Origin of the sequence: Streptomyces fagopyri, assembly GCF_009498275.1 — a bacterium.
Classification (GTDB): domain Bacteria; phylum Actinomycetota; class Actinomycetes; order Streptomycetales; family Streptomycetaceae; genus Streptomyces; species Streptomyces fagopyri.
Genome location: NZ_CP045643.1, coordinates 6,666,953 through 6,723,331, shown reverse-complemented (window position 1 = coordinate 6,723,331; position 56,379 = coordinate 6,666,953). Strand labels below are relative to the sequence as shown.

General features: G+C 71.7%; 51 protein-coding genes, 1 pseudogene and 2 riboswitches. Of the genes and pseudogenes, 20 read left to right on the top strand and 32 right to left on the bottom strand.

Annotated features, from left to right (window positions below; all coding sequences use genetic code 11):
• Positions 1–94: 94 nt before the first annotated feature.
• The 5 genes from GFH48_RS29020 (at position 95) to GFH48_RS29000 (ending at position 6,192) form a co-directional block, all read left to right on the top strand.
• Positions 95–910: an ATP-binding cassette domain-containing protein gene (locus tag GFH48_RS29020; RefSeq protein WP_153291059.1), complete on the top strand. Its 816-nt coding sequence runs from the start codon at positions 95–97 to the stop codon at positions 908–910.
• Complete coding sequence (locus GFH48_RS29015) at positions 882–2,966, top strand: YhgE/Pip family protein (RefSeq protein WP_153291058.1); 2,085 nt, start codon at positions 882–884, stop codon at positions 2,964–2,966. Before GFH48_RS29020 ends, GFH48_RS29015 begins: the two co-directional genes overlap by 29 nt.
• Before the next feature lie 11 nt (positions 2,967–2,977).
• Positions 2,978–3,604 (top strand): TetR/AcrR family transcriptional regulator, encoded by a 627-nt coding sequence (locus GFH48_RS29010; protein ID WP_153291057.1) that lies wholly within the window; start codon positions 2,978–2,980, stop codon positions 3,602–3,604.
• Positions 3,605–3,997: 393 nt separating this feature from the next.
• A complete protein-coding gene (locus GFH48_RS29005; RefSeq protein WP_153291056.1) occupies positions 3,998–4,612 on the top strand; it encodes a DUF4126 domain-containing protein in 615 nt (204 codons plus the stop codon).
• A 56-nt stretch (positions 4,613–4,668) separates the two neighbouring features.
• The gene (locus GFH48_RS29000) at positions 4,669–6,192 is read left to right on the top strand and encodes a phytoene desaturase family protein (protein ID WP_153291055.1); all 1,524 of its coding nucleotides are present in this window, start codon (positions 4,669–4,671) and stop codon (positions 6,190–6,192) included.
• Between the two features lie 100 nt (positions 6,193–6,292).
• Here the strand turns inward: GFH48_RS29000 and GFH48_RS28995 are convergent, their stop codons facing one another.
• From GFH48_RS28995 to GFH48_RS28965, 7 genes and pseudogenes are all read right to left on the bottom strand, one after another.
• Positions 6,293–7,297, bottom strand: a complete 1,005-nt coding sequence (locus tag GFH48_RS28995; RefSeq protein WP_153291054.1) for an SCO2102 family sporulation regulator — start codon at positions 7,295–7,297, stop codon at positions 6,293–6,295.
• A gap of 56 nt (positions 7,298–7,353) precedes the next feature.
• On the bottom strand, positions 7,354–8,277 hold the full coding sequence (gene metF / locus GFH48_RS28990) for a methylenetetrahydrofolate reductase [NAD(P)H] (RefSeq protein WP_153291053.1): 924 nt from the start codon (positions 8,275–8,277) through the stop codon (positions 7,354–7,356).
• 182 nt (positions 8,278–8,459) lie between these two features.
• The gene (gene thiE, locus GFH48_RS28985; RefSeq protein ID WP_153291052.1) at positions 8,460–9,104 is read right to left on the bottom strand and encodes a thiamine phosphate synthase; all 645 of its coding nucleotides are present in this window, start codon (positions 9,102–9,104) and stop codon (positions 8,460–8,462) included.
• 94 nt (positions 9,105–9,198) lie between these two features.
• Complete coding sequence (locus GFH48_RS28980; protein ID WP_153291051.1) at positions 9,199–9,564, bottom strand: Rv2175c family DNA-binding protein; 366 nt, start codon at positions 9,562–9,564, stop codon at positions 9,199–9,201.
• Between the two features lie 565 nt (positions 9,565–10,129).
• The gene (locus GFH48_RS28975) at positions 10,130–11,362 is read right to left on the bottom strand and encodes an NAD(P)/FAD-dependent oxidoreductase (RefSeq protein ID WP_153291050.1); all 1,233 of its coding nucleotides are present in this window, start codon (positions 11,360–11,362) and stop codon (positions 10,130–10,132) included.
• 764 nt (positions 11,363–12,126) lie between these two features.
• Positions 12,127–12,567 (bottom strand): hypothetical protein, encoded by a 441-nt coding sequence (locus GFH48_RS28970; RefSeq protein WP_153291049.1) that lies wholly within the window; start codon positions 12,565–12,567, stop codon positions 12,127–12,129.
• Between the two features lie 187 nt (positions 12,568–12,754).
• Positions 12,755–13,087, bottom strand: a pseudogene (locus tag GFH48_RS28965) (hypothetical protein); the annotation flags it as partial.
• Between the two features lie 52 nt (positions 13,088–13,139).
• Positions 13,140–13,251, top strand: a riboswitch (TPP riboswitch).
• Here GFH48_RS28965 and thiO point away from each other — a divergent pair.
• The 6 genes from thiO to GFH48_RS28935 all read left to right on the top strand — a co-directional run bounded on the left by thiO (position 13,249) and on the right by GFH48_RS28935 (position 18,857).
• Positions 13,249–14,427 carry a glycine oxidase ThiO gene (thiO, locus tag GFH48_RS28960; RefSeq protein ID WP_153291048.1) on the top strand — a complete coding sequence of 393 codons (1,179 nt, stop codon included), beginning with the start codon at positions 13,249–13,251 and terminating at the stop codon, positions 14,425–14,427. Its footprint overlaps the riboswitch before it by 3 nt.
• Positions 14,424–14,624: a sulfur carrier protein ThiS gene (thiS, locus tag GFH48_RS28955; RefSeq protein WP_153291047.1), complete on the top strand. Its 201-nt coding sequence runs from the start codon at positions 14,424–14,426 to the stop codon at positions 14,622–14,624. The genes thiO and thiS overlap by 4 nt, the downstream gene beginning before the upstream one ends.
• A gap of 4 nt (positions 14,625–14,628) precedes the next feature.
• Positions 14,629–15,423: a thiazole synthase gene (locus GFH48_RS28950; protein WP_153291046.1), complete on the top strand. Its 795-nt coding sequence runs from the start codon at positions 14,629–14,631 to the stop codon at positions 15,421–15,423.
• A 258-nt stretch (positions 15,424–15,681) separates the two neighbouring features.
• A complete protein-coding gene (gene pknB, locus GFH48_RS28945; protein WP_194280710.1) occupies positions 15,682–17,637 on the top strand; it encodes a Stk1 family PASTA domain-containing Ser/Thr kinase in 1,956 nt (651 codons plus the stop codon).
• A 108-nt stretch (positions 17,638–17,745) separates the two neighbouring features.
• Positions 17,746–18,624 (top strand): deoxyribonuclease IV, encoded by an 879-nt coding sequence (locus GFH48_RS28940; RefSeq protein ID WP_153291045.1) that lies wholly within the window; start codon positions 17,746–17,748, stop codon positions 18,622–18,624.
• Positions 18,625–18,716: 92 nt separating this feature from the next.
• Entirely contained in the window at positions 18,717–18,857 is a 141-nt protein-coding gene (locus tag GFH48_RS28935; protein ID WP_153291044.1) for a hypothetical protein, read from the top strand.
• 51 nt (positions 18,858–18,908) lie between these two features.
• On the opposite strand, the gene GFH48_RS28930 is transcribed toward GFH48_RS28935, so the two are convergent.
• Positions 18,909–19,541, bottom strand: a complete 633-nt coding sequence (locus GFH48_RS28930) for a sulfite oxidase-like oxidoreductase (RefSeq protein ID WP_153291043.1) — start codon at positions 19,539–19,541, stop codon at positions 18,909–18,911.
• Positions 19,542–19,698: 157 nt separating this feature from the next.
• Between GFH48_RS28930 and bfr the strand changes: the two genes are divergently transcribed.
• The gene (gene bfr / locus GFH48_RS28925) at positions 19,699–20,178 is read left to right on the top strand and encodes a bacterioferritin (protein ID WP_153291042.1); all 480 of its coding nucleotides are present in this window, start codon (positions 19,699–19,701) and stop codon (positions 20,176–20,178) included.
• Between the two features lie 25 nt (positions 20,179–20,203).
• On the opposite strand, the gene GFH48_RS28920 is transcribed toward bfr, so the two are convergent.
• Together GFH48_RS28920 and GFH48_RS28915 are read right to left on the bottom strand one after the other, a co-directional pair.
• A complete protein-coding gene (locus tag GFH48_RS28920) occupies positions 20,204–20,473 on the bottom strand; it encodes a (2Fe-2S)-binding protein (RefSeq protein WP_153291041.1) in 270 nt (89 codons plus the stop codon).
• Between the two features lie 162 nt (positions 20,474–20,635).
• Positions 20,636–21,988 (bottom strand): class II 3-deoxy-7-phosphoheptulonate synthase, encoded by a 1,353-nt coding sequence (locus GFH48_RS28915; protein WP_153291040.1) that lies wholly within the window; start codon positions 21,986–21,988, stop codon positions 20,636–20,638.
• 217 nt (positions 21,989–22,205) lie between these two features.
• Between GFH48_RS28915 and GFH48_RS40185 the strand changes: the two genes are divergently transcribed.
• Both GFH48_RS40185 and GFH48_RS28905 read left to right on the top strand, forming a co-directional pair.
• Positions 22,206–22,364 (top strand): trp operon leader peptide, encoded by a 159-nt coding sequence (locus GFH48_RS40185; protein WP_153291039.1) that lies wholly within the window; start codon positions 22,206–22,208, stop codon positions 22,362–22,364.
• Positions 22,365–22,459: 95 nt separating this feature from the next.
• The gene (locus tag GFH48_RS28905) at positions 22,460–24,364 is read left to right on the top strand and encodes an anthranilate synthase family protein (RefSeq protein ID WP_153291038.1); all 1,905 of its coding nucleotides are present in this window, start codon (positions 22,460–22,462) and stop codon (positions 24,362–24,364) included.
• Between the two features lie 408 nt (positions 24,365–24,772).
• On the opposite strand, the gene GFH48_RS28900 is transcribed toward GFH48_RS28905, so the two are convergent.
• From GFH48_RS28900 to GFH48_RS28885, 4 genes are all read right to left on the bottom strand, one after another.
• A complete protein-coding gene (locus GFH48_RS28900) occupies positions 24,773–25,801 on the bottom strand; it encodes a 6-phosphofructokinase (protein ID WP_153291037.1) in 1,029 nt (342 codons plus the stop codon).
• Between the two features lie 145 nt (positions 25,802–25,946).
• A complete protein-coding gene (locus GFH48_RS28895; RefSeq protein WP_153293163.1) occupies positions 25,947–26,594 on the bottom strand; it encodes a response regulator in 648 nt (215 codons plus the stop codon).
• 164 nt (positions 26,595–26,758) lie between these two features.
• Positions 26,759–27,952: a MacS family sensor histidine kinase gene (gene macS, locus GFH48_RS28890; RefSeq protein WP_153291036.1), complete on the bottom strand. Its 1,194-nt coding sequence runs from the start codon at positions 27,950–27,952 to the stop codon at positions 26,759–26,761.
• Between the two features lie 37 nt (positions 27,953–27,989).
• Complete coding sequence (locus tag GFH48_RS28885) at positions 27,990–28,757, bottom strand: lysophospholipid acyltransferase family protein (protein ID WP_153291035.1); 768 nt, start codon at positions 28,755–28,757, stop codon at positions 27,990–27,992.
• Positions 28,758–28,983: 226 nt separating this feature from the next.
• Between GFH48_RS28885 and GFH48_RS28880 the strand changes: the two genes are divergently transcribed.
• Together GFH48_RS28880 and GFH48_RS28875 are read left to right on the top strand one after the other, a co-directional pair.
• Positions 28,984–29,793 carry an alpha/beta hydrolase gene (locus tag GFH48_RS28880; protein WP_153291034.1) on the top strand — a complete coding sequence of 270 codons (810 nt, stop codon included), beginning with the start codon at positions 28,984–28,986 and terminating at the stop codon, positions 29,791–29,793.
• Positions 29,786–30,463 carry a hypothetical protein gene (locus tag GFH48_RS28875; protein ID WP_153291033.1) on the top strand — a complete coding sequence of 226 codons (678 nt, stop codon included), beginning with the start codon at positions 29,786–29,788 and terminating at the stop codon, positions 30,461–30,463. The genes GFH48_RS28880 and GFH48_RS28875 overlap by 8 nt, the downstream gene beginning before the upstream one ends.
• Positions 30,464–30,694: 231 nt before the next feature.
• Here GFH48_RS28875 and GFH48_RS28870 read toward each other — a convergent pair whose 3' ends face one another.
• The 6 genes from GFH48_RS28870 to GFH48_RS28845 all read right to left on the bottom strand — a co-directional run bounded on the left by GFH48_RS28870 (position 30,695) and on the right by GFH48_RS28845 (position 36,118).
• Positions 30,695–31,447, bottom strand: a complete 753-nt coding sequence (locus GFH48_RS28870; RefSeq protein WP_153291032.1) for an endonuclease/exonuclease/phosphatase family protein — start codon at positions 31,445–31,447, stop codon at positions 30,695–30,697.
• 274 nt (positions 31,448–31,721) lie between these two features.
• A complete protein-coding gene (locus GFH48_RS28865; protein ID WP_153291031.1) occupies positions 31,722–32,675 on the bottom strand; it encodes an ROK family glucokinase in 954 nt (317 codons plus the stop codon).
• A 54-nt stretch (positions 32,676–32,729) separates the two neighbouring features.
• Positions 32,730–33,200 carry a DUF5304 domain-containing protein gene (locus GFH48_RS28860; protein ID WP_153291030.1) on the bottom strand — a complete coding sequence of 157 codons (471 nt, stop codon included), beginning with the start codon at positions 33,198–33,200 and terminating at the stop codon, positions 32,730–32,732.
• 57 nt (positions 33,201–33,257) lie between these two features.
• On the bottom strand, positions 33,258–34,427 hold the full coding sequence (locus tag GFH48_RS28855) for an ArsA family ATPase (protein WP_153291029.1): 1,170 nt from the start codon (positions 34,425–34,427) through the stop codon (positions 33,258–33,260).
• A gap of 338 nt (positions 34,428–34,765) precedes the next feature.
• Positions 34,766–35,212: an SRPBCC family protein gene (locus GFH48_RS28850; RefSeq protein WP_153291028.1), complete on the bottom strand. Its 447-nt coding sequence runs from the start codon at positions 35,210–35,212 to the stop codon at positions 34,766–34,768.
• A 108-nt stretch (positions 35,213–35,320) separates the two neighbouring features.
• Complete coding sequence (locus GFH48_RS28845; RefSeq protein WP_153291027.1) at positions 35,321–36,118, bottom strand: metallophosphoesterase family protein; 798 nt, start codon at positions 36,116–36,118, stop codon at positions 35,321–35,323.
• Between the two features lie 296 nt (positions 36,119–36,414).
• Between GFH48_RS28845 and GFH48_RS28840 the strand changes: the two genes are divergently transcribed.
• Positions 36,415–38,211 carry an AMP-dependent synthetase/ligase gene (locus tag GFH48_RS28840; RefSeq protein ID WP_153291026.1) on the top strand — a complete coding sequence of 599 codons (1,797 nt, stop codon included), beginning with the start codon at positions 36,415–36,417 and terminating at the stop codon, positions 38,209–38,211.
• A 95-nt stretch (positions 38,212–38,306) separates the two neighbouring features.
• On the opposite strand, the gene GFH48_RS28835 is transcribed toward GFH48_RS28840, so the two are convergent.
• Together GFH48_RS28835 and GFH48_RS28830 are read right to left on the bottom strand one after the other, a co-directional pair.
• Positions 38,307–39,956 (bottom strand): GMC oxidoreductase, encoded by a 1,650-nt coding sequence (locus GFH48_RS28835; protein ID WP_455431617.1) that lies wholly within the window; start codon positions 39,954–39,956, stop codon positions 38,307–38,309.
• A 186-nt stretch (positions 39,957–40,142) separates the two neighbouring features.
• The gene (locus GFH48_RS28830) at positions 40,143–41,285 is read right to left on the bottom strand and encodes a glycosyltransferase family 4 protein (RefSeq protein WP_153291024.1); all 1,143 of its coding nucleotides are present in this window, start codon (positions 41,283–41,285) and stop codon (positions 40,143–40,145) included.
• Positions 41,286–41,437: 152 nt separating this feature from the next.
• On the opposite strand from GFH48_RS28830, the gene GFH48_RS28825 reads away from it, so the two are divergent.
• Positions 41,438–42,667 carry a glycosyltransferase family 87 protein gene (locus GFH48_RS28825; RefSeq protein ID WP_153291023.1) on the top strand — a complete coding sequence of 410 codons (1,230 nt, stop codon included), beginning with the start codon at positions 41,438–41,440 and terminating at the stop codon, positions 42,665–42,667.
• Between the two features lie 41 nt (positions 42,668–42,708).
• On the opposite strand, the gene GFH48_RS28820 is transcribed toward GFH48_RS28825, so the two are convergent.
• From GFH48_RS28820 to GFH48_RS28800, 5 genes are all read right to left on the bottom strand, one after another.
• Complete coding sequence (locus GFH48_RS28820; RefSeq protein ID WP_194280708.1) at positions 42,709–43,905, bottom strand: hypothetical protein; 1,197 nt, start codon at positions 43,903–43,905, stop codon at positions 42,709–42,711.
• A 32-nt stretch (positions 43,906–43,937) separates the two neighbouring features.
• Positions 43,938–44,969, bottom strand: a complete 1,032-nt coding sequence (locus tag GFH48_RS28815; protein ID WP_153291022.1) for a C40 family peptidase — start codon at positions 44,967–44,969, stop codon at positions 43,938–43,940.
• A gap of 284 nt (positions 44,970–45,253) precedes the next feature.
• Entirely contained in the window at positions 45,254–46,294 is a 1,041-nt protein-coding gene (locus tag GFH48_RS28810; RefSeq protein ID WP_153291021.1) for a C40 family peptidase, read from the bottom strand.
• 445 nt (positions 46,295–46,739) lie between these two features.
• The gene (locus GFH48_RS28805) at positions 46,740–48,089 is read right to left on the bottom strand and encodes an NYN domain-containing protein (RefSeq protein ID WP_153291020.1); all 1,350 of its coding nucleotides are present in this window, start codon (positions 48,087–48,089) and stop codon (positions 46,740–46,742) included.
• Between the two features lie 33 nt (positions 48,090–48,122).
• On the bottom strand, positions 48,123–48,362 hold the full coding sequence (locus tag GFH48_RS28800; RefSeq protein ID WP_153291019.1) for a hypothetical protein: 240 nt from the start codon (positions 48,360–48,362) through the stop codon (positions 48,123–48,125).
• Positions 48,363–48,492: 130 nt separating this feature from the next.
• On the opposite strand from GFH48_RS28800, the gene GFH48_RS28795 reads away from it, so the two are divergent.
• A complete protein-coding gene (locus tag GFH48_RS28795; RefSeq protein WP_153291018.1) occupies positions 48,493–49,224 on the top strand; it encodes a rhomboid family intramembrane serine protease in 732 nt (243 codons plus the stop codon).
• Positions 49,221–49,502, top strand: coding sequence for an Lrp/AsnC family transcriptional regulator (locus GFH48_RS28790; protein ID WP_148013620.1), 282 nt, complete (start codon positions 49,221–49,223; stop codon positions 49,500–49,502). The genes GFH48_RS28795 and GFH48_RS28790 overlap by 4 nt, the downstream gene beginning before the upstream one ends.
• Positions 49,503–49,702: 200 nt before the next feature.
• Here the strand turns inward: GFH48_RS28790 and GFH48_RS28785 are convergent, their stop codons facing one another.
• The 5 genes from GFH48_RS28785 to qcrC all read right to left on the bottom strand — a co-directional run bounded on the left by GFH48_RS28785 (position 49,703) and on the right by qcrC (position 56,324).
• On the bottom strand, positions 49,703–51,064 hold the full coding sequence (locus GFH48_RS28785) for an aminotransferase class V-fold PLP-dependent enzyme (RefSeq protein ID WP_153291017.1): 1,362 nt from the start codon (positions 51,062–51,064) through the stop codon (positions 49,703–49,705).
• Between the two features lie 190 nt (positions 51,065–51,254).
• Positions 51,255–51,371, bottom strand: a riboswitch (SAM riboswitch).
• 242 nt (positions 51,372–51,613) lie between these two features.
• A complete protein-coding gene (trpD, locus tag GFH48_RS28780) occupies positions 51,614–52,678 on the bottom strand; it encodes an anthranilate phosphoribosyltransferase (RefSeq protein WP_153291016.1) in 1,065 nt (354 codons plus the stop codon).
• 141 nt (positions 52,679–52,819) lie between these two features.
• Positions 52,820–54,457 (bottom strand): cytochrome bc1 complex cytochrome b subunit, encoded by a 1,638-nt coding sequence (qcrB, locus tag GFH48_RS28775; RefSeq protein WP_153291015.1) that lies wholly within the window; start codon positions 54,455–54,457, stop codon positions 52,820–52,822.
• Complete coding sequence (gene qcrA / locus GFH48_RS28770) at positions 54,454–55,518, bottom strand: cytochrome bc1 complex Rieske iron-sulfur subunit (RefSeq protein WP_153291014.1); 1,065 nt, start codon at positions 55,516–55,518, stop codon at positions 54,454–54,456. Before qcrA ends, qcrB begins: the two co-directional genes overlap by 4 nt.
• Positions 55,515–56,324 carry a cytochrome bc1 complex diheme cytochrome c subunit gene (gene qcrC / locus GFH48_RS28765; protein ID WP_148013625.1) on the bottom strand — a complete coding sequence of 270 codons (810 nt, stop codon included), beginning with the start codon at positions 56,322–56,324 and terminating at the stop codon, positions 55,515–55,517. The genes qcrA and qcrC overlap by 4 nt, the downstream gene beginning before the upstream one ends.
• Positions 56,325–56,379: the final 55 nt, after the last annotated feature.

Here is a 56,379-nt window from a genome sequence, read left to right as displayed (position 1 = left end):
TCCGTTCTGACCTGCGGCTTTGCTTCGATCGAAGGTTCGCGTTAGTTTTTGCACTGACCAGTCAGTTCAAAATTGCTCAAGGGATGGGGACGCTGTGGACGGTCCGCACGGACTCGGTGTCACGGCCACGGACTTCGGACTCGAGGGACCCCGCGGCTGGGCGTTCCGCGGGGTGGGGGTGACCGCGGAGCCCGGCTCACTGATCGCGGTCGAGGGCCCGTCCGGATCCGGGCGGACGTGTCTGCTGCTCGCCCTCACGGGCCGTATGCGGCCCACCGAGGGAAGCGCCGTCGTGGGCGGATCGGCCCTGCCGAAGCAGATGGGCGCGGTCCGGCGCGTGAGCGCGCTGGCCCACGTACCGGGCGTCACCGACCTCGACCCGGCCCTGACCGTCGGGGAGCACCTGCTCGAACGGGCCCTGCTGCAGCGGCGGTTCGGGGGGCCGCTGCGGGGCCTGTGGCGCCCGAGGGCCGAGCGGGCCGCCGAGACGAAGCGGCGGACCGACGAAGCGCTGACCGCCGCGGGGCTGGACCGGGAAGCCCTGCCCAAGGGGTCCCGGACCGCCGTACGTGATCTGGAACGGCTCGAAAGCCTGCGGCTGTCCGTCGCGCTGGCCCTCGTCGGCCGCCCCGGGCTGCTCGGCGTCGACGACACCGACCTCAAGCTCTCGGACACCGAACGGACCGAGGTGTGGACCCTGTTGGCGGCGGTCGCCGCAGCCGGCACCACCGTCGTCGCGGTGTGCGGCGAGGCCCCCGAAGGGGCGGTCACCGTGTCCATGTCCACCGCCAGGGCCGCCCGGACCGGCCGGCCCGCCGCAACGGACGTGGACCCCGACGGGACCACCGCCCCCCACCCGACGAACGAGAAGGAGACGGCCGATGCGCTCACCGAAACTGGCCGCTCTTGAGCTCAGGCGGTTCGGCCGGGGCAGGCTCCCGCGCGCCGCACTCGCCGCGCTCCTCCTGCTGCCGCTGCTCTACGGCGCCCTCTACCTGTGGTCGTTCTGGGACCCGTACGGCAGCCTGGACCGCATCCCGGTGGCCCTGGTGAACGACGACCGGGGGGCGAAGGCCGGGGGTACCGAGGTCAGGGCGGGCGACGACATCACCAAGAGGTTGCGCGACAGCGACACCTTCGAGTGGCACGAGGTGAGCGCCGCCGAGGCCCGCGCGGGCGTCGAGAACGGCACGTACTACCTGTCGCTGACCATGCCGCCCGACTTCAGCAGCAGGATCGCTTCCAGCTCCGGGGACACCCCCGAGACCGGCGCGCTCCAGGTACGTACGAACGACGCGAACAACTACATCGTCGGGCAGATCTCGCGCACGGTCTTCAGCGAGGTGCGCACCGCGGCCTCCACGAAGGCGTCGAGATCGTTCCTCGACAAGATCTTCATCTCGTTCTCCGACATCCACGGGGAGACCGAGAAGGCCGCCAAGGGCGCCGACCGGCTCAAGGGCGGGATCGGCAAGGCCAAGAAGGGCTCCGAGGACCTCGCGGACGGCCTGAAGGAGGCCGGGAAGGGCAGCGGAAGACTCTCCACGGGCCTGAAGAAGCTCGACAAGGGGGCGGGCGACCTGGAGGACGGTTCACGGCAGGTCGCGGACGGCACCAGGGCGCTCGCCGGCCGGGTCGACGGCGTCGCGGACAAGGTGAGCCCCTTCCTGAGGGCCCACGAGAAGTCCATCGGCGACACGGCCCGTCTGGTCGCCGACTCCGCCGCGGCGGTCCGTCACAACCTCGGCACCCTGGTCGAGGCGGCCCCGGCCGCCGCCAAGGGCGCCCGCACGGCGTCCACCGTGCTGAACACCGTCTACAAGGCCCGCTGCGAGTCCCTGCCGGTCCCCGACCCGGCGTGCCCCGATCTCAAGAAGGCCAGGCAGGCCGCCGCGGACGTGGCCGCGGTCGCCGACGACCTCGACACACTCATCGCCGACCAGGGCGGCGACCTCGACACCCTCGACCGCGACCTGGGCACCCTCCAGAAGCAGGCCCGTGCGCTCGCGAACCGCGCGCCGCACCTCTCCGAGGACCTCGACGACGCCGTCTCCAAGATCAACGCACTGGACGCGGGCGCGGCGAAGGTCGCCGCGGGCGCCGAGAAGCTGCACACCGGGCTCGGCACGGCCAGGACCGGTGCCGCGGACCTCGACACGGGCGTCGGCCGGCTGACGACGGGCGCGGGCGACCTCGACGGAGGCATCCACCGGCTCGTCGGCGGCTCGGGGAAGCTGGCCGGGGGACTGCACGACGGCGCCGGCCGGATCCCCGACTACGACCGGCAGGACCGCGACCGGCGCACCCACGTCATGGCCGACCCGGTCCAGCTCGCCTCCAGGGACCTGCACAAGGCACCCAACTACGGCACCGGATTCGCCCCGTACTTCATCCCGCTGTCCCTGTGGGTGGGCGCGATGGTCGCCTACATGCTGATCCCGCCCCTCAACCGGCGCGCACTCGCGGTCGGCGCCCCGGCCTGGCGCATCGCGCTGGCGGGCTGGCTGCCGGTGGCCGCCCTCGGGGTGCTGCAGACGGCGGCCCTGATGTCCGTGCTGCACTGGGCGATCGGCCTGGAGATGGCGCGTGCGGCCGGGACGGTCGGCTTCCTGTTCCTGGTGACGGCGTGCTTCGCGGCCGTCGTCCAGTGGCTGAACGCGCGCTTCGGAGCGGCCGGCCGGATCCTGGTGCTCGCCCTCCTGATGCTCCAGCTGACGTCGGCGGGCGGCACGTACCCCGTCCAGACCAGTCCGCGCTTCTTCAACGCGATCCACCCCTTCCTGCCGATGAGTTACGTCGTCGAGGCACTGCGCCGGCTCATCACCGGCGGCGGTCTGGGACCGGTCTGGCAGGCCTGCGCCGTCCTCACGGCGTTCACCGCGGGCGCCCTCGCGCTCACCGCCCTGTCGGCACGCGGCAAACAGGTGTGGACCCTGGACCGCCTTCACCCGGAGCTGAGCCTGTGACAATCAGGGCCATGGAAAGCAGCAGCACCACGGCAGGCGGCGGTCGCCGCGAGGCCACCCGGCAGAAGCTCTACGAAGCGGCCGTCACCCTCATCGCGGAACAGGGCTTCTCCGCCACCACCGTGGACGAGATCGCCGAGCGCGCCGGAGTCGCCAAGGGCACCGTCTACTACAACTTCGCCAGCAAGGCCGTCCTCTTCGAAGAGCTGCTGCGGCACGGGGTGGGACTGCTCACCGCCTCCCTGCGCGAAGCCGCGGAACGGACCGAGCGCGAGGGCGGCACGCGAGTCGACTCCCTGGACGCGATGATCCTGGCCGGGCTCGTCTTCATGGACCGCTACCCGGCCTTCACCCAGCTGTACGTGGCCGAGGTGTGGCGTACCAACCGGGCCTGGCAGTCCACGCTCATGGTGGTCAGGCGGGAGGCCGTCGCGGTCGTCGAGGACGTCCTGCGCGCGGGAGTGGCGGGCGGTGAGCTCAGCGACGAGATCGACATCCCGCTGACCGCGGCCGCCCTGGTCGGCATGGTCCTGGTGGCCGCCCTGGACTGGCAGGCCTTCCAGCCGGAGCGATCCCTGGACGACGTCCACGCGGCGCTCTCACGGCTGCTCCAGGGACGGGTGAGCGGCAACCGCTAGGTCCGGGACGTCCCGCGCCCCGGGCCGTTGTGGCCGGGGCGCGGCGAAAGCGCCGGTCCGAGGCGGCCGCGTCCCCCGCGAGCCGCTCCGCACCGGCGCTTCGCCGTGCTCCCCCGTGTTCCCCGTCGGGCCCCGTCCGGTCGTCCCCCGGGTCCCCCGTGCCTCACTCCCGCCGACCGGGCCGGCGGAAGGAGCGGCCAAGGGCGCGAGAACCGTTCCGCCGCCCCGTGCCGGCGGTACCGGAGCCGCGCCCCCTTCCGTGCCTCCACTTTCCCGTGCACGCGGGCCGGCCCCCATCCGTCCGGGTACTCATCTCCGTCACTGGGTACGGATACCCGTGCCTGGGCGCTCATGCCCAGGACGGACCGTCGTCAACTGGTTACGATCGCTGGCGTGTCCGTACTCCCCCTGGTCTTCACGAGCGGCTGGGCCAGCGGCATCAACGCGTACGCGGTGGTGCTGCTGCTCGGCGTCTTCGGCGCGACCGGCCTGAGCGACGACGTCCCCGAGTCCCTCCAGCGCCCCGACGTCCTCATCGCGGCGGGCGTCCTCTTCCTGTGCGAGGCGGTCGCCGACAAGATCCCGTACGTGGACACGGTCTGGGACTCGGTGCACACCGTGGTCCGGCCGGTGGCGGGGGCCGTGGTCGGTGCGCTGCTCGCCGGCCACAGCGGTTCGCTCCCCGATCTGGCCGCGGGTGCGATCGGCGGCTCGACCGCGCTGGCGAGCCACGCGGTCAAGGCCGGGACCCGGATGGCGATCAACACCTCGCCCGAGCCGTTCACCAACGTCGGCATGAGCCTCGCCGAGGACCTCGGGGTCGCGGGCATCCTGACGTTCGCGATGTTCCACCCCGTCGCCGCGGCGGTGATCGCCGCCGTGCTGCTGCTCGCGGGGCTGCTGACGCTGTTCTTCCTGGTCTCCCGGATCCGGCGGTTCCTGCGCCGCAGGGCCCAGCGCCGGGAGGAGAGACGGCTCGCCGCGCGGGTCGGGCCGCCACCCGGCTGACCCCCGCGAGAGGCCCCTGGCCCGTCCTGTCAGTGGTGGCCGATAAAGTCGCGGGCATGGGACGGATCGCGGTGATCGGCGCCGGGACGGGCGCGATGGCGGCCGCCGCCCGGCTGGCCGTCGCGGGCCATCGGGTGGTGGTGTACGAGCGCGCGTCGACGTACGGCGGGGCGCTGGGCCGCTTCGAGCGCGACGGCTTCACGTTCGACACCGGCCCCGGCCTGCTGCGGGTGCCCGCCGTCCTGCGCGATCTGTTCGTCAAGACGGGCAAGGAGCCGCTGGAGGCGTGCGTCGACCTGGTCCAGGTGGACCCGTCCGCGCGCCATGTCTTCGCCGACGGCACGGAGGTCGCGCTGCCGAACGCCTCCCGAGCGGGTGTCGTCACCGCCCTCGACCAGGCGCTCGGAGCGGGCGCCGGCGAGCGGTGGGGCGACTTCCTGGTGCGGGCCCGCGAGGCCTGGGACCGGACGCGGCGGCCCCTCCTGGAGGAGCCGCTCTGGCCGAACTGGCAGGTGCTCGCCGACCAGGAGCCCTACCCCGCGGTGCCGCACAGAAGGATGCTGCGCACCCGCCGGGCCGGCACCCTCGCCGAGGTCGGCTCGTGGGAGCTGCGCGAGCCGCGCCTGGCCGCCCTCCTGGAGAGCCACGCCCTCGCGTACGGGCTCGACCCCCGCGCCGCACCGGCGAGCGCGGCGGTGCTCCCGTACATGGAGCACGCCTTCGGCACGTGGTACGTGCGCGGAGGCATGCGGGAGCTGGCGCGCGCGATGTACGAACGGTGCCTGGCCCGCGGGGTCGGGTTCCGCTTCGGGACGCCGGTCGGACGGATCGTGGAGAAGGACGGGCGCGCGGTGGGCGTCGAGCTCGCCGAGGACCCTTCCGCGGGTCACGGCTCCGCGACGGCCACGGTCGAGGACGCGGACTTCGTGGTCGCCGGTGTCGCGCCCGAGGTACTGGACCGTCTCGTCGGCGGGACGACCCTGCACGGCGACGACGAGGTCGCGCCGCGTCGGGGCGCCCCGAGCAGGCTGACCGTGCTGCTGGCGCTGCGCGGCGGCCGCCCGGCGGGGGTGGCGCACCGGACGGTGGTGCACACGGCCGACCGCGAGGAGGAGCTGGAGCGGCTCTTCGGCGAGCGTCCGGGATTCCCCGCCGCTCCCACGGTGACACTCTCACGTCCGGACGACCCCGGTCCCGCGCCCGACGCGGAGCACGAGGCGGTCACCGTGACGGTCACGGTGCCCTCGGGCCTCGAGGTGTCCGAGGACGACGTGGAGCGGGTGCTCGACGCCGCCCGGCGCGCCGTGCCCGACCTACGTGAGCGTCTGCTGTGGCACGAGGTCCGCACCCCGGCCGACATCGCGGAGGCGACGGGAGCCGAGGGCGGCGCGGTGCCCGCACCGGCCCTCGCGGCGGCGTCCGGCCGGCTGCTGCATCCGTCGAACCGCACCCGCGTGCCGGGGCTGTTCACGGTCGGTGGCTGGGCGCATCCCGGCGGTGGGCTTCCGCACGCGGGGATGTCGGGTGCCCTGGTGTCCGGGCTGATCGTGGAGGGACCGGACTTCCGGGGCTCACAGTGAGTCCGCGGGCGCCCCGACCACGTCCTTGGGCCGCCCCGTGGCGGCCCCTTCGGGCCTCCTGCCCGGTGACCCCCTGAGACGCTCCCGCCTCTCGGGACGGTCAGTACCGGTACTGCTCGTCGAACCCGGCGCCGTTGCCCTGGCCGTTCCCGTTGCCCTGGCCGTTGTCCTGGTAGGGATACTGCTGCTCGGGCGGGAGTTCGCCGCCGTACTGGCCGTCGGTGCTGCGCTGCTGCGGGACCCAGACGCCGCCGGCCGGGGTCTCGCCGCCGTAGCCGCCGGTGGCGTACTGGTCCTGACCGTAGCCCTGCTGCTGCGTGTACTGCTGATCGCCGCCGTACGTCATGTCGTACGCGGCGCCGTTGTAGGTCTGCGTGCCGATGTACGGGTCGGAGTAGGCGGCGTACTGCTGCTGCTGGCCGTTGTCGTAGCCGTACTGCTGCTGGTCGTACCCGGAGTAGCCGTCGTAGGCGTAGGCCTGCTGGTCCTGGGAGGGGGCGGCGGCGTAGGACTGGTCCGACTGACCCGCGGCGGCCGCGTAGGCGGCGTCGCTGTAGACGCCGTAGGAGCCGGTGTCGTCGGGCAGGGGCTGCGGCTCGTACACGGCCGTGCTCCCGGTCGCCGTGAGGTCACCGGAGCCGGCCGGCATGAACCGGTCGGAGTGCGCGGGCGTGAAGACGTCGTCCTCGCGGGTGTAGTCGTCGTCGCCCTGCGGATACCGCGCGCCCTCGGCCGGCTCCTGCTCCGCCTCGAGGTCGGAGACCTCCAGGCCCGGATCCTGGCTGTCCGGCTCGCCGCGGCGGCGCTTGCTCCTGCCCGAACTCTTCTCCGGAGCCTTGTCGGCTCCCTGACGGTTGCCCACCGCCCAGCCGGCCGCGAAACCGCGTCGGAACGACAGCGTGACGTACGTCTGGCCGACCGCGAAGGCGGCCGCACCCAGACCGACGACGATCACGGACGGGATCAGCACACCGAGGACCACTCCGGCGAAGCCGGCGAAGGCGAGCAGCCGGTAGCGCAGCCGCGCCTTGTACTGCAGCAGAACCTCGCCGAGGAGCCACAGTGCGACGATGCCGAAAGCGATATAGAGGACCGTCAAGCCCATGTACGCCCCTCTCCCAGTGGCCGCTACGCAGTGTGTCGTACGCGGGTGCGGCCGGTCTAGGCCTGCTGTGGGTGGTGCAGGCCCAGATTCTCGTAGATTTCCAGCGTCGCCGTGGAGTTGTTCAGCGTAATGAAGTGCAGTCCGGGGACGCCCTCGTCCAGCAGCTTCGCGCAGAACTCCGTCGCGAACTCGATGCCAATGGAGCGTACAGCCGCCGGATCGTCTTTGGATGTGAGGATCCGCTCTTTCAGGACGTCCGGGAACGAAGCGTTACTGAGCTGTGGAAGCCGCTCCAGCATTTTCACACTCGTCACCGGCATGACCTCGGGGATCACCGGTGTCCCGCAGCCCGCCGCCACGACCCGGTCGCGCAGCCGCAGGTACGACTCGGGCTGGAAGAACATCTGCGTGATCGCGTAGTCGGCGCCGGCCCGGCACTTGTCGACGAAGTGCGCGACGTCCGCGTCCCAGTCGGCGGAGCGCGGATGCATCTCGGGGAAGGCGGCGACGCCCACGCAGAAGTCGCCGGACTCCTTGATGAGACGGACCAGTTCGGCCGCGTAGGTCAGACCCCGGGGATGCGGGACCCAGTCGCCCATGGGGTCCCCGGGCGGGTCACCGCGGACCGCGAGCATGTTCCGGATGCCGGCGTCCGCGTACTGGCCGATGATGTTGCGCAGCTCGGCCACGGAGTGGTTGACGGCGGTGAGGTGCGCCACCGGGGTGAGCGTGGTGTCGGCGACGATCTGCTCGGTCTCCCTGACCGTGCCGGCCCGGGTGGAGCCGCCGGCTCCGTAGGTCACCGAGACGAAGTCGGGAGCGACGGCCTCGACCCTGCGCAGCGCGTTCCACAGGTTCCGCTCGCCCTTGGGGGTCTTCGGCGCGGAGAACTCGAACGAGTACGTCTTCTTGCCGGACGCGAGCATGTCGCTCACGACGCGTGCGCGGTCAGTCCTGGTGGAGGCAGATCCGAGGGCCATACCGGCAGGTTAGCCAGGGGGCGCCGGTCCCCCAACCGAACCGCAGGGAATTGTCTCATTCGTCGGCTTCTTGTCCACCCCTCGGACAGACGGCGGGACCGCCCGCCGGACGGACGGCGGGACTGCCCCGCCGGACGGCGGGATGCCCCCGCTTGCGGCGGGCCGGACCGGTCCCGGACGGTTCAGGCGTGCCGCAGCCGCTTCGCGAACTCCGCCGCGGCCGACGCGGGGTCGTCCGCCTCGGTGATCGCGCGGACGACGACGACACGGCGGGCGCCCGCCTCCAGCACCTCGTCCAGGTTGCCCAGGTCGATGCCGCCGATGGCGAACCAGGGGCGGGCGGTGCGCAGCGCGGCGGTGTGGCGGACCAGGTCGAGGCCCGGTGCGTGGCGGCCGGGCTTGGTGGGGGTGGGCCAGCAGGGGCCGGTGCAGAAGTAGTCCACGCCCTCCTGGACGGCGGCGGCCGAGGCCTCCTCCGCCGCGTGCGTGGACCGGCCGATCAGGACCTCGTCGCCGAGGATGGCGCGGGCCGCGGGGACCGGGAGGTCGCCCTGGCCCAGATGGAGTACGTCCGCGGCGGCCGCGTGGGCGACGTCCGCCCGGTCGTTGACCGCGAGGAGCTTGCCGTGGCGGGCGCAGGCGTCCGCGAGGACCTGGAGGTGCTCCAGCTCCTCGGCCGCCTCCATGCCCTTGTCACGCAGCTGCACGATGTCCACGCCGTTCGCCAGGACGGCGTCCAGGAACTCGGCGAGGTCGCCCTGACGCGTCCGCGCGTCCGTGCAGAGGTAGACGCGGGCGTCGGCGAGGCGGGCGGCGTTCTCGGGCATGCGTGTGTCCCCCGTGGTGCGGCGGTGCGTACGGACCACGGCGGCCGGGTGGTCCTGGGCCGGCCGTGGTCCGTACGCCGGGCGTTTCGTCGGATCAGACGGCGAGCGCCTGGGCGCGGCGCTTCACCTCCGTGCCACGATTCTCGCTCAGAGCCTGCGCGGGGGTGCCGGGCAGGGTCGAGTCGGGGGTGAAGAGCCACTCGAGCATCTCTTCGTCGGTGAAGCCGTCGTCCCGCAGGAGCGTCAGGGTGCCGGTGAGGCCCTTGACGACCTTGTCCTCGTCGATGAAAGCGGCGGGGACGTGCAGCGCGCGGTTCTCACCACGGCGTACGGCGATCAGCTGGCCTTCCTTGACCAGCTGCCGGACGCGCGTCACCTCGACGCCGAACTGTTCGGCGATGTCGGGGAGGGTGAGCCAGGCGGGGACGAGAGCATCGATCTTTGCGTCAATCTCGGTCACGGGACAAGCCTGCCATCCCGGACTGACACTCGGTACCCGAGCGCCGCCCGTCCCGCGTCAGAAGCACGTCAGAAGCGCGCGAATCCGGCAGAATTCCGCTGAATCGCGGCGCGGCCGCACGGGTGGTGGGTCCGCCCCGGCCGCGTCCGGCGAGGGGGACCGCCCGGACCGGACGCACCCTTCCCCCGCCCGCCGCGGGCCTTCCGAGCGCCCTTCACCCGTCCGCCGGAGATCCGAGGCCGCGCCGAGGCCGCGCCGGGGCCGCGCCCGCCGGGGTCTCCGGAGCCCCGGCCGGTCGCGTGCCGGCGGGTGGCGGAGCCCGCCCGGCCCGTGGCCGCGAGGTCCCGCCCGCCTCGCGACACCCCGCACGCACACTCGCCGCCTCGCGACCGCCCCGCACGCACCCCCGCCGCACCGCGACGCCCCGCACGCACGCCCGCCGCACCGGGCAGCCCCGGGTACTTCAGGTACGAGGCCCACCGCGTCCGGCGCGCCGACGGCACACGACGGACGCGCCGCGAGGCCCGCCCCCTGACGGAGCCCCGAGGGACTGCGCGGACGCGTCCTAGGCCATGGCCTCCTTCAGGGGACGTGACGGGTCCGACAGGATCTCCGGGTCCAGCGGCATGCCCGCCTCGATCAGACGGCGGCCCTGGGCCAGGTCGCGGGGACGGCCCACCGCCAGAAGGGCGACGAGGCGGGAGTCGCGCAGCCAGCAGACCGTCCAGGCGGCGCTCGCCGGGTCGCCGCGCCAGACGGTCGTGTCGGCGGGCGCGTGGTGGCCGACGTACTGGACGAAACGGCCGAACTGCTCGGACCAGAAGTACGGAACCGGGTCGTACGCCGCCGGGGCCTCGCCGATGATGTTCGCCGCCACCGTGCGCGGTCCCTGCAGGGCGTTGTCCCAGTGGTGGACGAGGAGGCGCTCCTCGTACCGGCCCGAGGGGAAGGAGGCGCAGTCGCCGACCGCGTAGACGTCCGGCAGGGAGGTGCGCAGGTGGTTGTCGGCCACGACCTCGCGGTGGGCTCCGAGCTCGATGCCGGAGCCGGCCAGCCAGGCGGTGGCGGGCCGGGCGCCGATGCCGACGACCACGGCGCCCGCGGGCACCCGGGATCCGTCGTCGAGCACCACGGCGCCGGGCTCGACGCGCTCCACGCGCGCGTGCGTGCGCAGCGAGGCCCCGCTGTCCGCGTACCAGGCCGCCATCGGCGCGGCCACCTCGGCGGGCAGCGCCCCGGCCAGCGGCCGGTCGGCGGCCTCGACGACCGTCACCGCGCACCCCGCCTCACGTGCCGCCGTGGCGAACTCCGCGCCGATCCAGCCCGCCCCGACCACCACGATGTCGTGCTGCCGGGCGAGCACGGGGCGCAGCCGTTCGGCGTCGTCCAGGGTGCGCAGGAGATGGACGCCGGGCATGCCCTCGGCGCCGGGGAGCTGGATCGGTTCCGCGCCGGTCGCCAGGACCAGCAGGTCGTAGCGGACCGGTCCCGCGGCGGTGTCCAGTTCATGGTCCCCGGGGCGCAGGCCCAGCGCCTCGCAGCCGAGTCTCAGTTCGATGCCCAGTGCCTCGAAGTCGATGTCGAAGGCGGAGTGCTCGGCCTTGCCGAGCAGCACCGCCTTGGACAACGGCGGCCGGTCGTACGGCTGGTGCGGCTCGGCGCCGATCAATGTCACGGCGCCGGTGAAGCCCTGTTCGCGCAGGGCCACCGCGGTCTGTACGCCGGCCATGCCCGCGCCCGCGATGACGACCCGGCGTGCCGTGGACCCCTGCGTCTGCCCCTGCGTCTGCTCGCTCACCTGATCACCATAGACACGTGACAGGTATCGCTTACCTGCAAATGGTGTGCGCGGCGCCCCGATAACCAGGGATTAAGCGTTCGTCGTCTGTCGTTGCCTGTCGTGGTCGGCCACCCTCGGACGGCCCACAGACGGCCCAGCCTCGGCCCCCGAGGAGTCGCTAACGCTAGCGGCAGAGATCGCTAACGTTAGCAACCCCACTAGCGACCAAAACCGCTGATGACCAGCACGTTAGCGGTCAGCGAGCCATCTGGGCAGACCTCGGAATCGGACCGCACGACGCCTCCGAGAGGGGCACGACCGGATCGCCGGCCGTCTGCGCGACCTTCAAGGCTCGCTACGCTCGCACGCCGACGTCGTCAGGAGCTCCCATCTGAGGGCTGCCCCCTCGATGCGCACTATGGGCACGGTGGTCACTGAGGTCCACAGGGCACGTCGGTCGGTCACTCAGAGTCGGTGGCGGTCAGGCCGGGTCGCGATGGTTGCTGTACTTCGCTGCTGTATTGCCACCGGCCTTGCTGACCACCACCGCTTGAGGAGCGAGGTGGGGCGATCACGCGCCGAGTTGAGGTTCCTCGACTCGCGCAGTGCCGTCATGCTGCCCGCGCTGTGCCCCGGTTCTCCCTGAGTTGCCGCCCGTTTGGCACGAGAGTGGCACGGCTCAACAGCCGTCAAACGGGGTGGGTCCATCCATGGCGTGCAGGGCAGTGTTGCGGCGAACCCTGGAATCCGTCGGATGGCGGGCGGGCTTCGACGACCGAAGCCTAGACGTAGGCCGAGCGCTCCGCACCGCAGGAGCCGTCCTGTATGTGCAGCCTTGGGTAACTGCCCCTACAAGCCCTGAACGAGATGAAGTCTCCCTCAGGGAAGTTCTTGTTCTTAAAGCGCCAACCTGCGTCGGAACCCGCATTGTTCCAAATGTTCCCGGCACGAACGACCCGGCCGCTGGCGTCCACCACTTCCCAAGCGACGACGGCCGAGAGATCGTCTTTAAAGTCGTCCTTGACGCCGAACCAGTCACCATTGGCGTAGAAGCAGGCCTGGGACCACGAGCCGGTCGAGGTACAGATTGTGTCATTGCCCGGGTCCGTCGTGCTGGTAGCGAGGTCATCCTCGATGGCGACAGCGGAGGCGCTGGTGACGGTCAGCATGGTGGCGGCAGCAACGGCGCCTACGACTGTAGCTATGCGCATTCTCAATGTCATGATCAGATCATATGCTCAAGATTCACTCGTGTGTCATGCTCCAGACGTAGACAACCTGCCCCAACGGTTGGCCCCCGCTCCCATCCCGCGCACGCCACACTCGGCCGGCACACGCGAACGGCGCCCCCAGCCGGTCCGCCCGTCGTGCGGGGGCCCCCGCCGGGTGTCCGGCCCGTTCCACCGGTTCCACCTGTTCCACCACGCTGGTCCCCCGGCCCGGCCTCGACTCCCACTCCCAGGTCTCCTCCAGCCGCAGCCGGCCGTCGGCGAGCTCCACCACGACGGACACGCAGTGCCCTCCGGACGTCGTGCCGTCGTGTCCCAGCTGGACGTACCGGAAGTCGAGGCGGTCGCCCCGCCGGGTTCCCACGAGACGGCCGCGGGCGATGTCCCCGCCCGCGTACTCGGCCCAGATCCCGCCGTCCTTCTCGTGGTACGTGAACCGGGTGCCGGTCCCCACCTGGCCCGGCGCCTGATCGGTGACCGGGGCGAGGACGAGGCCGTCGAGCGAACGGGCCATGCGCGGAGGCTCCCTTACTGAGGCGTGCGGCAGCGAGCTAGGGTGGTCAACGTAGAGCACTCGCGGGAGCCCGGACGTACCGGGCTGAGAGGGAGGCTGGCGGCCTCCGACCGTACGAACCTGATCCGGGTCATGCCGGCGAAGGGAGGGGCTGGACGCCCATGTCGCGTACACCGGCGGAGAGGTCCGTCACGTCCGACGTCCTGGTGGTGGGGGGCGGGATCATCGGCCTGGTCACGGCGTGGCGGGCCGCGCAGCGCGGGTTCGCCACGACGGTCGTGGACCCGGAACCCGGCGGCGGGGCCGCGCAGGTGGCCGCCGGAATGCTCGCCGCCGTCACCGAACTCCACTACGGCGAACAGACCCTGCTGGGCCTGAACCTCGCCTCCGCGCGCCGCTATCCGGACTTCGTCGCCGAGCTCACCGAGGCGGCGGGCCAGGATCTCGGCTACCGCCGGTGCGGCACGCTGGCCGTCGCCCTGGACTCCGACGACCGCGCCCATCTGCGTGAACTGCACGCCCTGCAGATCCGTTCGGGGCTCGACTCGGAGTGGCTCAGCGGTCGGGAGTGCCGCCGTCTCGAACCCATGCTCGCGCCCGGTGTCCGTGGTGGTCTGCGCGTCGACGGCGACCACCAGATCGACCCGCGCCGCCTCGCGAAGGCCCTGGTCACGGCGTGCGAGCGGGCCGGGGTGGTGTTCCACCGCGGCTGGGCGGAGCGACTGACGGTGGTCCGGGATCGGGCCACCGGGGTCGTCACCGCGGCCGGCGACGGACTGGAGGCGGCGCGGGTGGTGCTGGCCGGGGGCAGCCTCAGCGGGAGGCTCGACGGCGTGCCGGACGACGTACGGCCGCCCGTGCGCCCGGTGAAGGGGCAGGTGCTGCGGCTGACGGTGCCGAAGCGGTACGCGCCGTTCCTGAGCCGTACCGTGCGGGCGGTGGTCCGCGGCAGTCAGGTCTATCTGGTGCCACGCGAGAGCGGCGAGCTCGTCGTCGGCGCGACCAGCGAGGAGCTGGGCTGGGACACCACGGTGACCGCGGGCGGGGTGTACGAACTGCTGCGCGACGCCCACGAGCTGGTGCCCGGGATCACCGAACTGCCGCTCACCGAGACGCGGGCCGGACTGCGCCCCGGCTCGCCCGACAACGCTCCGCTGCTCGGCCCGACCGGGCTCGACGGACTGCTGCTGGCCACCGGCCACCACCGCAACGGCGTCCTGCTCACTCCCGTCACCGGGGACGTCATGGCGCACGTCCTCGCCTCGGGGGAAGTCCCCGAGGAAGCGCGCCCCTTCACCCCCCACCGGTTCAGCCCGACCCGCACGGAGCAGCCCGTATGAACATCCTCGTCAACGGCGAGCGCCGGCTCGTCGCCGCGGACACCGCCCTCGGCACACTCGTCGCCACCCTCACCGCGGCGCCCTCCGGCGTCGCGGCCGCGCTCAACGAGACCGTCGTCCCGCGCACCCAGTGGTCGTCCACGCCCCTGCGCGAGGGAGACCGCGTCGAGGTCCTCACCGCAGTCCAGGGAGGCTGAACCCATGGCCGACGATCCGTTCGTCCTCGGAGGTACGTCCTTCTCGTCCCGGCTGATCATGGGTACGGGGGGTGCGCCCAGTCTCGACGTGCTGGAACGGTCGCTCGTGGCGTCCGGTACGGAGCTGACGACGGTCGCGATGCGCCGGGTGGATCCCGCGGCGCACGGCTCCGTGCTGTCCGTGCTCGACCGGCTCGGCATCCGGGTGCTGCCGAACACGGCGGGGTGCTTCACCGCGGGCGAGGCCGTGCTCACCGCGCGGCTCGCACGGGAGGCGCTCGGCACGGACCTGGTCAAGCTGGAGGTCATCGCCGACGAGCGCACCCTGCTGCCCGACCCGATCGAGCTGCTCGACGCCGCGGAGACGCTGGTCGACGACGGGTTCACGGTGCTGCCCTACACGAACGACGACCCCGTGCTCGCGCGCAAGCTGGAGGACGTCGGGTGCGCGGCGGTCATGCCGCTGGGCTCGCCCATCGGGTCCGGCCTGGGGATCCGCAACCCGCACAACTTCGAGCTGATCGTGGAGCACGCGCGCGTGCCGGTGATCCTGGACGCGGGGGCCGGTACGGCGTCGGACGCGGCGCTGGCGATGGAGCTGGGGTGCGCCGGTGTGATGCTCGCCTCGGCCGTCACCCGTGCGCAGGAACCGGTGCTGATGGCCGAGGGCATGCGGCACGCCGTGGAGGCGGGGCGTCTGGCGCGGCGCGCGGGGCGGATTCCCCGGCGGCACTTCGCCTCGGCGTCCTCGCCCGCGGAGGGCCTGGCGCGGCTGGATCCGGAGAGGCCGGCCTTCTGAGCGCAGTCCCGTGCCCCGCCGGGGGCGGACCGCCCGCCGGGGCACCCTCGCGTGTCGTCGCGGGCTCCTCCGCCGGCCGGTGCGGCGGCTGTTTCCGGCCGGTCGGAACGTGCGGGGCTCCGGGCGGCGGGGCCGGCCGCCGGCGGAGCGGGCCGCGTCACCCCTTCGGCGCGATGTGCGTCACAGGTCGGCTGCAGTCCCGCCCCGGTACGGGCCGGACCGGGAGGGCCGACGGCGACGGCTCGTAGACTCCCTTGCGTGGATACGACCCTTCAGGACCCGCTTGTCGGGCAGATGCTCGACGGCCGCTATCGCGTCGACGCCCGGATCGCGGTCGGCGGGATGGCCACGGTCTACAGGGCCCTGGACACCCGCCTGGACCGCGTGCTCGCGCTCAAGGTGATGCACCCGACGCTGGCCGCCGACGTCTCGTTCGTCGAACGGTTCATACGGGAGGCCAAGTCGGTTGCCCGGCTCGCGCACCCCAACGTGGTGCAGGTCTTCGACCAGGGGACGGACGGGTCGTACGTCTACCTGGCCATGGAGTACGTCGCGGGCTGCACCCTGCGCGACGTGTTGCGCGAGCGCGGGGCGCTCCAGCCGCGGGCCGCGCTGGACGTCCTGGAGCCGGTGCTCGCCGCGCTCGGCGCCGCGCACCGCGCCGGGTTCGTGCACCGTGACATGAAGCCGGAGAACGTCCTCATAGGGGACGACGGCCGGGTCAAGGTGGCGGATTTCGGCCTCGTGCGGGCGGTGGACACGGTCACGCAGACGACGGGGGCCGTACTCGGCACGGTGTCGTACCTCGCTCCCGAGCAGATCGAGCACGGCACCGCCGACACCCGCGTCGACGTGTACGCCTGCGGAGTCGTCCTCTACGAGATGCTCACCGGCGGCAAGCCGCACTCCGGCGACTCCCCGGCCCAGGTGCTCTACCAGCATCTGCACGCGGACGTGCCGCCGCCTTCGGCCGCCGTGCCGGGCATGCCCTTCGCCCTCGACCAGCTGGTCGCCGCGGCGACCGCCCGCGACCCCGGGATGCGCCCGCACGACGCGGTGACGCTCCTCGGCCAGGTGCTGGAGGCACGCGCGGGGCTCAGTGCCGAGCAGCTCGACGCCGTACCGCCACAGGCACTCACCGCGGGCCACGACAACGCGGAGGACCGCACCAGCGTGATCCCGCGCTCCCTGTCCGTGCCGCGTCTGCTGCCGGTGAACGAAGGCTTCGCGGACGGCGGGGAAGGCGGGGCCGACCGGACCAGCCGGTTCGACCGGACCAGTGTGCTGGCCTCCGAGCCGCCCGCCCCCGCCCGGCGGCGCGGCTCACGCTCCCGGCGCGGCACGATCCTGATCGTCACCGCGATCCTGCTGGCGCTCGGCCTCGGCGCGGGCGTCTGGTACATCAACTCCGGCCAGTTCACCAAGGTCCCGCTGCTGCTGGCGAAGACCGAGACACAGGCCAGGTCACGGATCGAGGCGGCCGGTCTCGACGTCGGGCAGGTCAAGCACGCGTACAGCGACACCGTGAAGCGCGGCACCGTGATCAGCAGCGATCCGCAGCCCGGCGCGCGGATCCGTGACCACGACTCCGTGTCGCTGACCGTCTCCGACGGACCGAAGACGGTGCGCGTGCCCGACCTCCAAGGCGTCACGCTGTCCAGGGCCAGGGAGCTGCTGAAGGGTGACGGACTCGCCGCTGGCATGACCACCCGGGAGTTCAGCGGGGACGTGGCCAGGGGCTCGGTGATCCGTACGGACCCGGAGGCGGGCACGCGGCGGCACGCCGGCTCGGCCATCGCCCTCGTCGTCAGCAAGGGCGGTCCGGTGGAGGTCGAGGATGTCACGGGGACGTCCGTCGAGGACGCCACGGCGGAGCTCGAACAGGCGGGCCTGAAGGTGCGGATCGCGGCCCAGCGGGTCACCTCGGAGTTCGACAAGGGGCAGGTGGCGCGGCAGTCGCCGGAATCGGGCAGCGAGGCCGCCACGGGCGACACCGTCACGCTGACGGTCTCCAAGGGTCCTGAGATGGTGTCGGTCCCGGACGTGGTGGGCGACAGCGTGGACGACGCGAAGAAGGCACTGGAGGACGCCGGGTTCGAGGTCGACGAGGACCGTGGACTGCTCGGACTCTTCGGGGACCACGTCAAGAACCAGTCGGTGGCCGGCGGCAGGACAGCGCCCAAGGGATCGACGATCACCATCGAGATCCGCTGAGCCCGGACGTCCGCCGGCCGGTGCCGGAATCCACGGAGTCCGGCCCCGGCGGTCCGCCGACCGGAACGTGAAGGTCCGCCGAAGGGTTCCACCGGAGCGCGTGACACCCTGAAGGGTGTGACCAGCAAGCAGCTCCGCAACCCCGTCGGCGGCCATGTCCCCGTGGCCGGCGGTCTCGACTCCGTCGGTCTGGCCTACGCGCGCGAGATCGGCGCGGAGAGCGTCCAGGTCTTCGTCGCCAACCCGCGCGGCTGGGCGACGCCCGCCGGGAATCCCGGACAGGACGAGCGGTTCCGCGCGGCCTGCGCGGCCGGCTCGATCACCGCGTACGTGCACGCCCCGTATCTGATCAACTTCGGTTCGCACACCGCGGCGACGGCCGAGAGGTCGGTGGAGTCGCTGCGGCACTCGCTGCGCCGGGGCCGGGAGATCGGCGCGCTCGGCGTGGTCGTGCACACGGGCAGCGCCACCGGGGGCCGGGAGCGTGCGGTGGCCCTCGCACAGGTACGCGAGCACCTGCTGCCGCTGCTGGGCGAGCTGACCCACGACGACGACCCGTACCTGCTCCTGGAGTCGACCGCGGGCCAGGGCGCCTCCCTCTGCTCCCGCACCTGGGACTTCGGGCCGTACTTCGAGGCGCTGGACGCCCATCCGAAGCTGGGGGTCTGTCTCGACACCTGCCACATCTACGCGGCGGGCCACGACCTGACCGGGCCGGACGGGATGCACCGGACCCTGGATCTGCTGGTGGACACCGTCGGCGAGGGCCGGCTCAGGCTGATCCACGCGAACGACTCCAAGGATGTGGTCGGCGCCCACAAGGACCGCCACGAGAACATTGGCTCCGGCCATATCGGCGAGGACCCGTTCCGCGCGCTGATGACCCACCCCGCCACCGAGGGCGTACCGCTGATCATCGAGACACCCGGCGGCAAGGAGGGGCACGCGGCCGACGTGGAGCGGCTGAAGAAGCTCCGCGACGGCTGAACCCGTCGATCCGGGAATACCCCCTAGGGGTATGAGGTCGGGACGGATGGTTCCGCTCGTACGGGAACCACCACCTGACGCCGGGGGTCCGCGTGCGGCACGAGACGCACACCAGTTCCGAGAGACCCGCGCACACCCCTGCCCACACCATGGGCGGGGTCACCTGGTCGACGGCCGCACAGGCCACCAGCCGCGGCAAGGGCCACGCCCTGGTGCACCGCCACCACCACTGACGCACTCGCCGGGGCAGGTCGGAGCTCGGGGCAGGTCGGAGCTCGGGGCGGTCAGAGCTCCGGGCCGTCCCCGGGCTCCTCCTGGTACGAGTAGCGCTGCTCGCGCCACGGGTCGCCGATGTTGTGATAGCCGCGTTCCTCCCAGAATCCGCGGCGGTCGGCCGTCATGTACTCGACGCCGCGGACCCACTTGGGCCCCTTCCAGGCGTAGAGATGCGGGACGACCAGACGGAGCGGGAACCCGTGCTCCGCCGTCAGCAGTTCGCCGTCCTTGTGTGTGGCGAAGATCGCGCGGTCGGAGGCGAAGTCGTCGAGGCGCAGATTCGAGCTGAATCCGTACTCGGCCCAGACCATCACATGGGAGACCGCGGGCGAGGGCGGAGCGATCTCCAGGATCGTGCGCGCGGGGATGCCACCCCATTCGGCCCCGAGCATGCTGAACTTCGTGACACAGTGCAGATCGGCCATGACCGAGGTGTACGGCAGGGCCGTGAACTCCTCGTGGGTCCAGCAGCGCTTCTCGCCGTCCGCGGTGGCGCCGAAGACCCTGAACTCCCAGCGTTCGGGGCGGAACTTGGGCACGGGACCGTAGTGCGTGACGGGCCAGCCACGCTGCAGTCGCTGTCCCGGCGGAAGCTCCGACTGTGCCGCCGTTCCCGTTCCCCGCTCCACCGGCTGACCCATGACTCCATCCTGACAGACCCGGGGCGGTGCCCATGACCAGCACAGTCCCTATCAGGGCAACTCCTACTAAGCGTGTACTTACTGGACGGCCCGGGACGCCGGTGCGAGGATGCGGCGCAACCTGCCCAGTTCCCCCCGCTTGGAAGGAGCCTCTGCGATGCAGGGCGACCCCGAGGTCATCGAGTTCCTCAACGAGCAGCTCACCGGCGAGCTGACCGCGATCAACCAGTACTTCCTGCACGCGAAGATGCAGGAGAACTTCGGCTGGACGAAGCTCGCGAAGTACACGCGGCACGAGTCCTTCGACGAGATGAAGCACGCGGAGGTGCTCACCGACCGCATCCTGTTCCTGGAGGGCCTGCCCAACTACCAGCGGCTGTTCCACGTCCGGGTGGGCCAGACCGTCACCGAGATGTTCCAGGCCGACCGGCAGGTGGAGGTCGAGGCGATCGACCGCCTCAAGCGCGGGATCGAGGTGATGCGCAACAAGGGCGACATCACGTCCGCGAACATCTTCGAGTCGATCCTCGAGGACGAGGAGCACCACATCGACTATCTGGACACCCAGCTGGAACTGGTCGAGAAGCTCGGCGAGGCGCTGTACATCGCGCAGCTGATCGAGCAGCCGGAGAGCTGACCCGGCGGCGGAGCCGGTACGGGAACTAGGCGGCCTCGGCCGTCACCGCGGGCATGGGGTGACCCGCGAGACCGGAGAGCTCCGCGAGGGCCGGCCGGCCCTGGTCCGCGAGCTCCCGGCGCGGGCACGCGCCGCGTCCCAGCAGGGACTGGATCTGACGGACGCACGACCCGCAGTCCGTGCCCGCCTTGCTCACCGACGCGATCTGGCGCGGGGTGCAGGCGCCGTCCTCCGCGTGCTTCTTCACCTGCGCCTCGGTGACACCGAAGCAGCTGCAGACGTACACGCGGTTCACCTCCCGGGGCGGGGTCGACAGGTCATGCCCTCCCGATGAACGGTGAGGCTAACCTAACCTTACCCGCCGTCCCGAGTCCGCAAAAGCGCGAGGGGGCGCGGATCGTATGTGATCCGCGCCCCATCACACTCCGCCGCGAGGGACGGAACAGACCTCGATCCGCTACTGGTCCCGGTACATCTCGGCGACCAGGAAGGCCAGGTCAAGGGACTGGCTGCGGTTCAGGCGCGGGTCGCACGCCGTCTCGTAGCGCTGGTGCAGGTCGTCGACGAAGATCTCGTCGCCGCCGCCCACGCACTCGGTGACGTCGTCACCGGTGAGTTCGACATGGATGCCGCCGGGGTGCGTACCCAGGCCCTTGTGGACCTCGAAGAAGCCCTTGACCTCGTCGAGCACGTCGTCGAAGCGGCGGGTCTTGTGACCCGAGGCCGCCTCGAAGGTGTTGCCGTGCATCGGGTCGGTCACCCAGGCGACGGTCGCGCCGGAGGCGCTGACCTTCTCGACCAGCTCGGGCAGCTTGTCGCGGACCTTGTCCGCGCCCATCCGCACGATGAAGGTGAGCCGGCCCGGCTCGCGCTCCGGGTCGAGACGGTCGATGTAGTGCAGCGCGTCCTCGGCCGTCGTCGTCGGACCCAGCTTGATGCCGATCGGGTTGCGGATCTTGGAGGCGAACTCGATGTGCGCGCCGTCCAGCTGCCGGGTGCGCTCACCGATCCACACCATGTGGCCCGAGACGTCGTACAGCTTGCCGGTGCGGGAGTCGACGCGGGTCAGCGCCGACTCGTAGTCGAGGAGCAGCGCCTCGTGGGAGGCGTAGAACTCGACGGTCTTGAACTCCTCCGGGTCGGTGCCGCAGGCCCGCATGAAGTTCATCGCGTTGTCGATCTCGCGCGCCAGCTGCTCGTAGCGCTGGCCCGAGGGGGACGACCGCACGAAGTCCTGGTTCCAGGCGTGGACCTGGCGCAGGTCGGCGTACCCGCCGGTGGCGAAGGCGCGCACCAGGTTGAGGGTGGAGGCGGACGCGTTGTACATCCGCTTCAGCCGCTCGGGGTCCGGGATGCGGGCCTTCTCGTTGAAGTCGAACCCGTTGACCGAGTCGCCGCGGTACGTCGGCAGGGTCACGCCGTCCCGGGTCTCGGTGCCCTTGGAACGCGGCTTGGAGTACTGGCCGGCGATCCGGCCGACCTTCACCACCGGCACCGAGGCGGCGTAGGTGAGTACGGCACCCATCTGGAGCAGGGTCTTGAGCTTGTTGCGGATCTGGTCGGCCGACACCGCGTCGAAGGCCTCGGCGCAGTCGCCGCCCTGGAGGAGGAACGCCTCTCCCTTGGCGACGGATGCCATCCGGGCGCGCAGCTGGTCGCACTCGCCCGCGAAGACGAGCGGCGGATACGACTCGAGGTCCGCGATCACATCGCGCAGAGCCTCGGCATCGGGGTACTCGGGCTGCTGCGCCGCGGGCAGGTCTCGCCAGGTGTTGCCAGCGCTCGCGCTGGACTTAGCGTTCACGGTCACCTACACCACACTACGGGGTCACGCGCGGCGTCCTCTCCCGGTGCCCAGCGATTGAGACGTGCCACGCCCGCCCCGGGACGGTCCGGCAGGCGGTGTGAGCTGCGGGTCCGCCGGCGGAGCCGGTGGTTTCCGGCGGCGCCCGGCCCGCGCCGCGCCGGACGCACTCTAGGGAGATCACTGGACCGCCGCGGGCACGGACACCCTCACTCTCGAACGAATGGACGGAACCCGAGCGGCACGCGCGAACGGCACGCGCTACCGCCACGCCCCCACGCGTCGCGCTGTCGCCCGTCCCCCGGCGTCCGGTAATGTGCGGCGCATGTTCGCGCACTCGCACCAGACCTGGTGGTGGACCGCTCATCCGGCGGCCCACTGACTGCGCGTACGCAAGACTTCGCGAAGGCCGCCCGAGGGGCGGCCTTCGGCGTTCTCCGGGGTCGTTCCTCTCCGATGTGAGAAGGAACAGGACCGATGAATCTGCTCGACCTGCTGGACGATCCCCGCCCGTTCGCCCTGCTGTGCCGCCGCACCCCCGGCCGCTCCGCCGAGGAGGGCGGCACGGTGGAGGTGCTGCTCGGGCCCGTGGCCGAGTACGAGCGGCTCGCGGACCTGCCCGACGAGGCCCTCGCGCTCGTCCCCTTCCGCCAGATCCGCGAGCGCGGCTTCGACGTCCGTGACGACGGCACACCGCTCGCGGCACTGACCCCCGAGGAGACGCACGAGCTGCCGCTGGAGCAGGCGCTGGCCGAGCTGCCTGCGCACGACGTGCGGGTCGAGGGCGGGGGCTTCGACGTCGGCGACGAGGAGTACGCCGGGATCGTCGGGCGGGTGCTGCGCGACGAGATCGGACGCGGCGAAGGGGCGAACTTCGTCATCAGGCGTACGTACGAGGGGAAGATCCCGGGGTTCGGGAAGGCCGACGCGCTGGCCCTCTTCCGGCGGCTGCTGGTCGGCGAGCGGGGCGCGTACTGGACGTACGTCGTGCACACCGGGAGCCGGACGCTGGTCGGGGCGAGCCCCGAGGTGCACGTGCGGATGTCCGGCGGGACCGTGGTGATGAACCCGATCAGCGGGACGTACCGCTATCCCGCCGGGGGACCCTCCGCCGAGGGTCTGCTCGGCTTCCTCGCCGACGGCAAGGAGATCGAGGAGCTGTCCATGGTCGTGGACGAGGAGCTCAAGATGATGTGCACGGTCGGCGACATGGGCGGGGTCGTGATCGGGCCGCGGCTGAAGGAGATGTCCCATCTCGCGCACACCGAGTACGAGTTGCGGGGCCGGTCGTCACTGGACGCGCGCGAGGTCCTGAAGGAGACCATGTTCGCGGCGACGGTCACCGGGTCGCCGGTGCAGAACGCGTGCCGGGTGATCGAGCGGTACGAGCCCCTCGGGCGGGACGGTGTCGCACGCGGCTACTACGCGGGGGCGCTGGCCCTGCTCGGGCGGGACGCGGGCGGCTCCCAGACCCTCGACTCCCCCATCCTCATCCGGACCGCCGACATCGGCGCGGACGGACGGCTGCGGGTGCCGGTGGGCGCCACCCTGGTCCGGGGCTCGGACCCGGCGGGCGAGGTCGCGGAGACGCACGCGAAGGCGGCGGGGGTGCTGGCGGCCCTGGGGGTCGTGGAGAGCGGCCCGCGCGCACCGGGCGTACGGCCGAGGCTCGCCGACGATCCGCGGGTGCGGGCCGCGCTCGACGGCCGGCGGGCCTCGCTCGCGCCGTTCTGGCTGCGGATGCAGGAGCGGACCGACGCCCTGGAGTGCCACGCCCTGGTGGTGGACGGGGAGGACACCTTCACCGCGATGCTCGCGCACGTGCTGCGGTCGTCGGGGCTGGAGGTGACCGTGCGGCGGTACGACGAACCGGGGCTGCGGGGGGCGGTCCGCGCGCACGCCGGTCCGGTCGTGCTCGGTCCCGGCCCCGGTGACCCCTCCGACACGGACGACCCCAAGATGCGGTTCCTGCGCGGCCTCACGTCCGAGGTGATTCGGGAGCACCGGCACGGGGTGCTCGGCGTGTGCCTGGGCCACGAGCTGATCGCGGTGGAGCTGGGCCTGGAGACCGTCCGCAAGGAGGTCCCCCACCAGGGCGCGCAGACCACGATCGATCTGTTCGGGCGGGCGGAGACCGTCGGCTTCTACAACAGCTTCGTGGCGCGCTGCGACGACGAGGAGGCGGCGGAGCTGGCGGCACACGGCGTCGAGGTCGCGCGCAGCGGTGCCGGGGAGGTGCACGCGCTGCGCGGGCCCGGGTTCGCGGGCGTCCAGTTCCATCCGGAGTCGGTGCTGACGCTGAACGGGACCGCCGTCGTACGGGAGCTGATCGCTCGGCTTCGCGACACCGGCACGTTGTCCGAACGGCGGCCGGTGATGTAGTCGAGGACGTCGCGCGCCGTGGTGCCGGTGGTCCGGCCGGCGGCGTCGGGGCGCCGTGCCCGAGGGTGTCCTCGGCCGGGCGGGGACACCGGGCCGGCGGACCTCGTGACGATCCGCGAAGGCCTTCTTCTCCAGGGGCCTCTCGTCAGCCCCGCTCAGGGGCCTCTCGTCAGCCCCGCTCAGGGGCTTCTCGTCGGCCTGCACGCCGAGGGCGAGGGTGTCCACGAGGCCCACCAGGGGGCCGCCGAGTTCGCGGTCTTCTCGCCGCGGACCGTCCGCGCCGCTCACGGGCCCGGCCTCAGCCGCTCGTCCGGCGCGCGGACCGGTACCGCCGGGGCCGGCTCCCGCGGGGGCCGGAACACCGGCGCGCCGCCACGCGCGGGGCGTGGCGGCGCGTCGGCGGGCGGCTCAGCCGAAGAAGACGCCGACCTCCTCGTACAGCTTGGGGTCGACCGTCTTCAGCTTGGCCGTGGCCTCCGCGATCGGGACCCGGACGATGTCCGTGCCGCGCAGAGCGACCATCTTGCCGAAGTCGCCGTCACGGACCGCCTCGATGGCGTGCAGACCGAAGCGGGTGGCGAGCCAGCGGTCGAAGGCACTGGGGGTGCCGCCGCGCTGGACGTGGCCGAGGACCGTGGTGCGGGCCTCCTTGCCGGTCCGCCTCTCGATCTCCTTGGCCAGCCACTCCCCGACGCCGGAGAGCCGGACGTGGCCGAAGGAGTCGAGCGTGCCGTCCTTCAGCACCGCGTCGCCGTCCTTGGGCATGGCACCCTCGGCGACGACCACGATCGGGGCGTACGAGGCCTTGAAGCGCGACGTGACCCAGGCGCAGACCTGGTCGACGTCGAAGCGCTGTTCGGGGATGAGGATGACGTTCGCGCCGCCCGCGAGACCGGAGTGGATGGCGATCCAGCCGGCGTGACGGCCCATCACCTCGACGACGAGGACACGCATGTGCGACTCGGCGGTCGTGTGCAGGCGGTCGATCGCCTCCGTCGCGATGCCGACGGCCGTGTCGAAGCCGAAGGTGTAGTCGGTGGCGGACAGGTCGTTGTCGATGGTCTTCGGCACCCCGATGACATGGATGCCGTACTCGTCGTGCAGGCGTGCGGCCACGCCCAGGGTGTCCTCGCCGCCGATCGCGACGAGCGCCTCGACCTCCTGCTTGGCGAGGTTCTCCTTGATGCGCCGGATGCCGTTCTCCTGCTTGAGCGGATTCGTCCGCGAGGAGCCGAGGATGGTGCCGCCGCGGGGCAGGATGCCGCGTACGGCGGGGATGTCGAGCCGGACGGTGTCGTTCTCGAGCGGTCCGCGCCAGCCGTCCCGGAAGCCGACGAAGTCGTAGTCGTACTCCTGCACGCCCTTGCGGACGATGCCCCGGATGACGGCGTTGAGTCCGGGGCAGTCGCCGCCTCCGGTCAGTACTCCGACCCGCATGGAAAAGTCCCTTCGCCGCGATTGCCTGAGGGGACTCACGCTAATAGTGATCCAGGTCACTTCGTTATGGGGCGGAAGGGCAATTCCGTTGAAATGTGCGGGTGTTGATCACTCATCATTCACTCGATGGTGGACAACACAGGGTTTACGCCTCGTCAAGACCACGCTCGATGGCATAGCGGACCAGCTCCACCCGGTTGTGCAGCTGGAGCTTGCCCAGGGTGTTCTGCACATGGTTCTGGACCGTGCGGTGGGAGATCACCAGCCGCTCGGCGATCTGCTTGTAACTCAGACCCTTCGCCACCAGACGGAGCACCTCGGTCTCGCGGTCGGTCAGCCGCGGCGCCTTGGGCTCACCCGCGCCCGCGGACGGTACGGGCTCGGAGGCGAGCCTGCGGTACTCGCCGAGGACCAGACCCGCGAGGCCCGGGGTGAAGACCGGGTCGCCGACCGCCGTGCGGCGCACCGCGTCGGTCAGCTCCTCCGTGGACGCCGACTTCAGCAGATAGCCGGTCGCCCCGGACTTCACCGCCTCCAGGACGTCGGCGTGCTCACCGCTGGCCGACAGCACGAGGACGCGCAACGCGGGGTTGGCTCCGACCAGCTCCTTGCAGACCTGGACACCGGGCTTGGCCGGCAGGTTCAGGTCGAGCACGAGCACGTCCGGGCCGACGGCCCGCGCACGCCGCACCGCCTGCTCGCCGTCGCCCGCCGTGGCCACCACGGCGAAACCGGCCGCGGCGAGATCACGGGCCACGGCGTCACGCCACATGGGGTGATCGTCCACCACCATGACCTTGATCGGGTCCTCCCCCGTCCGCCGCTCCGCCCCCGCCGCTTCCGCTGCGCCCGCCATGCCCGCCGTGTCCGCCATGCCTACCGTGTCCGCCATGCCCGCCGTGTCCACCCTGCCCGCCGCGTCCGCCATGTCCGTCATCGTCGCTCCGCCTTCCCCCGTCAGACCTTCGGTACCTTCAGTTCGACCTCGGTGCCCTGGCCCGGGACCGAGATCAGTTCGGCCGCGCCGCCCAGCTCGCGCAGCCGGCCGCGGATCGACAGGGCCACGCCGAGCCGCCCCTCCCCCTCGGCCTGCGCGAGGCGCCCCTCCGGGATGCCGGGGCCGTCGTCGCGCACGGTGACGATCACCGCGTCCGGCTCGTCCTCGACCAGGATCCACGCACGGGCGCCCTCCCCGACGTGCTCGCGCACGTTGTCCAGGGCGGCGCCGACGGCCGCGGCCAGCTCCCGGGCGGCCACCGGGGTCAGCGGCACCGGGGCGCCCGGCTCGGAGAGGGTCACGCGCGCGGTGGCGTACGGGGCGAGCAGCACGCGCAGATCGACGGGGCCCGCGTCGTCGTCCGGCTCCTCGACGGCCCGTACCACCGCGCCGAGCGCGGCGTCCTCGGACACCCGCGAGACGGGCAGCAGTCCGCCGGAGACCAGCGTGCGCAGCGCCACCTCCTGCTCGCCGGCCATCCGGCCGAGCTCCGCGGCCTCGCCGCCGAGGGCGCTGCCGCGCCGCTGCACCATGGCGAGGACCTGGAGGACCCCGTCGTGGATGTCCCGGGCGAGGCGCTCGCGTTCGCGGGTGGCCGCCTCTATCTCCAGGGCGCGGGCGAGGGTGAGCTCGGAGGCGCGGGCGACCTCGACGACGTAGCCGATGGCGATGGACGCGACCCAGACGAGGATCACGTTGTGGACGGTGTCGCGGGTGGGGGCGCCGCGCTCGACCAGGTTGGCGGCCGCGACGAGCGTGGAGGCGAAGGCCGCCCAGCGCCAGCCGCCCTTGATGGCGAAGGCCAGGACGGAACCCGCGGTCCATATCGACGGGAGCGTGGGTCCGCCGACCACGATGCTGTGGTGGGTGACCGCGACCGGCGTGAGCAGGATGCCGGTGAGCGCCACGGCCAGGTCGGCGGCGAGGAAGCGCTTCGTGCAGCTCGCCGCGTTCGCGACCCGGGGAAGGGTCGCCAGGGTCCAGACGAACAGGACGGCGTAGTAGCCGACGGCCACCCAGGGGTGGGCGAACCTGTCCGTCGCGGTGACGAAGAGCCCGATCGCGTACAGCATCGTGAGCACGCGGTACGCGGTGAGCGCACGCCACAGCGGCTGCTCGACCGACATCCTCATGACTCTCTCGCGCTTGGCCATGCCCCCACCCCCACCGCCACCGCCCCGACGAACGCGTCTAGGAGCCGCCCGCCCGTCCCTCTTCGGTCTCGGCCGCCTTCGCGGCCTCCTTCTGCGCCTGTTCGGCTTCCTTCTGCGCCTGCTTCTCGGCCTTCGCCGCGTCCGCGATCTGCCGCTTGGCGGCGGTCGCGTAGACGTCGACGTACTCCTGGCCGGAGAGCTTCATGATCTCGTACATGACCTCGTCGGTCACCGCGCGCAGCACGAAGCGGTCGTGCTCCATGCCGTTGTACCGGCTGAAGTCGAGCGGCTTGCCGATACGGATGCCCGGACGCATCAGCTTGGGCATCACCTTGCCCGGCGGCTGGATCTTCTCCGTGTCGATCATGGCGACGGGGATGACCGGGGCGCCGGTGGCGAGGGCCACGCGCGCGAGGCCGCCCGGCTTGCCGCGGTACAGGCGTCCGTCGGGCGAACGCGTGCCCTCCGGGTAGATGCCGAACAGCTCACCGCGCTCGATGACGTCGATACCGCTCTTGACCGCCGCCTCGCCCGCGCCGCGCGCACCGGAGCGGTCCACCGGGAGCTGGCCCACGCCCTTGAAGAACGCGGCGGTCATCCTGCCCTTGACGCCGGGCGTCGTGAAGTACTCCGCCTTCGCGATGAAGGTCACCTTGCGGTCGAGGACCGCGGGCAGGAAGAACGAGTCCGAGAACGACAGATGATTGCTTGCCAGGATGGCGGGGCCCTCGGCGGGAATGTTCTCGAGGCCTTCCACCCAGGGCCTGAAGGCGAGCTTCAGCGGCCCTCCGATGGAAAACTTCATGGCGCCGTAGATCAACCGAATGCCTCCTGTGTCGTCGCTCAGACCTTATCCCGGAGGACTGTCAAAGGACCCGACGACCCTGGTCGGTGTCAGTGCGGTCGCGTACGGTGAAGTACGCCCGGATCTCCGGGGTCGTGTTCCGCCTCCGTTCGGGTCGCCCGGCTTGTTCCGGTCCGCCCGCCCGGCTTGTCCCGTTCCGCCCGCCCCGACGAACAGGAGACCGAAGGTGCCGGTTCTTCCTGGAGCCGAGCCGTTCCGCCACGAGGGCGGAGAGGTCGGCGTCCTCCTCTGCCACGGCTTCACCGGGTCCCCCCAGTCGCTGCGTCCCTGGGCCGAGTTCCTCGCCGAGCGCGGGCTGACCGTCGCGCTCCCGCTGCTGCCAGGACACGGCACGCGGTGGGAGGACATGCAGCTCACCGGCTGGCAGGACTGGTACGCGGAGGTGGACCGCGAACTGCGCGCCCTCCGGGAGCGCTGCACCCGGGTGTTCGTCCTCGGCCTCTCCCTGGGCGGCGCGCTGGCCCTGCGGCTGGCGGCGAAGCACGGGGACGAGGTGAGCGGCGTCGTCGTCGTCAACCCGGCGAACAAGGTGCACGGGGCGGCCTCGTACGCCCTTCCCGTGCTCCGTCACTTCGTACCGACGGTGGGCGGCATCGCGAGCGACATCGCCAAGGAGGGTGTCACGGAGCTGGGCTACGACCGGGTGCCCCTGCGGGCCGCGCACTCCATGCGGAACTTCTACCGGATCGTCGACGGGGAGCTGCCCCAGGTCACCCAGCCGCTCCTGCTGCTGCGCAGCCCGCAGGACCATGTGGTGCCGCCGGTGGACTCGGCCCGCGTCCTGAGCCGGGTGTCGTCCACGGACGTGACGGAGATCCTGCTGGAACAGAGCTACCACGTGGCGACGTTGGACCATGACGCGGACCGGGTCTTCGAGGAGAGCTACTCGTTCATCGGCCGGCTCGCGCCCGGCGTCGGCGAGCGGTCCGGCGCGGTTCAGGCGGGTCAGCAGGAAGGGACGGCCACTGGTGGCTGAGCAGGACGCGGAGCGCGGCGAGCCCGACGAGAAGGGCGTACCCGTCGGCGGGCCCCCGGGGGACGAGCAGGGCGTGCCGTTCGACGAGGACGCCGCGTGGCAGGCGATCGTCGAGGGGTACGGCGAGGAGCCGAAGGATCCGCCCGGCGCGAAACCGTTCAAGTCGGTCGAGGGCCTGGCCCTCCTCGGTCCTGAGACGAACGGCACCTCGACCGGCCGCGGGGACGGGCCCGAGAAGCGTGACAAGGGCGACAAGAACGACAAGGGCGACCCGAGCGACCCCGGCAAGAACGACGAGGACGGGGACCGGCCCTCCGCCGCCGAGGCTCTCGGCAGTTCCGTCTCCTTCGCGCCCGGCGTCGGCGGTCCGCGCGACTACCGGGCGGCGGAGCCCGCCGAGGAGGACTTCGACGAGGACGACGAGGGCCATTTCGTGCCGCCCGAGCCGCCTCCGCTGCCGACCGCCGACACCACGGCCAAGTTCGCGTGGCTCGCCGTCATCGGCGGTCCGATCGTGCTGCTGCTGGCCGTCCTGCTCGGCTGGGACATGACGTGGTGGCTCGCCACCGTGGGCATCGGCGGCTTCCTCGGCGGGTTCGCCACCCTCGTGATGCGCATGAACCCCGACGACGAGGACGAGGACGATCCCGGACGGGGCGCGGTGGTCTGAGCCGGTCCCGGCACGTGCGTGCCGGGTCGGCTGTTCCGCACGTGCGACCGGGTCAGGAGCGCTCCGAAGTGGGCGTGTCCGGGCCGGCGTGTCCGGGCCGGCGTGTCCGGGCCGGCGTGTCCGGGCCGGCGTGTCCGGGCCGGCGTGTCCGGGCCGGCGTGTCCGGGCCGGCGTGTCCCGACCGGCGTGTCCCGACCGGCGTGTCCGGGCCGGCGTGTCCCGACCGGTGTCTCAGGACGCCGGCACTCTGAGGGCGGCCAGTACGGGCAGGTGGTCCGTGGCCGCCCTCAGGTCCGTCTCCGTCACGCCGGGCTGGCCCAGGGGCACTCCGCACCCCAGGATCTCGACGCCTTTCGTCGCGAGGACCGCGTCGATACGGCGGTGCGGCGCGTCGCGGATCCAGGTGTGCTCGGCGCCCCAGGGGCGGGTGGCCCAGCCGTCCTGGAGTGACGCCGCGAGGCGCTGGAAGGTGCGGCCGTCCGGGCGGTCGTTGAGGTCACCGCCCGCCACGGCGTGCGGGGTGCCGAGGGCGGCGAGACGGTCCAGGAGCATGCCGCCCTGCTCGTGCCGCTCGTCCGCGTCGAGCGACAGGTGGCAGCTCAGGACGCCCAGGCGGGCCCCGCCGAAGCGGACGACGGCCGTGGCGAAGCCGCGGCGGTGCAGACCGGGGGTGAGCGGGAGCAGGACGTCCTCGGTGCGCTCGACGGTGGCCCGCAGGGAGCACAGGAGTGCGGGGCCGGCCGCCGGGGCGCCACCGGAGAGGATCATCTGGCCGGAGGCGGCCGCGAGACGGGCCAGCTTCTTGCGCCAGCGGAAGAAGCGGGGGGCTTCCTGGATCAGGACCAGGTCCGGTGCGCAGGCGTTGATCACCCGCGCGAGGGCGTCGGTGTCGTCGCGCATCGAGCGGATGTTGTAGCTGAGCACCCGGACGACGGCGGAACCGTCGGGTTCGGTGCGGGAGTCGGGCAGCGGGGTCGTCGCCATGCGGATCAAGATACGGGGGCGCTCCGCCGGGCGGGCGGAAATCGGGGGCGGACCGGTTCCCGGCCGCGGCCGGGGGCGGCCGGTCGCGCGGTTGCCCGCGCCCGCTCCGCCGCGGTGTCGCGCCGCGGTTCCGGGGCCCCGCGGCTGACGCCCGCGCCCGGCGGACGTGCCGGCGCGCGGCCGTGCCCCCGCGGAGATCCTCACGGCACGACAGCGCCCGCCGGCTTCGAAGAGCGCGGCGGGCGGTGTCGGGTGACTGTGTGTGGCGGGGGCGTCACATGACCGGGTCGGGCTCCCGGGCCAGGTCCGCCGCGCCCACGAGGCCCGCCTTGTTGCCGAGCTGGGCGGCGATCACTTCGGCCACGGGACGCCAGTTGCCTCCGACGAGCCAGCGCTTGTACGACTTGCGGATGGGGTCGAGGACCAGCTCGCCCTCGTCCGACAGACCACCGCCGACGATGAAGGCCGAAGGGTCGAAGAGCGAGGCGAGGTCGGCGAGACCGGCGCCGGCCCAGCGGGCGAGCTCCCGGTAGGAGTCCACCGCGACCGGGTCGCCCTGCCGCGCCGCCATCGAGATGTGCTTGCCCTCGATGCCGTCGGGGTTGCCGTCGCCCAGCGCGAGCAGGATCTCCGCGTTCTCGGGGGTCGCGTTGGCCCGCTGCTTGGCGTAGCGGACGAGGGCGCGGCCGGATGCGTACTGCTCCCAGCAGCCCTGCGAGCCGCAGCCGCACAGCAGACCGTCCGGCACCATCCGGATGTGGCCGAACTCTGCGGCGACACCGAAGTGCCCGCGGCGCAGCTTGTTGCCGATGATGATGCCGCCGCCGAGGCCGGTGCCCAGCGTGATGCAGATGACGTTCCGGTGGCCCTTGCCCGCGCCGAACTTGTACTCGCCCCACGCCGCCGCGTTCGCGTCGTTCTCCACCACGACCGGCAGCCCCACGCGCGCCTCGACCTCGGCCTTGAGCGGCTCCTGCCGCCAGTCGATGTTGGGCGCGAAGTAGACCGTCGAGCGCTGGCGGTTCACGTATCCGGCCGCACCGATGCCCACGCCGACGATGTCGTGACCCGCGCGCGCGCCCTCGACGGCGGCGGCGATGGCGTCCACGATGGCCTGCGGCGTGGTGGGGGTCGGCACCTTGTGGGTCGAGAGAATGTTGCCTTCCTCGTCGACCACACCGGCCGCGATCTTCGTGCCGCCGATATCGACGCCGATGGTGAGTCCCATGAATCCCTCAGTTTCGGTCGAGCCCCGCTACGGCCAACCGTACCCGAGCGGCCTTTAGTCCAAGTCAATCCGCTCCCCCGGACCGGTGCCCTCGTCGCGGGGGCCGGTGTCCGGGGTCGTCCAGCGCCGTTCCTGTGCCTCGACGGCCGAGCGGTAGGCGGCGAGCAGCTCGGAGCCCGCGGCCGCGAGGTGGTCGAAGACATCGGGGTTGCGTTCGATGACCGGTTCGACGGCCGCCTTGGCCTGCTGCACGACCTGGCTGACCATCTGCTGGGCGGTGCCCGAGGCGATCGCTCCGAACAGCGGCGAGTTCAGTCCGGACAGCTTGTCGGCGACCGCGTCGACGAGCTTGCGCAGCTCCTCGGACGCGGATCCCGGCGGTGGTCCGTACTGGGTGCGGCGGCGGGCCTTCTCCGCCGCGAGATCCTCGGCGCACGCCTTCGCCCAGGCGTCGGCGTCACTGACGCGCGCTTCGTCCACCGCCTCGTGCTGAGCGGCGTCGGACGTGGGGCGCTCTTCGCTCATGACGGACTCCTGCCTACAGTTCCTCCCTTCGACGTTACCCGAACAGGGGTACCCGGTTCACCGTGTGCGCGGCCACAGATCCGGGTCCGGCGCGAAACGGATCCGCAGCTCTCCGTCGCGCAGCGCTGCGCCGTCCACGGCGCAGCGGCGCAGCGCGGACGGCAGCGGCACGATCCGGCGGAACTGGCCGACGGTGACGACCAGTTCGTCGCCCCTGCGGATCAGGTCCAGTTCCTCGCGTATCGCGCCGGGCAGCGGGATGTGCCACACGAGGACACCGTCCTCGGCGAGGTGGTCGAGGACGGGCCACTCGACCGGGGGTGGCGTTTCGTTGACACCGGGGACCGGGAGCGCGCCGAGGTCGTCGGTGCCGCGCGGGTCGCGGCCCAGGTGCGGCACCTCGTGGACGGCGTACGTCTCCCGCCACTCGTCGAGCGCCTTGTGCTGCTGAGCGGCGAGGGCACCCAGCCAGGTGTCCTGGGTGGCGGTGGGCAGTACGCGGTTGGCGAGCAGCGTCTCGACGCGCAGGCCGCGCACGGCGAGGCCGGTGACGGCGGTGCGGGCGGCGTCGGTGCCGGCGGGTCCGGGCTCGGCGACCACCCGTACGGTCGTGGCACGGTCCTCGACGACCGAGGTCACCGCGGCGAGGTCGACGTCCCAGCGCGCCGCCGTCTCGTACAGCCATTCGGCGGGCATCGGGACGCCGGCGAGGCGGCCGAGCACGGGCCGCAGGGCCCGGGCGGCCTGGCGTTCCGCGGGGAGCAGCCGGCGCAGATAGCGGCGGAGCTCCTCGGGGAGCGCGAGCAGGGCGAGGGCCTGTGGGGTCGGGGGGAGGTCCACGACCAGGAGGCCGTAGGTGTCCGAGGTCGCCGCGTCACGCAGGGCGCGCAGCAGGGCCAGTTCCTCGGCGCCGGGCAGGGGGGTGAGTTCCTCTGCGTCCAGCCGGGCGGCGCCGAGCAGGTCGAGGGCGGTGGTCGCGCGTTCCTGGAAGGCGGTGAGGTCCTCGCGGAAGCGTTCCGTCGCGTCGGGACGCCAGGTGGTGAGGCCGGGGGCGGCTTCGACGGGCTCCGCTCCCGTGCGGGTGCCGAGCGCGGCTCCGAGGGTGTCGGTGCGGTCGGCGCTCAGCAGCAGGGTGCGGGTGCCCTCACCCGCGGCTTTCAGCGCGGTGGCCGCCGCGAGGGTGGTACGGCCGGTGCCGCCGGAGCCGGTGATCAGGATGGTGCGCATGGGAGGGAACGCTACCCGCGCCGCGCGTCCCCGCCGCCCCGCCCCGTCGCCCGCACGCCGCTCCCGGAAACGGCACGCCGTCCGGGCTCGGCCCGGCTGCGGACCCACTTCGGCCCGGCTGCGAACTCGCGCCGGCCCGGCTGCGGACCCGCTTCGGCCCGGCTGGGAACCCGTGTCAGCCCATATGAGGATCCCTGTCAGCCCGCATGCGACCCCGGACGGGCACGGCTGCGGGCCTGGGTGGGCGCGGCTGCGAACCCGTGTCCGCCTCCGGGCGGACCCGCGTCGGTCCGTACGCCGACCCGGGTCGGCCCGGGTCGGCCCGGCCGCGGGCCGGGTCAGGCGGCGTCGCCCGACTCCACCCGCTTCTTCAGGCCCGCCAGGGCGCGGTCGATGATGACCTTCTCGGCCTTGCGCTTGATCATGCCCAGCATGGGGATCTTGACGTCGACCGTGAGCCGGTAGGTGACCTCGGTGGCGCCGGTGCCCGCGGGCTTGAGGAGGTACGAGCCGTCCAGGGAGCGCAGCATCTGGGACTTGACGAGGGTCCAGGAGACCTCGTGGTCGCCGGTCCAGGTGTAGCCCAGGGTCTGGTCGTCCTTGATGGCACCGGCGTCCATGACGAGGCGTACCTGCTCGGCGCGGCCCTGCCCGTCCGTGCCGAGCACCTCGGCCTCCTTCACCTCGCCGGTCCAGTCCGGGTAACGGGCGAAGTCGGCGATGACCGCCATGACGTCAGCCGGTGCCGCCTCGATCGTGATGCTCGAGCTGGTGTGTTCAGCCATCGCCGTGGCTCCTCCAGGTGCGGTCCGGTGAGGGAGGGGTGGTGCGCACGTCTGTGCAGCGTGAAGGCTACCGCGCGCCGACCGAACCATCGTCACCCCACCTGGGGTTCACCATTCCAGCGTCCAGGGCCTCCCCGATCCGGCGAAGTGCCCGACGTTCACGCACTCCGTCGCACCGATCCGCATCCGTCGGACGAGTGGCTGGTGGACGTGGCCGAAGAGCGCGTACCGGGGGCGGGTGCGGCGGATCGCGTCGAGCAGGGCGCGCGACCCGCGTTCGAAGCGGCGCGCCACCGTGTCGTACACCAGATCGGGCACCTCCGGTGGGATGTGCGTGCACAGCACGTCGACCTCACCGACCGCCTCGACCTTCGCCGCGTACTCCTCGTCACTGATCTCGTAGGGCGTCCGCATGGGGGTGCGCAGGCCGCCGCCGACGAAGCCGAAGACCCGGCCGCCGATCTCCACCCGCTCGCCGTCGAGGACTGTGGTGCCGGGTCCGGCGTACTCCGCCCACAACGGAGGCATGTCGACATTGCCGTAGGTGGCGTACGTCGGTGTCGGGAACGCGGCGAACAGCTCGGCGTACTGCTTGCGCACCGCCTTCTCGACGACCCCGAGGCGGTCCGCCCCCACGCCGGACCACAGCCGTGCCCCGAACTCGCGCGCCTCCGTGAAGCGCCGGGCGGTGCGCAGCTCGACCAGCCGGTCGGCGTTCTCCGTGCCGAAGAGGTCGGGGAAGATGCCGCGCGAGTGGTCGGCGTAGTCGAGGAAGAGCACCAGGTCACCGAGGCAGATCAGGGCGTCGGCGCCGTCGCCGGCCCGGGCGAGGTCACGTGCGTTGCCGTGCACGTCACTCACCACATGAATGCGCGTCCTGCGATTGCCGCCTGGTGTGGGTGCCATGGCGATCAAGCGTAGGCCTGTGCGGCAAACGTGAACAGAGGCGGTCGGACCTGCGGTTACTGGCACCCCGAGAAGAGCGTGGACTACTGTGCGCGAAGGAACGCCAACCTGTGTGACGCAGGGAACATCTCGCCGGGACCCCCTATCTAAACAGCCGTACCGGTGGGTAACGTCCGGGCAGTCCAGTCGTACTCAGGATTTCAACAACGATGTTCCCGAGTACCTGCCCGAGCCTTGGACCGCACCGTCGCATCACACAGAGTCGTGGCGCCGGCGCCCTATGAGGAGCAGCAGTCTTGCGCGAGTTCAGCCTTCCGGCTTTGTACGAGGTCCCTGCGGACGGAAATCTGACCGACATCGTCCGCAGAAACGCCGCGCAGCATCCCGACGTCGCCGTCATCGCCCGCAAGGTGGGCGGCACGTGGACGGACGTCACCGCCACGGTGTTCCTCGCCGAGGTGCGGGCCGCTGCCAAGGGCCTGATCGCCTCAGGCGTGCGGCCCGGCGACCGGGTCGGTCTGATGTCCCGTACGCGCTACGAGTGGACGCTGCTCGATTTCGCGATCTGGAGCGCGGGCGCCGTCACCGTGCCGGTGTACGAGACCAGCTCCGCGGAGCAGGTGCAGTGGATACTCGGCGACTCGGGCGCGACCGCCTGCATCGTCGAGCTGCCGGCGCACGCGGCTTCCGTAGCGTCGGTGCGCGAGCGGCTGCCCGCCCTCGAGCACGTCTGGCAGATCGAGGCCGGCGGGGTGGAGGAGCTGGGCCGTGCCGGCAAGGACGTCAGCGACGCCGCCGTCGAGGAGCGCAGCTCGCTGGCGAAGGCCGACGACCCGGCGACCATCGTCTACACGAGCGGTACGACCGGCCGGCCGAAGGGCTGTGTGCTCACCCACCGCGCCTTCTTCGCGGAGTGCGGCAACATCGTGGAGCGGCTGCGTCCGCTGTTCCGTACGGGCGAGTGCTCCGTACTGCTGTTCCTCCCCCTCGCCCACGTCTTCGGACGTCTCGTGCAGGTCGCGCCGATGATGGCGCCGATCAAGCTGGGCTGCGTCCCGGACATCAAGAACCTCACCGACGAGCTGGCCGCGTTCCGGCCGACGCTGATCCTCGGGGTGCCGCGCGTCTTCGAGAAGGTCTACAACTCGGCGCGCGCCAAGGCGCAGGCGGACGGCAAGGGCAAGATCTTCGACAAGGCCGCGGACACGGCGATCGCGTACAGCCGCGCGCTGGACACCCCGTCCGGTCCCTCGCTCGGTCTGAAGATCAAGTACAAGACCTTCGACAAGCTGGTGTACAGCAAGCTGCGCGCGGTGCTGGGCGGTCGCGGCGAGTACGCCATCTCCGGCGGCGCCCCGCTCGGCGAGCGGCTCGGGCACTTCTTCCGCGGTATCGGCTTCACGGTCCTGGAGGGCTACGGCCTGACGGAGTCCTGCGCGGCCACCGCCTTCAACCCCTGGGACCGCACGAAGATCGGCACGGTCGGTCAGCCGCTGCCTGGTTCCGTGATCCGCATCGCGGACGACGGCGAGGTGCTGCTGCACGGCGAGCACCTGTTCAAGGGGTACTGGAACAACGAGGCCGCGACCGCGGAGGCGCTGGCCGACGGCTGGTTCCACACGGGCGACATCGGCACCCTCGACGAGGACGGTTATCTCCGGATCACCGGCCGCAAGAAGGAGATCATCGTCACCGCGGGCGGCAAGAACGTCGCCCCGGCCGTGATCGAGGACCGCATCCGCGCGCACGCTCTGGTCGCGGAGTGCATGGTGGTCGGTGACGGACGCCCGTTCGTCGGCGCGCTGGTCACCGTCGACGAGGAGTTCCTGGGCCGCTGGTGCGCGGAGCACGGCAAACCGGTGGGTTCCACCGCGGCGTCGCTGCGCGAGGACCCGGATCTCGTACGTGCGATCCAGGACGCGGTCGACGACGGCAACGCCGCGGTGTCGAAGGCGGAATCGGTGCGGAAGTTCCGCATTCTGCCCTCCCAGTTCAGTGAGGAGTCGGGCCACCTGACGCCGTCCCTGAAGCTCAAGCGCAACGTGGTGGCGAAGGACTACGCGGACGAGATCGAGGCGATCTACCGGGGCTGACCCCGGCACGTCCGGCTCCGTCGCACGGCTCTACGGCTCTACTGCTTCATGGTTCTACGGCCGTCCGGCTCTGCGGTCGTCCGGCTCTACGGCTCTCATGGCGCGGTGTCCTCGGCGAGGATCCGCGCCATGCCGCGTTCCGCGAGCGCGGTGATCGTCACGAACGGGTTGACCCCGATCGAGCCGGGCACCAGTGAGCCGTCGGTGATGTACAGGTGCGGATAGCCCTTCACCCGGCCGTAGTTGTCCGTCGCCCTGCCCAGCACGCAGCCGCCGAGCGGGTGGTAGCAGAAGTCGTCGGCGAAGGTCTTGTTGTCGCCGAAGAGGTCGTAGCGGTAGATCGTCGCGTTGGCCGCGTTGATCCGGTCGAAGAGCTTCTTGGCCATGCTCACCGAGACCGCGCTCTGGGCCGCGGTCCAGCCGAGTTTCGCGGAGTCCGTGGCGGCGTCGTAGGTGAAGGACGCGCGCTCCGGGTTCTTGGTGATCGCCAGGTAGAGGCTGATCCAGTGTTCCAACCCCATGGGCAGCGGTGCGATTTCGGCGAACACGGGGTTGGCCGTGTTCGCCCAGTCGTCGATCCCCATCACGGGCATCGTGGACTGGTTGGCCCCGACGGTGTCCCAGATGTGGTTGGCGCGGCCGGTCATGACGTTGCCGTTGGTCCCCCAGCCCGCGCCCACGCTGGCGTCGAGGGCGGGCAGGGCGCCCGTCTCCCGGGCCCGGACGAGGAGTTCGGTGGTGCCGAGGCTGCCGCCGCCCAGGAAGAGGTACGTGCAGCTGTACTGCTTGGTCTCGACCACCGCGCCGGTGACGTCGATCCGGTCCGCGGTCAGGGTGTACGTCCCGTCGGCGGCGCGCTGGACGGCCCGGACCCGCTCCAGGGTGTGGATGGTGACGTTGCCGGTGCCCAGCGCGGCGGCGAGGTACGTCTTGTCGAGGCTCTTCTTGCCGTAGTTGTTGCCGTAGATGACCTCGCCCGCGAGCGCCGACTTGGTCGCCGTGCCGGCCGCCTCCCGCTGCATGTAGGAGAAGTCGTAGACGTTGGGTACGAACGTGGTCTTCAGGCCGGCGTTCGCCGCGGCCTTGCGGGAGGTGCGGGTGAACTTGTACCACTCGGTGGACTCGAACCAGGTGGGGTCGACCGTGTTGACACCGAGCATGGTGCGGGCGCGCGGGAAGTACGTGCTGTACATCTCGGTGGCGTCCACGCCGGGGAACTGTTCGGCGAAGTACGCCTGCGGGGGCGTGACGGCCATGCCGCCGTTGACCAGCGAGCCGCCGCCGACGCCCCGGCCGACGTACACGGACATGTGGTCGTAGTGGACGCGGTCCAGGACCCCCGGGTACCGGCCGATGTCCTTGTTGACGAGGTCCAGCCACAGGAACGTGGCGAGCGGGGCCTCGGTGCGGGTGCGGAACCACATGGAGCGCTGGTCGGGGGCGCTGGTGGAACAGAAGACCTTTCCGTCGGAACCGGCGGTGTTCCAGAGCCTGCCCATCTCGATGACGAGCGTGCGGATGCCGGCCTGGCCGAGACGGAGGGCGGCCACGGCTGCGCCGTAGCCGGAACCGATCACGATCGCGGGGGCGTTGTCGACGGCGGCGGGTTCGGTGGCGTGCGCGGACTGGAGGCCGATGCGGGTGAGGCCGACGGTGGCGGCCGTCTGGAGGGCTGCCATGCCCAGGATTTGACGTCTTGTCAGATGACGGTTCGTCATCTGACGATGGGTCACATTTTCTGTCATGTGCGCAGCATCGGCGGATTATTGGCTTCCGCCTAGGGGCTTCGCCGGGATTTCGGGGGTGGGGGCCTGTGTGCGGGGAAGTGTGCGGGTGCGTTGTGGTTGAGCGCCCGGTTCCTCGCGCCCCTGGGGAGTCGATGGCGGGGGCCGGGGAGGGGTGCGGGTCCGTGGGGGCTGCGTTGATTCCTGCTACAGGAGAGTCTTCAGGTTCTCCGCCAGGAGGTCCCAGCGCCACTTCTCCTCGACCCACTCGCGGCCCCGTTCGCCCATGCGCCGTCGGAGTTCCGGGTCGGCGAGGAGGGCGATGACGCGGTCGGCCGAGTCGTCCGGGGAACCGCCGCGCACCACCCAGCCCGTCTCGCCGTCGAGGACCGCGTCGGGCGCCCCGCCCGAGTCGCCGGCGACGACCGGAAGGCCGGTCGCGGACGCCTCCAGGTAGACGATGCCGAGGCCCTCGACGTCGAGGCCGCCCCGGCGGGTGCGGCAGGGCATCGCGAAGACGTCCCCGGCGCCGTAGTGGGCCGGCAGTTCCGACCAGGGCACCGCTCCGGTGAAGCGGACGGCGTCGGCGACCCCGGTCTCGTGCGCGAGCCGCCGCAGATCCTTCTCGTACGGGCCGCCGCCGACGATCAGCAGTACCGCGTCCGGCTGCGCGGCGAGGATGCGCGGCATGGCGAGGATGAGCGTGTCCTGCCCCTTGCGCGGGACCAGACGGGAGACGCAGACCACCACCGGGCGGTCCGTCAGACCGAGCCTGGCACGGACCTCGGCGCCGCCCGAACCGGGGTGGAAGGTCTTCTCGTCCACACCGGGCGGCAACTGGACCATGCGACCGGCCGCGTCCGGGCTCAGCGCGGAGGCGATCCGTGAGCGCGTGTACTCCCCCAGGTACGTGATCGTGTCCGTGGAGTCGCCGATCCGCCGCAGCAGCCCGCGCGCGGCGGGCAGCTGGGCCCAGCCGGCCTCGTGCCCGTGCGTGGTGGCCACCAGCCGCCCGGCGCCCGCCCGGCGCAGCGCGGGCGCCATCAGGCCGAGCGGGGCCGCCGCCCCGAACCACACCGACGTGCAACCGTGTTCGCGCAGCAGCCCGACGGCGCGGCGGGTGACGCCCGGCGTCGGCAGCAGCATCGTCGTGCGGTCGCGCACGACGGTGAAGGGCTGCTCGGCGTCGAAGGCCGCCGTCGCCTCGGCACCCTCCCGGCCGCGCTTCCAGGTGGAGGCGTAGACGACGAGCCGCTCGGGGTCCAGGCGCAGCGCCATGTTGTGCAGGAACGCCTGGATGCCGCCGGGGCGCGGCGGGAAGTCGTTGGTCACGATCAAGGTCTTGTGCATCGCGCCCGACAGTACCGAAACCCCCGCACCCCTACGCGTCCGGCACACACCCCGGCGCACGGCCCCGCTTCATGGCTCTCGCACAGTGCGGCGCGCCATCATGGCCCCACGCGCAATCGCACGGGACCGGAACGGACGAGGGCCAGGTGGGCATGACGGGCGCAAGGGGGGCGGGGTTCCCGTACGGACTGCTCGGGGCCTGGGGTCTGACCAGGCTGGTGCTGCTGCTCTTCGTCCTGCGGGTGTTCGTGCTGCCCGGCCCGGACGTCACCAGCGACGTCTCGGTGATCTACCAGGGCTGGTACGAGATCCTGCGCACGGGCACCTTCCCGCTGGACGACGTGACCTGGCAGTACCCGCCGGCCGCGTCGCTCGCGATCCTCTCCCCCGGGCTGCTGCCCTTCCTCGACTACCCGTCCGCCTTCTTCGTACTGGCCGTCCTCGCCGACCTGGTGGTGTTCGCTCTGCTGCGGTACGCCGGTGTGCGCCCCGGCAGGACGCTCCGCGGCGCCTGGGTGTGGGTGGCCGGCCTCCCGCTGCTCGGACCGACCGTCTACGCCCGTTACGACGTGATGGTGACGGCCGTGGCGGTCGCGGCGCTGCTCGCGGGGGCCCGTCACCCGCGCGTGATGGGGGCTCTCGCGGGCTTCGGGGCGCTGCTGAAGGTGTGGCCGGTCCTGCTGCTCGCCGGAGCGGTGAAGCGCCGCGCGTGGACCGCGGCGGCGGTGACCGGGGGCGGGATCGCCCTGCTGTTCTGGGCGGCGATGCCGGGCGCCTTCTCCTTCCTGGCCTTCCAGCGGGGCCGCGGCACCGAGGTGGAGTCGCTCGGCTCCCTGGTCTTCCACGTGGCCCGGCACTTCGGCTGGAGCGGTCAGGTGCTGCTCAACTACGGCTCGGTGGAGTTCCTCGGCCCGTACGTCGACGTGGTGAGCGCGGCGGCCCTGACGCTCACCGCGGCCGCCCTGGGCTGGCTGCTGCTGTGGCGGCTGCGCGGCGGGCGCCCTCGGTCGCACACCCTCGCCGACGCCGCGTTCGTGGCCGTCCTGATGTTCACGGCCACCAGCCGGGTCATCAGCCCGCAGTACATGGTGTGGCTGGTCGGGATCGGCGCGGTCTGCCTGTGTTTCCGGGGCAGCCGGATGGGCCTGCCGGTGGCGATGGTGCTGGGCGCGTGCGGGGCGACCGTGCTGGAGTTCCCGGTCTGGTTCTCGCACGTGGTGATCAGCGACTGGCTGGGCGTCACCCTGCTCCTCGCCCGCGACGGACTGCTGGTGGCCGCCGCGCTGCTGGCCGCCCGCGAGCTCTGGTGGGGCACCGTGACGCACCCGGCCCCGACACTGCCCGCGCAGGCCGCCCGCACCCGGGAGACCCTGACCCCCTGAGACGTTCCCGGCGGCGGCACCGGGCCGCTGCCGGACGGGGCTCAGCCGAGCTGGGCCCGCAGATAGGCCCGCCACTGCCCGGTGAACTTCTCCGGCGTCGTGTGCAGCACGTCCCGCAGCGCGCCCTCCACGGCCCCCGCCCGCTTCCCGTGGTCGCCCACCGCCCGGTAGAAGTCGTTCAGCCGTACCTCGCCCCAGCGGTCGGCGATCAGCCGGCAGGCCATCCAGCCGCCTTCGTACGCCCGCGCCAGCCGCGCCGCGTCCCCGGTGAACCCGAAGTCCCCGTCGGCCGGCAGCGCGGCCGGCGGCAGGCCGTCCAGCACCGCCCGCCGGAGCTCCGGCGCCACCTGCGCCGCCGTACGCCCGCTGCCGCGGTAACCGACCCAGTCCGCGTACCCCTCGGACAGCCACAGGGGCGTCGCGGCGGTCGTGTGGGCCCGGGTGGCGACGTGTGTCGTCTCGTGGGTGAGCACGACCTGTTTGCCGAGGTCGCCGAGCACGCCGTACGCCTCCGGGTTGACGATGATCCGGTCCGCGGGCGCCGTCGCCGAGCCGCCCGCCTCGCCGGTGGTGACCGCGGCGATCCCCCGGTACCCGGACGCCGACGCGCCGAGCAGCCCCGCCATGCCCTCCAGCGACTTCGGTACGAGGACGACGACGTGCCCCGCCCAGTCCGTGCCCCAGGCCTCGGACACGGCGGGCACCGCGCGGTCCGCGAGAGCCGCGTAGGCCCGCAGCCGCTCACCGGACTGTCCGACCCCCAGGACGAGGCTGTGCGCGCCCCGTACGGCCGTCACGGCGCCCTGCTCCCACAGCTGCCGGCCGGCCTTCTTGGCGGGTGTGTCGGAGGCGACCCGCCATCCCCCGTCGTCGTGGACCAGGCTCAGGGTGCGGGCGACCGTGACGGGTGCCCTGTCGTATCCCTCGACGCGGTAGCGCAGTTCCGCGTCGGCGGTGGCCCGGTCCCCGGAACGGCGCAGGCCGGTCAGGTGGTACGACCAGGCCGCCAGCGGGACGGCGCGCAGCCGCCGGAACTCGGCGACCCCGCCGGACGGTTCCTCGGTCGCGCGGTACGCCGCCTCGTCCCGGTCGAGGACCGCGGTCGCCCGCCGGTCGAGGACCCGCTGCACCTCGGCGGCCGCGGTGTCCGGAGCCGGATGTCCGCCGCAGCCCGCCAGCACGCCGAGCAGCAGCACCAGGGAACACCCCGCTCTCGACACACGCCCTCGACCTGCCACGTTCCCGATCGTACGGCGGTGGGGCGGCCCGGTCAGACCCGTGTCACGGACGAGATCGGCATCATGCCCACCGGGTCGTAGCGCACCGCGGCCCCCGGATAGGGCGCGTGGATCACCTGCCCGTTGCCCGCGTACATCGCCACATGACTGGCGTCCGACCGGTAGGTGACCAGGTCGCCGGGTCGTGCCTGGGAGAGCGGCACCTGGTGTCCGGCGTACCGCTGCTCCTGCGAGGTGCGCGGCAGACCGACCCCGGCTCGCGCGTACGACCACTGCATGAGGCCCGAACAGTCGAAGCCGCCGGGCCCGTTGGCGCCCCACACGTACGGGCGGCCGAGCGCGGAGCGGGCGGCGGCGAGGGCCGCGGCGGCACGCCCCGAGGAGGGCTCCTCGTCACCGAGGTCGGGGATGCCGTCGCGTCCGGAGCGCGAGGCCCGGCCGTAGGCGTCGCGCAGGGAGTCGGGCAGCGCGTTGAGCAGCCGCCGTGCCTCGGAGAGCTTCCGCTCTACGGTCCGTTTGTGGTGGGCGACGGCTCTGCTGCTCCGCTCCAGTTCGGCGAGTTTCGCGGTCGCCTCCTCCCGCTCCTGGGCGAGGTCGCGCATGGCGTGCTGGAGGTCGTCGAGTTCTCCCGCCTGGTGGGCGGTGATCCGGTCCAGCACGGCGGCCTTGTCGAGGTAGTCGGCCGGGTCGTCGGAGAAGAGCAGCGCGAGGGAGGGGTCGAGGCCGCCCGCGCGGTACTGGGCCACGGCGAGCGAACCGAGCGCGTCCCGCATCGTGTTGATGCGCTCCTGCTGGCGGGCGATCCGGTCCTGCGCCGTGCGCACCTCCTTGCGCAGCGAGCCGGCGCGTTCGCCGGCCTTGTTGAACGCCTCGGTGGCCTTCTCCGCCTGCGTGTAGAGGCGGTCCACCTCGGCCCGGGTGTCGTCCTGCGGTGCCGCGGCCGCCGGTACGGCACCGAGAGCGGCGGCGGCCACGGACATCACGGTGACGGTGATGCCGGCGATACCCGAGGCGCTGGCGCCCCGGTCGGACCCGGACGGTGCACGGCGGCGATGGGACCCCACGGTAGCCGCTCTCCCTTCCGCTGACGGTCCCCCGGAATCGGGGGAAACGCGGCAGACAGTAGCCGTGCGACTACGCACCGGCCAAAGACCTCGGAGGGCGCACAACGGGGCGCCCCGCCGGAGACGCAGGTCACCGACGGGGCGTGGGGTCAGCGGGAGTTACCGTGATTCGCCCGTTTGGGCGGGGTGGCGGGGACGTCCTCCGCCGGGCCGAGCGGATTCCCGGAGGAATCCGGAAGGCGAATCGACGGCGGATCGACGACGGGTGGGTCCGGAAGCCGGGATCAGACCCGGACGCCGAACTGGAACGCTCCGCCGATGGTGCTCATCGACTCGTAGCGGACGACCGTGCCGGTGCGCGGGGCGTGCAGCACCTGGCCGCTGCCCGCGTAGAGCCCGACGTGGTGCAGATCGCCGAAGAAGAAGACCAGGTCGCCGACCTGCAGATCGCTCTGCGAGTAGATGCGGGTGCCTATGGTGGCCTGCGACTCGGAGGTGCGGGGGATGGAGACACCGGCCTGGGCGTAGGCCCAGGAGGTGAGGCCCGAGCAGTCGAAGGAGCTGGGGCCGGTGGCGCCGTAGACGTACGGACGGCCGATCATGCCCTGCGCGGCGGCGTACGCGGCGCCGGCCCGCCCTGAGCCGGCCTTGCCGGGGCTGTTGAGGACCGTGCGCTCGCTGGCCCGGGTGGCACGCGACTGCTCCTCGTCGAGCGCCGCCTTCTCCTTGGCCGTCAGGGAGTTGAGGAGCTTCTGCGCGGAGGCGAGCTTGCCCTGGACTTCCTGCTTCTTCTTCTTGAGCTCGGCGCGGGTGTCGGAGAGGTCCTTGAGCTTCTCGGACGCCTCCTGACGCTGCTGGGCGAGCTCGCGCTGCTTCTCCTGGACCTTCTTCAGCGCCTCGACCTGCTGACTGCTCAGCTGGTCCATCGCGGACGCCTTGTCCAGGAAGTCGTCAGGGTCCGAGGAGAGGAACAGCGCCACGGAGGGGTCGATGCCGCCGGTGCGGTACTGGGCGCTGGCCATCGAACCGAGGCCGTCGCGCAGCTCGTTGAGGTCTTCCTGGCCGCGGGCGACGTTGTCCTGCAGGGTGCTGATCTGCTTCTGCAGCTTGTCCTGCTTCTCCTTGGCCCCGTCGAGCTTCTCGGTGGCCTTCTCCGCCTGCTCGTAGAGCGCGTCGACCTTCGCCTTGACCTCGTCCTTGCCCGGCTTCTCGCTGGGCGCGGCGTTGGCGGCGTTGGCGCTGAGGACCACGGCGGCTGCCGCGGCGGTGGTGAGCACGGTCACACGGGTGCGGCTCGGCTGCTTGGGTCGACGGTGGGACGCCACGAAGGCGAGCTCCTTCTTCCTCCAGCCGCCTGCCGAGACGCCGACGGGCGGTGCCCCTCCGCTGTCACTCCCAATGAGTGATCACCCGAGCGGAGGTTCGAGCCCAGACCCTAGTGACCTTCCTGTGATCAGTTCAAATCCAAACCTGAAAAATCTCGGTTACCGAGCGCATTCTTTGCACTCAACTCACGTGCAGTGATGTGTGATTGACACTACGTTGCGTGAAGGTCTCACCAAACAGGTCATCGCGCCCGGAGGTTACACATGGGACGTACGTGCCCTTTGAGGCGTAGGGCTCAGATCATTCCGAAGCGGCGGGTACCCCTCGGCCGACCCCGGCGAAGCCCCTTCGGCCGACCCCGCGAAGCCCCCTCGCACGACCCCGCGGGAACGCGCTCGGCCGCCCCCGGCGACACGCTCGGCCGGCCCGGCGGTACGCGCTCGACTACCCCCGCGAGAGGCGCTTCAGGAGCACCACGGAGGCGACCGGCCGGGCGCCCGCCTTGGCGATCCCGTCGGCCACCTCGCGGTCGGTGGAGACCACGATGACCGGCCGCCCGGGGGGCTCCGCGCGCACCAGCTGGCGGATCAACTCGTCCGCGGTGACCCCGGCTTTGGAGAACAGCACCCGCACCCCGCGCGGCGGCGCGAGCAGCACCGGCGCGGCCAGCTCCGCGCCGTCGAAGACACAGGTGACCTCGGCGCCGGTCTGCGCGGCGAGCTGCGAGAGCTGCCCGAGCAGCCGCAGCCGCTGCTTCTCCAGCGGCATCTGCGGATAGCCGGTCTTGGTGACGTTGTAGCCGTCGACCACCAGATGCGCCTGCGGCAGCGCGAGCAGCTGGTCGAGGATCGCGGGATCGTTCTCGGACAGCGCGCGGGCGGCGATGTCCTTGGGGGTCATCCGTCCCGGCTCCACCGCGTCCACGGTCTCGGCGGGCCGTACGGACACCGGTGGCAGGGCGAGTTCGCGCCGCAGCCCCTGCGCCGCGTCCAGCACGGTGTCCAGCAGCAGCCGGACGCGCATGTCCTCGACGCTGCGCCCCTCCCGGGCCGCCTTGCGGGTGGCCTCCAGGGCCGCCTCGGCCTCGGAGAGCCGTGTCTTGAGCCGCCGGCTCTCGCTCTCCGCCGCGGACACCTGGGCCTGCCCCTCGGCCCGCGCGGTGTCCGTCTCGGCCTGCAGCTTGCGCAGCGCGGCCTCGCCCCGCTTGACGTCGCTGAGGGCACCGCGCAGCTTGCGGTGCAGCGATTCCGACTCCTTCTTCGCGGACTCCAGCTCGGTGCGCAGCCGTTCGGTCTCGGTCCTGGTGTGCGCCCGCGCCTCGGCGAGCTCCTCACGCAGTCGCTCCAGCTCCGCGCGGCTCTCCTCGTCGGCGCGCTCGGCGTCCGCCCGCAGGGCCTCCTCGCCCGCGGCGGTCACCAGCTTCACCCAGCCCGTGGGGCGCAGCACATAGGCCGCGGCCGCCACGTCCAGCGGATCCGCGGCCGGGGGCGGCGCACCGGAGTCGAGGGCGTCGACGATCTCCGGCTGCGCCTCTCTGAGCTTCTCTCCGATGCGCTGCCGGAAGAGCGGGTCGGTCTCCAGCGCGGCGGCCATCGCGTTGCCGGCGAACTTCGCCCGCCGGTTCGGGGCGAACCGGGCGTACTGCCGCAGCTGGACCGGCAGTTCGGCGACGGTCAGACCACCGAACCCGTCGGAGACGATCTGTACGACACGGCGGCGCACGCCGTCGGGCAGCGGACGGTCGAGCACCTCGGCGGCGCCGTCGTCCGGCTCCCCGCCCGTGGTCTCCGCCATCGGTCGCTCCATCGTCCGTGCGGGGCCGCTCCCTCAGGAGCCGGCGCCCGGCCTGTCCACCAGTTCCACCTGATCCACCGCGTTGCACCAGCGACAACGCACCGACTCGATGGTCTCACTGACCACCTCGCGCTCCTCCACGCTCGGCTCACCGGCCAGGTCGAGGTGCACGTACTCGACGACCTTGGACGAGCGGGTCACGTCGAAACGCGTCAGATTGCCGCACAGGGTGCAGCGCCAGCGGGTCGCGGCGGTCGGAAGGGGAACCGTCATGTGGCAGTCGCTTTCCTTCTGGTGTCCGTGTGGCTCGTAACCCTACGGCCTGGCGGGTACTCGACGCTCGGCCGTCCACAGCGGCGAGGCACTCTGTGTGCATCGGTCCGGTTACGTCATGCTCTGCAACATGATCGGCAACTGGAGTACGACGGTCGGCAGGACGGTGCGGGCCCAGTCCGCGCCCGTGACGTACGGGCTGATCGTCGTGTGCTGCGTGATCTTCGTGATCGGCCCGGCGTCGGGGTTCAATCCGACCTACGGCACCGGGGACGCGCTGGTCGTCGCGCAGCGGGCCTACTTCCGTCGCTGGGGCGTGGTGCCCGCCGACCTGCTCAACGGGACTCCGGGCGCCCTGCTGACCCCCGCCACGGCCCTGTTCATCCACGGCAGCTGGCTCCACCTGCTGGGCAACATGCTCTTCTTCTACGTCTTCGGCGCCATGACCGAGGAACGCATGGGCCACTTCGAGTTCGCCCTCTTCTACGTCGGCTGCGGCTATCTCGCGCTGGTCGGTTACGCGGTCGCCAACTCCACCTCCGAACAGACCCTGGTCGGTGCCTCGGGAGCGATCTCCGCGGTCCTCGGAGCGTTCCTCTACCTGTTCCCCAAGGCCCGGGTGACCAGTCTCTTCCCGTTCCTCTTCTTCCTGCCGCTGCGCTTCCCCGCGTGGATCGTGCTGCCGTTCTGGGCGGCGCTGCAGTGGCTGGCGGCGGGCCGCAGCCCCTCGGGGCCCGGGGTCGCCTATCTGGCTCATCTGGTGGGCTTCTCGCTGGGCTTCCTCTACGCGTGGGTGCGCTTCCGGCGGCCGACTAGAGTGAAAGTCCCAGCAGCGGCCCCCGAGGGAGAAAACCAGCCGTGATCACCGCGATCGTGCTCATCAAGACCAGCGTGGACCGGATCCCCGAGATCGCCGAGTCGATCGCCGCGCTGGACAGTGTCAGCGAGGTCTTCTCCGTCACCGGTACGTACGACCTGATCGCCATGGTCCGGGTCAAGGCCCACGACGACCTGGCGGACGTCATCCCGGGCAGCATCAGCAAGATCCCGGGGGTCGAGGGCACCGACACCCACGTCGCGTTCCGCACGTACTCGCAGCACGACCTCGAAGCCGCGTTCGCGATCGGCCTGGACTCCTGACCCACCGCGCGGCCTGAGGGCCACCGCTCGGGGCCACGGCCCGGGAGTCACCATCCGGGGGCCGCCCCCGGGCGCCCAGCGAGGGGCGCAGGCTGACGGGCGCGGCGGGCCACGTGACCGGCCACGCCACTCACCCGGTCCCCCACTCCACCCTGCCCCGCCTCATCCGCGCCGTGACGCGCCCTCCGCGGCCGCCGGTGTCAGACCGCGGGCACGCAGCGACCGCCCTCGGTCCGGTAGCGCCACTGCGCACCGTCGCGTACGAGCTCCTTCACGGCGCGCACGAAGCGCTCCACGTGCTCGTCCGGGGTGCCGGCTCCGAAGCTGACGCGGATCGCGTTGAGGGACTTCTCGCCGGGCGCGGCCTCGGGGGCCCCGCACTCGCCCTGGGTCTGCGGGTCGCTGCCGAGGAGCGTGCGCAGAAGCGGGTGCGCGCAGAAGAGACCGTCGCGCACCCCGATGCCGTACTCGGCGGAGAGCGCGGCCGCGAAGTGCGAGCTGTTCCACCCCTCGACGACGAACGAGATGACGCCGACCCGGGGCGCGTCGTCGCCGAACAGGGACAGCACGCGCACGGCGGGCACCTCGGCGAGCCCCTCCCGGACCGTGCGGATCAGGTGCCGCTCACGGTAGACGATCCGGTCGAAGCCCTCCTCGGTGAGCGCCTTGCAGGCGGCGGCGATGGAGTAGGCGCCGATGACGTTGGGGGACCCCGCCTCGTGCCGGGCCGCGCTCTCGTGCCACTCGACATCGACGCCGCCGTCCGCGCGCCGGGCGACCTTGCGGCTGGCGCCGCCGCCGGCGAGGTACGGCTCGGCCTCGCGCAGCCAGTCGGAGCGGCCGGCGAGGACTCCGGAACCGAAGGGCGCGTACAGCTTGTGCCCGGAGAAGGCGACCCAGTCGACGTCGAGGTCACGGACGGACACCGGCCGGTGCGGGGCGAGCTGGGCGGCGTCCAGGACGATCCGGGCGTCGTGGGCGTGCGCGGCGGCGGCGAGCTCGCGCACCGGCCACAGCTCACCGGTGACGTTCGAGGCGCCGGTGACGCAGACGAGGGCCGGTCCCCGGGGATCACGGCCGGCGAGGGCGCGCTCCAGGATCGCGACGGCCTCCCCCGGGCCGCGGGGCGCGTCGAGGTACGTGACCCGCGCGTCCTGCCACGGCAGCAGCGAGGCGTGGTGCTCGGTCTCGAACACGAAGACCTGGCATTCGGCCGGAAGGGCGGCGGCGAGCAGGTTGAGCGAGTCGGTCGTCGACCGGGTGAAGACGACCTGGTCGTCCTCGCGGCAGTCCAGGAACTCCGCGACGGTCACGCGGGCGTTCTCGAAGAGGTCGGTGGACAGCTGCGAGAGGTAGCCCGCCCCGCGGTGCACGCTGCCGTAGTACGGGGCGTACGCGGCGACGTCGTCCCAGACGCGCTGGAGGGCCGGGGCGCTGGCGGCGTAGTCGAGGGCGGCGTACGTGACCTCCCCGCCGGTGACGAGCGGGACGCTCACATCACGGCCCAGAACGGGCAGCGGGGCACATACGGACCGGTCGGCGGCAACGGTGGAGACAGACATGGCGCACTCCTGTGAGAGGCAGGCGAAAGCACCGCGCGAGCGGGGGCGTACGGAGGTACGCGCGGGCGGCTCGGCGCAGGTGAGGGTGAGAACAAGAAGGGGTGTGCGGAGGCGGGGCTCTACGCCCTAGCGCATTCGCTTGCTCACAGAGGGCTCCCTCGAACGACCAGGACCCCTGGGATTCTCGAGGGGTCCGCGCTTGCCGCAGACCTCGCTGCCTACGGCCTGGTCTTCACCCGGGGCACCCCGCCACGGACGGAGGGTTGCCGGACAGCCGGCCGGGGCCTGATGGCTGTCGCTCATGACCTGATACCGCATCCTGCCACACGATCTTGCCGACGCAACCCCAGCGTCCACATACCGGTACGCGCCCCAGCCGCGGCTACCCGGCCCGTCCGTACTCGGGGGCTGCCGCCCCCGGACCCCCGCATCGGCCTCACGGGCCGTGTCCCCGATCGCCGGACGGGTCGATGGTGCGAGCCCGCGCCGGCGATCTCCAGCCCGTCCGGCGTTCGAGGACGAGTCCTTCGGGCGGATGCCGTGGGCGGGCTACGCGTTGGTGGCCGTCACCCAGCGGTCCAGGACACCGCGCGCCGCCCCGGAGTCGATGGCCCCGGCCGTCTTCACCATCGCGACCCGGAGCTGGTCCACCAGGGACGCGTCCGTCGGGGACAGCGCCACCAGCGCGGCCGCCGCGTTCAGCACCACGGCGTCCCGTACCGGCCCCGTCTCACCGTCCAGGACACGGCGGGCGACCTCCGCGTTGTAGGAGGCGTCGGCACCCCGCAGGGCCTCCACGGGCACGAGGTCGAGCCCGACGTCCCGCGGATCGAACCGCTCCTCGGTCACCTTGCCGTCCCGCACGACCCAGACCCTCGACGTCGCCGTGGTGGTCAGCTCGTCCAGCCCGTCGTCACCGCGGAAGACCAGCGAGGAGTTGCCGCGCTCGGCGAAGACGCCTGCCATGATCGGCGCCATCCGGGCGTCCGCGACACCCACCGCCTGCGCCCTCACCCGCGCGGGGTTGGTCAGCGGGCCGAGGAAGTTGAAGACCGTCCGGATCCCCAACTGCCCGCGCGCCGCGGCGACATGACGCAGCGCCGGGTGGAACTTCACGGCGAAGCAGAAGGTGATCCCGGCCTCCTCGGCGACCTCGGCCACCCGCTTCGGCGTCAGCTCCAGGTTGACGCCGAGCTTTCCCAGCACGTCCGAGGCACCGGATGCCGAGGACGCGGCCCGGTTTCCGTGCTTGACGACCTTCGCGCCGGTCCCGGCCACCACGATCGACGACATCGTGGAGATGTTCACCGTCTTCGCGCCGTCACCGCCGGTGCCGACGATGTCGACGGTCTCGCCCGGGACCTCGATCACCTTGGCGTGCTCGTACATCGTGCGGACCAGGCCGGTGATCTCCTCGACCGTCTCGCCCTTGGCCCGCAGCGCCACCACGAAGCCGGCGATCTGCGCGTCCGTCGCCTCGCCGCTCATGATCCGGTCCATCGCCCAGGCCGTGTCGTCCGCGCTCTGGTCCCGGCCGTCGAGCAGGCCGTTCAGTACGGCGGGCCAGGAACGGCCCGCCGCGATGTCGCCTCCAGCGGGGGTCACAGCACTCATATGCCGCTCCTGGGTTCGTGGACAGGTACAAGCAGGGTCCACCCTATCCAGCCCCGGGCACGGCAAAGAGCCCCCGTCCGGGCAATGGACGGGGGCTCCTGCCGTGGCGATCAGTGGGACCGGTGAGAACCGGCCAAAGGATCAGTGGTGACCGTGGCCGCTCGTGATCTCCTCGTACTCCTCGACCGTGGGCTTGGGGATCTGGCTGTTCTCCCCGTAGAAGCCCTTGCTGAGCTTGGCCCGCAGTCGCTGCGCGCCGTTCACCTTGCGCTCCACACCGTTCTCGTCGACCACCGGGCCGATCTGGGCGGGCTGGTACTGCTCGTGCGCGGTGAGCGTGTGCAGGGCCTCCTGGCCGAGCGGCTCGTGCACCTCGATGAACTCACCGTGCGGCAGGCGCTTGATGATGCCCGACTCGCGGCCGTGCAGCACCTTCTCCTTGTCGCGGCGCTGGAGGCCGAGGCAGATCCGCTTGGTGGCGATGAAGACGAGCACCGGCACGACGAAGAACGCGATCCGGACGAACCAGGTGATCGAGTTGATCGACAGGTGGAAGTGCGTGGCCCAGATGTCGTTGCCGCCACCGACCAGCAGGACGAAGTACCAGCTGATCCAGGCCGCGCCGAAGGCGGTACGGGTCGGGACGTTGCGCGGGCGGTCCAGGATGTGGTGCTCGCGCTTGTCGCCGGTGACCCAGGACTCGATGAACGGGTAGACCGCGATCGCGACCAGGACCAGCGGGAAGATCACCAGCGGGATGAACACACCCAGGACGAGCGTGTGACCCCAGAAGTTGATCTCCCAGCCCGGCATGACACGGATCAGGCCCTCGGAGAAGCCCATGTACCAGTCCGGCTGGGCGCCCGTGGACACCATGTCGGGACGGTACGGGCCGAGCGACCAGATCGGGTTGATCGAGGCGATCGCCGCGATGGCCGCGATGGCACCGAAGACCAGGAAGAAGAAGCCTCCGGCCTTGGCCATGTAGACCGGCAGCAGCGGCATGCCGACGACGTTCTTGTTCGTCTTTCCGGGGCCCGCGAACTGCGTGTGCTTGTGGTAGAAGACCAGGATCAGGTGGCCGACGACCAGGCCGAGCATGATGCCCGGCAGCAGCAGCACGTGCACGGAGTAGAAGCGGGCCACGAAGTCGCCGCCCGGGAACTGACCGCCGAAGAGGAAGAACGAGAGGTACGTGCCGACGATCGGCACGGACAGGACCGCGCCCTCCATGAAGCGGACACCGGTGCCGGAGAGCAGGTCGTCCGGGAGCGAGTAACCGGTGAAGCCGGTGAACATGCCCAGGACGAACAGCAGGAAGCCGAACAGCCAGTTGACCTCACGCGGCTTGCGGAACGCACCCGTGAAGAACACGCGCATCATGTGCACGAACATGCCGGCGAGGAAGATCAGCGCCGCCCAGTGGTGGATCTGCCGGATCAGCAGACCACCACGCACCTCGAAGGAGATGTGCATGGTCGAGTTGAACGCCTCGGACATCAGCTGACCCTGGAGCGGGACGTAGCTGCCGTGGTACTCCACCTCGTTCATCGACGGGTGGAAGAACAGCGTCAGGTACACACCCGTGAGGATGATGATGAGGAAGCTGTACAGGCAGATCTCACCCAGCATGAACGACCAGTGGTCGGGGAAGATCTTGCGCATGTTGGCCTTGGCCAGGGAGTAGATCCCCAGGCGGCCGTCGGCCCAGTCGGCCACCCGCTCACCGGCGGGCGCCTTCTCGCGCGAGCGCGAGTCGGAGGTGGTGGTAGTACTCATCCGCGCTCCCAGAAGGCAGGACCGACGGGCTCGTCGAAGTCGCCGAGCGCCTCGAGGTAGCCCTCGTCGTTCACACCGATGCGCAGCTGCGGCAGGGCATGACCGGCCGGGCCGAAGATCACTCGGGCACCGTCGGAGAGGTCGAAGGTGGACTGGTGGCAGGGGCAGAGCACGTGGTGCGTCTGCTGCTCGTACAGGGAGATCGGGCAGCCGACGTGGGTGCAGATCTTCGAGTACGCCACGATGCCCTCGTGCGACCAGGCGAGCTCGCGCTTGTCCTTGATGTTGTCCGGCTGGAGCCGGACGATCATCACGGCCGCCTTCGCGATCTCCTGCTGGAAGTCCTCGTCGTTCTCCTCGAGGCCCTCGGGCTTGACGAAGGTGAGCGAGCCGACGGCGATGTCGGAGGGACGCAGCGGCTCGTTCGTGTTCACGTTGACGAGCAGCTTGCCCTTGGACCAGATGGTGTGGCGCAGCTTGGTTCCCGGCAGCGGACCGAGGTCGCGCAGCAGCATGACGCCGGAGAGCGGGAACAGGGCCAGCGCGCCGAACATCGTGGTGCGGATCAGCTTGCGGCGGCCGAGCGCGGACTCCTTGGCACCCTGCTTGAAGTCGGCCAGGACCTTGGCCTTGACCTCGGGCTCCGCCTCGATCGGGTGACGCTCGTCGGCGATCTCCACGTCGGACATCAGGGTGCGGGCCCAGTGGACCGCACCCGCGCCGATCGCGAACAGCGCCACACCGAGCGTCATACCCAGCGCGAAGTTCAGCGCGCTGATGTGCCCGAGCGGGAAGACGAAGATCGACTTGTCGTTCGGGATCGTCACGTACGACGCGATGAAGGCCACGGTGGCCAGCATCGACAGCGTGAACAGCATCGCGACCACACGCTCGGACCGCTTGGCGGCCCGCTCGTCGATGTCCTGGATGCGGTGCTCGTGCGGCGGCAGTCCCGGGTCCGCGAACGGGTTGTCCTCGTTCGCGACGGCTACTGCGCCGTGACCGTGCTCGTCGGCCCGCTCAGCGGGCAGGTTCTCTTCTGGAATGTCTTGGCTACTCATGACTTCTTGGCCTTTGCGGTCCGAGCGGCGACCCAGACGGCGACGGCGACCAGGGCGCCAAGACCGAAGATCCAGCCGAAGAGGCCTTCACTGACCGGCCCGAGGCCGCCCAGTTCGAGACCGCCCGGGCTCTCGGTGTTGTCACCGTTGACCGCGTCGAGGTACGCGATGATGTCCTTCTTGTTCTTCTCCGACAGCGTGGTGTCGGGGAAGGAGGGCATGTTCTGCGGGCCGGTCTGCATGGCCTCGTAGATGTGCTTGGGGTCGACACCCTCAAGGCTCGGCGCGAACTTGCCGTGTGTCAGCGCGCCGCCCTTGCCGGTGAAGTTGTGGCACTGCGCGCAGTTGGTGCGGAACAGCTCGCCGCCCTTGGCGATGTCCGCACCCTCCGGGCTGACCTGGCTCTTCGTCGGGACCGTGGGACCAGCGCCCAGCGAGGCGATGTACGCCGCGAGCTGGTCGATCTCGGCCTGCGAGTAGATGACCTTCTTGCGCGGGATCTGAGCGCCCGGCTGCTGGGCCGGCATACGGCCGGTGCCGACCTGGAAGTCGACCGCCGCGGCGCCCACACCCACCAGGCTCGGCCCGTCGGAGGAGCCCTGACCGCCGGTTCCGTGGCAGCTTGCGCAGCCCACGGAGTAGAGCTTCTTGCCCTCGTCGATGGCAAGGGACTGGGCGGTGGTGTCGGCCTGCGCCTTGCTCGCGGGTGCGAACGCGGCGTACAGCCCCCCGGTGGCCGCCAGCGCGAGGAGTAGGACGACGACCGCCGCCAGCGGATGGCGTCGTCGTGCGGAGAGCTTTTTCACGGATTACCCCGGTGTCAGGATCTTCTGCGTCGATGCTTCTGGATGTTTCGGGCTG

What these genes read in the sequence shown, in the direction of transcription:
- GFH48_RS28995 (WP_153291054.1), bottom strand. Translation starts at nt 7,297, where the DNA reads ATGGGCTTGACGGTCCTCTATATCGCTTTCGGCATCGTCGCACTGTGG.
- GFH48_RS28845 (WP_153291027.1), bottom strand. Translation starts at nt 36,118, where the DNA reads ATGGCACCCACACCAGGCGGCAATCGCAGGACGCGCATTCATGTGGTG.
- trpD (WP_153291016.1), bottom strand. Translation starts at nt 52,678, where the DNA reads ATGAGTGCTGTGACCCCCGCTGGAGGCGACATCGCGGCGGGCCGTTCC.
- GFH48_RS28950 (WP_153291046.1), top strand. Translation starts at nt 14,629, where the DNA reads ATGGCCGACGATCCGTTCGTCCTCGGAGGTACGTCCTTCTCGTCCCGG.
- GFH48_RS28885 (WP_153291035.1), bottom strand. Translation starts at nt 28,757, where the DNA reads ATGAAGTTTTCCATCGGAGGGCCGCTGAAGCTCGCCTTCAGGCCCTGG.
- GFH48_RS28805 (WP_153291020.1), bottom strand. Translation starts at nt 48,089, where the DNA reads ATGGCGGAGACCACGGGCGGGGAGCCGGACGACGGCGCCGCCGAGGTG.
- GFH48_RS29010 (WP_153291057.1), top strand. Translation starts at nt 2,978, where the DNA reads ATGGAAAGCAGCAGCACCACGGCAGGCGGCGGTCGCCGCGAGGCCACC.
- GFH48_RS40185 (WP_153291039.1), top strand. Translation starts at nt 22,206, where the DNA reads ATGGACGGAACCCGAGCGGCACGCGCGAACGGCACGCGCTACCGCCAC.
- GFH48_RS28855 (WP_153291029.1), bottom strand. Translation starts at nt 34,427, where the DNA reads ATGCGCACCATCCTGATCACCGGCTCCGGCGGCACCGGCCGTACCACC.
- GFH48_RS28800 (WP_153291019.1), bottom strand. Translation starts at nt 48,362, where the DNA reads ATGACGGTTCCCCTTCCGACCGCCGCGACCCGCTGGCGCTGCACCCTG.
- GFH48_RS28850 (WP_153291028.1), bottom strand. Translation starts at nt 35,212, where the DNA reads ATGGCTGAACACACCAGCTCGAGCATCACGATCGAGGCGGCACCGGCT.
- GFH48_RS29015 (WP_153291058.1), top strand. Translation starts at nt 882, where the DNA reads ATGCGCTCACCGAAACTGGCCGCTCTTGAGCTCAGGCGGTTCGGCCGG.
- GFH48_RS28870 (WP_153291032.1), bottom strand. Translation starts at nt 31,447, where the DNA reads ATGGCGACGACCCCGCTGCCCGACTCCCGCACCGAACCCGACGGTTCC.
- GFH48_RS28785 (WP_153291017.1), bottom strand. Translation starts at nt 51,064, where the DNA reads ATGTCTGTCTCCACCGTTGCCGCCGACCGGTCCGTATGTGCCCCGCTG.
- GFH48_RS28795 (WP_153291018.1), top strand. Translation starts at nt 48,493, where the DNA reads ATGATCGGCAACTGGAGTACGACGGTCGGCAGGACGGTGCGGGCCCAG.
- thiS (WP_153291047.1), top strand. Translation starts at nt 14,424, where the DNA reads ATGAACATCCTCGTCAACGGCGAGCGCCGGCTCGTCGCCGCGGACACC.
- GFH48_RS28865 (WP_153291031.1), bottom strand. Translation starts at nt 32,675, where the DNA reads ATGGGACTCACCATCGGCGTCGATATCGGCGGCACGAAGATCGCGGCC.
- GFH48_RS28835 (WP_455431617.1), bottom strand. Translation starts at nt 39,956, where the DNA reads ATGACAGAAAATGTGACCCATCGTCAGATGACGAACCGTCATCTGACA.
- thiE (WP_153291052.1), bottom strand. Translation starts at nt 9,104, where the DNA reads ATGCCCGAGAACGCCGCCCGCCTCGCCGACGCCCGCGTCTACCTCTGC.
- GFH48_RS28830 (WP_153291024.1), bottom strand. Translation starts at nt 41,285, where the DNA reads ATGCACAAGACCTTGATCGTGACCAACGACTTCCCGCCGCGCCCCGGC.
- GFH48_RS28895 (WP_153293163.1), bottom strand. Translation starts at nt 26,594, where the DNA reads ATGGTGGTGGACGATCACCCCATGTGGCGTGACGCCGTGGCCCGTGAT.
- bfr (WP_153291042.1), top strand. Translation starts at nt 19,699, where the DNA reads ATGCAGGGCGACCCCGAGGTCATCGAGTTCCTCAACGAGCAGCTCACC.
- GFH48_RS28970 (WP_153291049.1), bottom strand. Translation starts at nt 12,567, where the DNA reads ATGACATTGAGAATGCGCATAGCTACAGTCGTAGGCGCCGTTGCTGCC.
- macS (WP_153291036.1), bottom strand. Translation starts at nt 27,952, where the DNA reads ATGGCCAAGCGCGAGAGAGTCATGAGGATGTCGGTCGAGCAGCCGCTG.
- GFH48_RS29000 (WP_153291055.1), top strand. Translation starts at nt 4,669, where the DNA reads ATGGGACGGATCGCGGTGATCGGCGCCGGGACGGGCGCGATGGCGGCC.
- qcrB (WP_153291015.1), bottom strand. Translation starts at nt 54,457, where the DNA reads ATGAGTACTACCACCACCTCCGACTCGCGCTCGCGCGAGAAGGCGCCC.
- GFH48_RS28825 (WP_153291023.1), top strand. Translation starts at nt 41,438, where the DNA reads ATGACGGGCGCAAGGGGGGCGGGGTTCCCGTACGGACTGCTCGGGGCC.
- GFH48_RS28900 (WP_153291037.1), bottom strand. Translation starts at nt 25,801, where the DNA reads ATGCGGGTCGGAGTACTGACCGGAGGCGGCGACTGCCCCGGACTCAAC.
- GFH48_RS28930 (WP_153291043.1), bottom strand. Translation starts at nt 19,541, where the DNA reads ATGGGTCAGCCGGTGGAGCGGGGAACGGGAACGGCGGCACAGTCGGAG.
- GFH48_RS28860 (WP_153291030.1), bottom strand. Translation starts at nt 33,200, where the DNA reads ATGAGCGAAGAGCGCCCCACGTCCGACGCCGCTCAGCACGAGGCGGTG.
- GFH48_RS28905 (WP_153291038.1), top strand. Translation starts at nt 22,460, where the DNA reads ATGAATCTGCTCGACCTGCTGGACGATCCCCGCCCGTTCGCCCTGCTG.
- metF (WP_153291053.1), bottom strand. Translation starts at nt 8,277, where the DNA reads ATGGCCCTCGGATCTGCCTCCACCAGGACTGACCGCGCACGCGTCGTG.
- thiO (WP_153291048.1), top strand. Translation starts at nt 13,249, where the DNA reads ATGTCGCGTACACCGGCGGAGAGGTCCGTCACGTCCGACGTCCTGGTG.
- qcrA (WP_153291014.1), bottom strand. Translation starts at nt 55,518, where the DNA reads ATGAGTAGCCAAGACATTCCAGAAGAGAACCTGCCCGCTGAGCGGGCC.